The sequence below is a fragment of the Streptomyces sp. NPDC102437 genome (assembly GCF_044765565.1).
Classification (GTDB): Bacteria; Actinomycetota; Actinomycetes; order Streptomycetales; family Streptomycetaceae; genus Streptomyces.
The window spans coordinates 397037-454308 of sequence record NZ_JBIWKI010000001.1 but is presented as its reverse complement, the minus strand read 5'-3'; the positions used below and the strand labels follow the sequence as shown (position 1 = coordinate 454308).

50 protein-coding genes (2 of these 50 running past the window's edge) are annotated in these 57272 nt (G+C 71.3%); 26 read left to right on the top strand and 24 right to left on the bottom strand.

Annotation, left to right across the window (positions count from 1 at the left end; translation table 11 throughout):
• Positions 1–762: the 5' portion of an NAD(P)H-dependent flavin oxidoreductase gene (locus ACIRJP_RS02010; RefSeq protein WP_404167190.1), read on the bottom strand. The gene continues 348 nt to the left of window position 1, outside the view; only the first 762 of its 1110 coding nucleotides appear in the window; its start codon is at positions 760–762; its stop codon lies beyond the left edge, outside the window.
• Positions 763–944: 182 nt separating this feature from the next.
• On the opposite strand from ACIRJP_RS02010, the gene ACIRJP_RS02005 reads away from it, so the two are divergent.
• From ACIRJP_RS02005 to ACIRJP_RS01995, 3 genes are read left to right on the top strand one after another with little or no spacing between them, the layout of a single operon-like run.
• Positions 945–2795 (top strand): serine hydrolase, encoded by a 1851-nt coding sequence (locus ACIRJP_RS02005; RefSeq protein ID WP_404167188.1) that lies wholly within the window; start codon positions 945–947, stop codon positions 2793–2795.
• Between the two features lie 31 nt (positions 2796–2826).
• Positions 2827–3705, top strand: coding sequence for a phosphotransferase (locus ACIRJP_RS02000; protein WP_404167186.1), 879 nt, complete (start codon positions 2827–2829; stop codon positions 3703–3705).
• A 35-nt stretch (positions 3706–3740) separates the two neighbouring features.
• Complete coding sequence (locus tag ACIRJP_RS01995; RefSeq protein ID WP_404167184.1) at positions 3741–4223, top strand: diadenosine tetraphosphate hydrolase; 483 nt, start codon at positions 3741–3743, stop codon at positions 4221–4223.
• A 239-nt stretch (positions 4224–4462) separates the two neighbouring features.
• On the opposite strand, the gene ACIRJP_RS01990 is transcribed toward ACIRJP_RS01995, so the two are convergent.
• The gene (locus tag ACIRJP_RS01990) at positions 4463–5572 is read right to left on the bottom strand and encodes a LacI family DNA-binding transcriptional regulator (RefSeq protein WP_404167182.1); all 1110 of its coding nucleotides are present in this window, start codon (positions 5570–5572) and stop codon (positions 4463–4465) included.
• 224 nt (positions 5573–5796) lie between these two features.
• Here ACIRJP_RS01990 and ACIRJP_RS01985 point away from each other — a divergent pair, with 224 nt between their 5' ends.
• From ACIRJP_RS01985 to ACIRJP_RS01935, 11 genes are all read left to right on the top strand, one after another.
• Complete coding sequence (locus ACIRJP_RS01985) at positions 5797–7065, top strand: ABC transporter substrate-binding protein (protein WP_404167180.1); 1269 nt, start codon at positions 5797–5799, stop codon at positions 7063–7065.
• A 12-nt stretch (positions 7066–7077) separates the two neighbouring features.
• Complete coding sequence (locus ACIRJP_RS01980; RefSeq protein ID WP_404167178.1) at positions 7078–8046, top strand: carbohydrate ABC transporter permease; 969 nt, start codon at positions 7078–7080, stop codon at positions 8044–8046.
• Positions 8033–8956, top strand: coding sequence for a carbohydrate ABC transporter permease (locus tag ACIRJP_RS01975; RefSeq protein ID WP_404167176.1), 924 nt, complete (start codon positions 8033–8035; stop codon positions 8954–8956). The genes ACIRJP_RS01980 and ACIRJP_RS01975 overlap by 14 nt, the downstream gene beginning before the upstream one ends.
• A gap of 83 nt (positions 8957–9039) precedes the next feature.
• Positions 9040–9804, top strand: coding sequence for an SDR family NAD(P)-dependent oxidoreductase (locus ACIRJP_RS01970; RefSeq protein WP_351258679.1), 765 nt, complete (start codon positions 9040–9042; stop codon positions 9802–9804).
• Positions 9792–11582, top strand: coding sequence for a heparinase II/III family protein (locus tag ACIRJP_RS01965; protein WP_404167175.1), 1791 nt, complete (start codon positions 9792–9794; stop codon positions 11580–11582). Before ACIRJP_RS01970 ends, ACIRJP_RS01965 begins: the two co-directional genes overlap by 13 nt.
• A 3-nt stretch (positions 11583–11585) precedes the next feature.
• Positions 11586–13571 (top strand): hypothetical protein, encoded by a 1986-nt coding sequence (locus ACIRJP_RS01960; RefSeq protein WP_404167173.1) that lies wholly within the window; start codon positions 11586–11588, stop codon positions 13569–13571.
• A 5-nt stretch (positions 13572–13576) separates the two neighbouring features.
• Positions 13577–14179 (top strand): DUF624 domain-containing protein, encoded by a 603-nt coding sequence (locus ACIRJP_RS01955; RefSeq protein ID WP_404167171.1) that lies wholly within the window; start codon positions 13577–13579, stop codon positions 14177–14179.
• The gene (locus tag ACIRJP_RS01950) at positions 14176–15255 is read left to right on the top strand and encodes a DUF1565 domain-containing protein (protein WP_404167169.1); all 1080 of its coding nucleotides are present in this window, start codon (positions 14176–14178) and stop codon (positions 15253–15255) included. Before ACIRJP_RS01955 ends, ACIRJP_RS01950 begins: the two co-directional genes overlap by 4 nt.
• Complete coding sequence (locus tag ACIRJP_RS01945) at positions 15252–16403, top strand: SGNH/GDSL hydrolase family protein (protein WP_404167167.1); 1152 nt, start codon at positions 15252–15254, stop codon at positions 16401–16403. Before ACIRJP_RS01950 ends, ACIRJP_RS01945 begins: the two co-directional genes overlap by 4 nt.
• A gap of 7 nt (positions 16404–16410) precedes the next feature.
• A complete protein-coding gene (locus ACIRJP_RS01940) occupies positions 16411–18843 on the top strand; it encodes a polysaccharide lyase 8 family protein (RefSeq protein WP_404167165.1) in 2433 nt (810 codons plus the stop codon).
• 4 nt (positions 18844–18847) lie between these two features.
• The gene (locus tag ACIRJP_RS01935) at positions 18848–19822 is read left to right on the top strand and encodes an acetylxylan esterase (protein WP_404167163.1); all 975 of its coding nucleotides are present in this window, start codon (positions 18848–18850) and stop codon (positions 19820–19822) included.
• A 10-nt stretch (positions 19823–19832) separates the two neighbouring features.
• Here ACIRJP_RS01935 and ACIRJP_RS01930 read toward each other — a convergent pair whose 3' ends face one another.
• The 4 genes from ACIRJP_RS01930 to ACIRJP_RS01915 all read right to left on the bottom strand — a co-directional run bounded on the left by ACIRJP_RS01930 (position 19833) and on the right by ACIRJP_RS01915 (position 25688).
• Positions 19833–21377, bottom strand: a complete 1545-nt coding sequence (locus ACIRJP_RS01930) for a phytoene desaturase family protein (protein ID WP_404167161.1) — start codon at positions 21375–21377, stop codon at positions 19833–19835.
• Between the two features lie 121 nt (positions 21378–21498).
• Positions 21499–23742 (bottom strand): tetratricopeptide repeat protein, encoded by a 2244-nt coding sequence (locus ACIRJP_RS01925; protein ID WP_404167159.1) that lies wholly within the window; start codon positions 23740–23742, stop codon positions 21499–21501.
• 35 nt (positions 23743–23777) lie between these two features.
• Positions 23778–24665: an oxygenase MpaB family protein gene (locus tag ACIRJP_RS01920; protein WP_404167157.1), complete on the bottom strand. Its 888-nt coding sequence runs from the start codon at positions 24663–24665 to the stop codon at positions 23778–23780.
• Positions 24666–24812: 147 nt separating this feature from the next.
• The gene (locus ACIRJP_RS01915; protein WP_404167155.1) at positions 24813–25688 is read right to left on the bottom strand and encodes a universal stress protein; all 876 of its coding nucleotides are present in this window, start codon (positions 25686–25688) and stop codon (positions 24813–24815) included.
• A 256-nt stretch (positions 25689–25944) separates the two neighbouring features.
• Here ACIRJP_RS01915 and ACIRJP_RS01910 point away from each other — a divergent pair, with 256 nt between their 5' ends.
• Both ACIRJP_RS01910 and ACIRJP_RS01905 read left to right on the top strand, forming a co-directional pair.
• Positions 25945–26406 carry a Crp/Fnr family transcriptional regulator gene (locus tag ACIRJP_RS01910; RefSeq protein ID WP_404167153.1) on the top strand — a complete coding sequence of 154 codons (462 nt, stop codon included), beginning with the start codon at positions 25945–25947 and terminating at the stop codon, positions 26404–26406.
• 129 nt (positions 26407–26535) lie between these two features.
• Entirely contained in the window at positions 26536–27807 is a 1272-nt protein-coding gene (locus ACIRJP_RS01905) for a cation:proton antiporter (protein WP_404167151.1), read from the top strand.
• Positions 27808–27830: 23 nt separating this feature from the next.
• On the opposite strand, the gene ACIRJP_RS01900 is transcribed toward ACIRJP_RS01905, so the two are convergent.
• The 3 genes from ACIRJP_RS01900 to ACIRJP_RS01890 all read right to left on the bottom strand — a co-directional run bounded on the left by ACIRJP_RS01900 (position 27831) and on the right by ACIRJP_RS01890 (position 30552).
• On the bottom strand, positions 27831–29009 hold the full coding sequence (locus tag ACIRJP_RS01900; RefSeq protein ID WP_404167149.1) for an acyl-CoA dehydrogenase family protein: 1179 nt from the start codon (positions 29007–29009) through the stop codon (positions 27831–27833).
• A gap of 101 nt (positions 29010–29110) precedes the next feature.
• On the bottom strand, positions 29111–30268 hold the full coding sequence (locus ACIRJP_RS01895; RefSeq protein WP_404167147.1) for a methyltransferase: 1158 nt from the start codon (positions 30266–30268) through the stop codon (positions 29111–29113).
• 77 nt (positions 30269–30345) lie between these two features.
• Positions 30346–30552, bottom strand: a complete 207-nt coding sequence (locus ACIRJP_RS01890) for a hypothetical protein (protein ID WP_404167145.1) — start codon at positions 30550–30552, stop codon at positions 30346–30348.
• Between the two features lie 242 nt (positions 30553–30794).
• On the opposite strand from ACIRJP_RS01890, the gene ACIRJP_RS01885 reads away from it, so the two are divergent.
• Positions 30795–31619: an endonuclease I family protein gene (locus ACIRJP_RS01885; protein ID WP_404167143.1), complete on the top strand. Its 825-nt coding sequence runs from the start codon at positions 30795–30797 to the stop codon at positions 31617–31619.
• 50 nt (positions 31620–31669) lie between these two features.
• On the opposite strand, the gene glsA is transcribed toward ACIRJP_RS01885, so the two are convergent.
• Both glsA and ACIRJP_RS01875 read right to left on the bottom strand, forming a co-directional pair.
• Complete coding sequence (gene glsA, locus ACIRJP_RS01880) at positions 31670–33007, bottom strand: glutaminase A (protein ID WP_404167141.1); 1338 nt, start codon at positions 33005–33007, stop codon at positions 31670–31672.
• 12 nt (positions 33008–33019) lie between these two features.
• Positions 33020–33586: a hypothetical protein gene (locus tag ACIRJP_RS01875; protein WP_404167139.1), complete on the bottom strand. Its 567-nt coding sequence runs from the start codon at positions 33584–33586 to the stop codon at positions 33020–33022.
• Between the two features lie 177 nt (positions 33587–33763).
• On the opposite strand from ACIRJP_RS01875, the gene ACIRJP_RS01870 reads away from it, so the two are divergent.
• Together ACIRJP_RS01870 and ACIRJP_RS01865 are read left to right on the top strand one after the other, a co-directional pair.
• A complete protein-coding gene (locus tag ACIRJP_RS01870) occupies positions 33764–34879 on the top strand; it encodes a chemotaxis protein (RefSeq protein ID WP_404167137.1) in 1116 nt (371 codons plus the stop codon).
• Between the two features lie 136 nt (positions 34880–35015).
• The gene (locus ACIRJP_RS01865; RefSeq protein ID WP_404167135.1) at positions 35016–35339 is read left to right on the top strand and encodes a plasmid stabilization protein; all 324 of its coding nucleotides are present in this window, start codon (positions 35016–35018) and stop codon (positions 35337–35339) included.
• A gap of 21 nt (positions 35340–35360) precedes the next feature.
• Here the strand turns inward: ACIRJP_RS01865 and ACIRJP_RS01860 are convergent, their stop codons facing one another.
• The 7 genes from ACIRJP_RS01860 to ACIRJP_RS01830 form a co-directional block, all read right to left on the bottom strand.
• Positions 35361–37766 carry a phosphoketolase gene (locus tag ACIRJP_RS01860; protein ID WP_404167133.1) on the bottom strand — a complete coding sequence of 802 codons (2406 nt, stop codon included), beginning with the start codon at positions 37764–37766 and terminating at the stop codon, positions 35361–35363.
• An 18-nt stretch (positions 37767–37784) separates the two neighbouring features.
• Positions 37785–39203, bottom strand: coding sequence for an NADP-dependent succinic semialdehyde dehydrogenase (locus ACIRJP_RS01855; protein ID WP_404167131.1), 1419 nt, complete (start codon positions 39201–39203; stop codon positions 37785–37787).
• Between the two features lie 186 nt (positions 39204–39389).
• A complete protein-coding gene (locus ACIRJP_RS01850; RefSeq protein ID WP_404167129.1) occupies positions 39390–39893 on the bottom strand; it encodes an ATP-binding protein in 504 nt (167 codons plus the stop codon).
• 181 nt (positions 39894–40074) lie between these two features.
• On the bottom strand, positions 40075–42174 hold the full coding sequence (locus tag ACIRJP_RS01845; protein WP_404167127.1) for a xanthine dehydrogenase family protein molybdopterin-binding subunit: 2100 nt from the start codon (positions 42172–42174) through the stop codon (positions 40075–40077).
• 112 nt (positions 42175–42286) lie between these two features.
• A complete protein-coding gene (locus ACIRJP_RS01840) occupies positions 42287–43273 on the bottom strand; it encodes an FAD binding domain-containing protein (protein ID WP_404167125.1) in 987 nt (328 codons plus the stop codon).
• Positions 43270–43836 carry a 2Fe-2S iron-sulfur cluster-binding protein gene (locus ACIRJP_RS01835; RefSeq protein WP_351258598.1) on the bottom strand — a complete coding sequence of 189 codons (567 nt, stop codon included), beginning with the start codon at positions 43834–43836 and terminating at the stop codon, positions 43270–43272. Before ACIRJP_RS01835 ends, ACIRJP_RS01840 begins: the two co-directional genes overlap by 4 nt.
• 115 nt (positions 43837–43951) lie before the next feature.
• Complete coding sequence (locus ACIRJP_RS01830; protein WP_404167123.1) at positions 43952–44341, bottom strand: hypothetical protein; 390 nt, start codon at positions 44339–44341, stop codon at positions 43952–43954.
• Positions 44342–44559: 218 nt separating this feature from the next.
• On the opposite strand from ACIRJP_RS01830, the gene ACIRJP_RS01825 reads away from it, so the two are divergent.
• Together ACIRJP_RS01825 and ACIRJP_RS01820 are read left to right on the top strand one after the other, a co-directional pair.
• Entirely contained in the window at positions 44560–44907 is a 348-nt protein-coding gene (locus tag ACIRJP_RS01825; protein ID WP_404167121.1) for a DUF6479 family protein, read from the top strand.
• Between the two features lie 135 nt (positions 44908–45042).
• Positions 45043–45870 carry a VOC family protein gene (locus ACIRJP_RS01820; protein ID WP_404167119.1) on the top strand — a complete coding sequence of 276 codons (828 nt, stop codon included), beginning with the start codon at positions 45043–45045 and terminating at the stop codon, positions 45868–45870.
• Positions 45871–45897: 27 nt separating this feature from the next.
• On the opposite strand, the gene ACIRJP_RS01815 is transcribed toward ACIRJP_RS01820, so the two are convergent.
• Positions 45898–46410, bottom strand: a complete 513-nt coding sequence (locus ACIRJP_RS01815) for a DUF6328 family protein (protein WP_404167117.1) — start codon at positions 46408–46410, stop codon at positions 45898–45900.
• A 207-nt stretch (positions 46411–46617) separates the two neighbouring features.
• Between ACIRJP_RS01815 and ACIRJP_RS01810 the strand changes: the two genes are divergently transcribed.
• Complete coding sequence (locus ACIRJP_RS01810; RefSeq protein ID WP_404167115.1) at positions 46618–47007, top strand: VOC family protein; 390 nt, start codon at positions 46618–46620, stop codon at positions 47005–47007.
• Between the two features lie 71 nt (positions 47008–47078).
• On the opposite strand, the gene ACIRJP_RS01805 is transcribed toward ACIRJP_RS01810, so the two are convergent.
• From ACIRJP_RS01805 to ACIRJP_RS01790, 4 genes are all read right to left on the bottom strand, one after another.
• Positions 47079–47570 carry a GNAT family N-acetyltransferase gene (locus tag ACIRJP_RS01805; protein WP_404167113.1) on the bottom strand — a complete coding sequence of 164 codons (492 nt, stop codon included), beginning with the start codon at positions 47568–47570 and terminating at the stop codon, positions 47079–47081.
• A 66-nt stretch (positions 47571–47636) separates the two neighbouring features.
• Entirely contained in the window at positions 47637–48041 is a 405-nt protein-coding gene (locus ACIRJP_RS01800; protein WP_404167111.1) for a DUF1992 domain-containing protein, read from the bottom strand.
• 135 nt (positions 48042–48176) lie between these two features.
• Positions 48177–49121: a hypothetical protein gene (locus ACIRJP_RS01795; RefSeq protein ID WP_404167109.1), complete on the bottom strand. Its 945-nt coding sequence runs from the start codon at positions 49119–49121 to the stop codon at positions 48177–48179.
• A 106-nt stretch (positions 49122–49227) separates the two neighbouring features.
• The gene (locus ACIRJP_RS01790; RefSeq protein WP_404167107.1) at positions 49228–50025 is read right to left on the bottom strand and encodes a tyrosine-protein phosphatase; all 798 of its coding nucleotides are present in this window, start codon (positions 50023–50025) and stop codon (positions 49228–49230) included.
• Positions 50026–50576: 551 nt separating this feature from the next.
• Here ACIRJP_RS01790 and mutA point away from each other — a divergent pair.
• From mutA to meaB, 3 genes are read left to right on the top strand one after another with little or no spacing between them, the layout of a single operon-like run.
• Positions 50577–52436, top strand: a complete 1860-nt coding sequence (gene mutA / locus ACIRJP_RS01785) for a methylmalonyl-CoA mutase small subunit (protein ID WP_404167105.1) — start codon at positions 50577–50579, stop codon at positions 52434–52436.
• The gene (scpA, locus tag ACIRJP_RS01780; protein ID WP_383711701.1) at positions 52436–54637 is read left to right on the top strand and encodes a methylmalonyl-CoA mutase; all 2202 of its coding nucleotides are present in this window, start codon (positions 52436–52438) and stop codon (positions 54635–54637) included. The genes mutA and scpA overlap by 1 nt, the downstream gene beginning before the upstream one ends.
• 12 nt (positions 54638–54649) lie before the next feature.
• Positions 54650–55669: a methylmalonyl Co-A mutase-associated GTPase MeaB gene (gene meaB, locus ACIRJP_RS01775; protein ID WP_404167103.1), complete on the top strand. Its 1020-nt coding sequence runs from the start codon at positions 54650–54652 to the stop codon at positions 55667–55669.
• Between the two features lie 67 nt (positions 55670–55736).
• Here the strand turns inward: meaB and ACIRJP_RS01770 are convergent, their stop codons facing one another.
• Positions 55737–56618, bottom strand: a complete 882-nt coding sequence (locus ACIRJP_RS01770; protein WP_404167101.1) for a GNAT family N-acetyltransferase — start codon at positions 56616–56618, stop codon at positions 55737–55739.
• A gap of 393 nt (positions 56619–57011) precedes the next feature.
• Here ACIRJP_RS01770 and rho point away from each other — a divergent pair, with 393 nt between their 5' ends.
• Positions 57012–57272: the 5' portion of a transcription termination factor Rho gene (gene rho / locus ACIRJP_RS01765; RefSeq protein WP_404167099.1), read on the top strand. It continues 930 nt past the right edge of the window; only the first 261 of its 1191 coding nucleotides appear in the window; it begins with the start codon at positions 57012–57014; its stop codon lies beyond the right edge, outside the window.

Sequence of the window (57272 nt, the reverse complement as noted above, 5' to 3'; positions counted from 1 at the left end):
GGAGTGGAGGTCGGCCTCCTCGGTGGTCAGCCAGAGGGAGCCGAGCCAGACGCCCTGGGCGCCGAGGGCCAGCCCGGCGGCGATCTGCCCGCCGCTGCCGATGCCGCCGGCGGCGAGGACGGGCAGCGTTCCGACGGCGTCGACCACGTCCGGGACCAGGACCATGGAGGCGATCTCACCGGTGTGGCCGCCCGCCTCGTACCCCTGGGCGACGACGATGTCGATGCCCGCGTCGGCGTGGTGGCGGGCGTGCTTGGCGCTCCCGGCAAGGGCGGCGACGAGCACGCCCCGGTCGTGGGCTCTCTGGACGACGTCGGCGGGCGGCGACCCGAGGGCGTTGGCGAGGAGCCGGATGGGGTAGTCGAAGGCGACGTCGAGCTGGTTGCGTGCGACCTCCTCCATCCAGCCGGTGATGCGCCAGCCGGACGCCTCGCCCTCGGCGAGTTCGGGGACGCCGTGCTTGGCGAGGGTGTCCTGGACGAACTGGCGGTGGCCGGCCGGGATCATCGCCTCGACGTCGGCCTCGGTCACCCCCTCCACCTTTTTCGCAGGCATGACGACGTCGAGGCCGTACGGCTTGCCGTCGGTGTGCTCCTGCATCCAGTCGAGGTCGCGCGCGAGGTCGTCGGGGGCGGTGTAGCGGACCGCGCCGAGTACGCCGAATCCGCCGGCCCGGGTGATGGCCGCGGCCACCGCGGGGAACGGCGTGAAGCCGAAGATGGCGTGCTCGACTCCCAGTTTCTTGCTCAGCTCCGTCTCCATGGGCCGCAGGATGCCGCAGCCGGTCATCCGAGGGAAGAGATTTTCTGATGCAGTGTCAGATTCTTTGTGGCGCAGGGGGCCTCCGTGGCGGCGGGGGTGACAGTAATCTCTGCGGCGGCAGGAAGTTTCATTGCCGGACGAATTTTCGAAAGTTACTTTCGTTCAGTGAGAAGGGGTTCCGGATGACCGAGGACGCGGCGGACAGAGGGATCAGCCGACGGAGGCTGGGCAGTGGGATGCTGGCCCTGGGCGGGGCACTCGCCCTGGCGCCGATTCCGTTCGCGGAACGGGCGTCGGCCATGGAGTCGGGGGCGGGGTCGTCGGACATGCGCACAGGGATCACCGGGAGCGGCGCACCGGGGCACGGCAGGCCGACGCTGCGGCGCGGCCCGGCCGACCGTGCCGGGCTGCTCCAGGAGCCCCTGGACCAACTGGTCGCCGACGCGGAGAAGTTCCTCGGCGCCTCCCCGAAGCACCCCTGGTACGCGGGTGCGGTGCTGCTCGCCGGGCGGGGCGGCACGGTGGCCCTGCACCGGCCGGTCGGCAAGGCCGTGCGCTATGCGGCGTACGACGAGAAGTCCGACACCGGGGTGGAGTTCCCGCCGGACCAGCAGATCGCCATGGCCGACGACACCGTCTTCGACCTGGCATCGGTCTCGAAGCTGTTCACCTCGATCCTGGCCGTGCAGCAGATCGAGCGCGGGACGCTGGAGCTGGAGGCGAAGGTCGCCTCGTACCTCCCCGATTTCGCAGGTGGCGGCAAGCAGGACATCACGATCCGTCAGCTGCTCACGCACACCTCGGGCTTCCGCGCCTGGATCCCGCTGTACAAGGCGCCGACCCGGGAGGGAAAGCTCCAACTGCTGTGGAACGAGGTGCCGGCCAGCCCGCCCGGCACGGTGTACCTCTACTCCGACCTCAACCTGATCTCGCTCCAGCTGGTTCTGGAGAGGATCACCGGCCGCAAGCAGGACGTCCTGCTCCGTGAGCAGATCACCGCCCCGCTCGGCATGCACCGCACCCGGTACAACCCCCCGGCCTCCTGGAAACCGAAGATCGCCGCCACCGAGGACGCCCGGCTGCCCTGGTCCGGGCTGGACCGCGGGCTGGTCTGGGGCGAGGTGCACGACGAGAACGCGTACAGCCTGGACGGGGTCGCCGGCCATGCCGGGGTCTTCTCCTGCGCCTGGGACCTGGCGATTCTCGCCCGTACGCTGCTCAACGGCGGAGTCTACGGCCGCGCGCGGATCCTCTCCGCCGAATCGGTCGACCTGCTGTTCACCGACTTCAACACCGCGTTCCCCGGCGACGAGCACGGTCTCGGCTTCGAGCTCTACCAGCACTGGTACATGGGGGCGATGGCCACCCCGCGCACCGCGGGCCACACCGGTTTCACCGGCACCAGTCTCGTACTGGACCCGACGACCGACTCGTTCCTGATCGTCCTCGGCAACTCCGTCCACCCGGTGCGCAGTTGGCGCTCCGGAAGCGCGCCGCGCGTCGCCACGGCCAATCAGATGGCGCGCGCCGTCGCGGTGCGTCCCGCCCGTGGCCGTACGGCGTGGTTCTCCGGAATGGCGAGCGCCGCCTCGGCCACGCTCACCCTGCCACCGCTGCGGATCGCCTCCTCGCACGTCCGGCTGAGCTCGGCCCTTTGGTGGGACACCGAGCCCGGCTCCGACTTCCTCTTCCTGGAGGCGTCGGCGGATGCCGGGGCGACCTGGCAGCCGGTCCCCTTCACCACCGTCCCGACATCACAAAAGCCCCTCCCCGAGCCCGAACCGCACCCCACCGGCGCGGTCTCCGGCTGGTCCGGCCGGGTGTGGCACCGCCTGGACGCGGACCTCGCCGCCTGGCACGGCAAGGAGGTCCGGCTGAGGTGGCGGTACACGACGGACCAGCTGTACGTCGGGCGGGGGGCGTACGTGAACGCCGTCCGGGTCGAGGACGGCAACCGGACCCTCTTCGACGAGAGCCGGCCCGCCGACGCCGCGCGCATCGAGGCACTGGGCTGGACGGCGTCGGCGGGCTGAGCCGCGCCCGGCCGTATCGGACAATGTCCCGATGAGCACACCACCACCACGGAGCTGGGCGCGCACCGAACGCCTGGACGCCTCCCGGACGGCAGCAGCCGTGCACGCCCGGACCGGGGTGCGGCTGGTGGTCGAGGGGCCCTGTCCGGGCGGTGAGGTCGGTGCCGCGTACGTGCGGTGGCCCGACGGCCGCCGTTCGGTCCTCAAGTCGCGGCCGGGCGCCCGGATCGAGGAGCTGCGCGCGGGTCCACTGGCGGTGTGCGAGGTGCTGGGTGCCCGCGGATATCCGTGCCCCGCGACGGAGCTGGCGCTCCAGGTGGACGGTGCGGTGGTACTGGTCCAGGAACTCCTGCCGGGCACACCGGTGGAGTTCCTGGACCACCGCGGGCTCGACCGGGCTCTCGCCCTCAACGCATCGCAGGCGGGGCTGCTGGCCGAGCACCCGCAGGTCCCGTCGATGAACCTGTATCTGCTCGACGACGGCCCCGGCTACTGTCTCCACGAACCGCTGCGTCGGCACGGCCCGCGCGGCGCCGCCCTGGAGCGGCGGATCCGATCCGTGGGTGCTGGTTCTCCCGGCCGGCTCGCCGGACACGACGTCGTGCACATGGACTTCCACCACGGCAACCTGCTCGCCGTGGACGGCACCGTCACGGGGGTCATCGACTGGGACGGCGCCGGACGCGGAGACCGCCGGTTCGACCTGGTCACCCTGCGCTTCGGACTGCACGCGAAGGAGCAGCCGCCAGGCGTCGTCCGTCGCCTCGACCACATCCTGGACGCCCTGCCCGAAGACGTCCTGCGCCCCTGCTGGGCCCATATGAGTCTGCGCATGACCGACTGGTCGATCCGGCACTTCGCCCCGGGCGAGGTCGAGCACTGGCTGGATCTGGCCGAACAGCGCCTTTGACGGATCGGGTCGGGCAGGACGCGCTGTAGGTTCCGGTGGTGATCTCCAACTGGAAGAACGACCGCACAGGCAGTGCGCTGCGGGGCGGAAACCCGACCGTCATGCGCCGCCTGAGTGCGGGATTCGCCGCGATCGGAGACGTGCAGTTCCTGCCGGGGTACTCGGTGCTCCTGGTCGACGAACCAGGGGTGGAGCGCCTGTCCGAACTCCCGAGAACCAGGCGGCTGGCCTTCCTGTCCGACATGGACCGGCTCGGCGAAGCCGTCGAACGGGCCTGCCGCCGTGCGGACCCCGCATTGCGCCGGGTGAACCTGGAGATCCTCGGCAACACCGACGGCTTCCTGCACGCCCACGTGTGGCCCCGCTACGAGTGGGAGCCGGACGATCTGGTGCGCATGCCCGTCTGGCTGTATCCCCAGGACAGGTGGAGCGACGGACGCTTCGCGCTCGGCCCCCGGCACGAAGCGCTGCGGGCGGCGATCGGCGAGGAGCTGGACGGAGCCCCGACGGTGAGCTGACGGCCCGGCTCCGCGCCACAGGCAGAAGCCACCTCCGCGACACCCACAACAGGACCGGAGTCGTTCGGCTGGATGCCTGCCCGGCGGGACACGTCCTCGCCCGGTGACCAGGCGCTGATCGCCACACTGCTCTTCCGCGAACGGTTCGGGCGGCTGCGTCTCACCGCCGGCTCGGCCCGTCCACGCCGGCATCGCCGTACTCGAACTCGCCCGTCCCTGAACCGGCGGATACGCCGCTGCTACGCCGTCCGGCCCGCGACCGGCTGCTCCGCGCCGGCCGGTGCCGGAATCGCGGCGGTCGTACCGGTCGGTGCCGGGGCCGTGGACTCCCGTACAACCAGCCTCGGCCGGATGAGCAGTGACCGGCCGGCCGCCGGGGCCGAGTCGATCCGGGCCCGCAGCTGCTGGAAGGTCTCCGCGGCCATCTCCGGCAGCGGCTGGCGGACCGTGGTGAGCGGCGGTTCGAAGAGGTCGGCGAGGAGAATGTCGTCGAAGCCGACCACGGAGACGTCCTGTCCGGCACTGCGCCCGGCGTCCTTGGCACCCCGGCAGATCCCGATCGCGCACATGTCGTTGATCGCGACGAACGCGGTGGGCGGGCGCGGGCCGCCGAGGAGTTCCCTGGCGGCATTGCGTCCGAGTTCGGCCGCGTCCTTGTCACCGAACTCGGTGGCGTCCGCGCCGGGCCAGACGATCGCGTCGGCCGGGTCGAGACCAGCCGCTTCCAGGGCGGCCCGGAAGCCGCGCAACCGTTCGCGGCGGTTGACGCTGTTGACCGAGCCGGAGACGAACGCCAGCCGGCGATGACCGAGTTCGATCAGATGACGGGTGGCGATCTCGGCACCCATCGCGTTGTCGACGCTGATGGAGGCCATCGACGGCGGATCGCCTGCCTGCGCGGTGCGGTCGAAGGCGACCATCTTCAGCCCTCGGTTCAGCAGCGGCGTCATGTGGTCGAGCGAGGGCAGCGAGGAGCAGAGCACCACTCCGCTCACCCCGTCCGCGAGCAGTTCCTCGCCGTACTTGAGCTCGCGGGCCGCGTCGCGCTCGCTGTTGCAGAGCAGTACGTGGTACCCCTCGGCGAGCGCGATGGCCTCCAGCTCCCGGGCGAGCGCCCCCCAGAAGGGGTTGGCCACCGACGGCACGATGAGACCGATGACCTTGATGCGGCCGGTGCGCAGCATCCGGGCGGCTCGATTGGGCCGGTAGCTGAGCTGCTCGATCACCTGCTCCACGCGGGCCAGCGTGGCCGCCTGCATACGGTCCGTCCGTCCGTTCAGGACGTTGGAGACCGTGCTCGCGGAGACCCCCGCAGCCTCCGCGACCTGATGGATCGTTACCCCGCTCATGCCACCTCCGGTTCGGAACTCGCTAGACCATACCAGTGTATCGATTTACTGAACTTCGTTTACCGGTACACCGTTAACATCCCTGAAAATTCATGTGCATCAGCTGTTGACGTCGCTCTCACGACGTTCCTAGCATCAGTGCATCGATTTACCAGCACTTCCCAGCCATGGCCGGGACTCATCGCTGGATCGGTCCACAGTCTCCACCTCAAAAGGGGTGTCCCATGCAACTCAACCGACGGTCGCTGCTTGCCGCCATCGGCGCCGGATCCGCTGTCGCCGCGCTCGGCGCGTGCGGTACCGGTACTTCGACGGCCGGCTCCGCCGAAGGCCCCGCCGAGGGTGAGATCACTCTGCTCACCCCGATCTACGAAGGTGCCGACGGCAAGACGCTGTTGGAGAAGGAGATACTCGGCGGCTTCCGGAAGAAGTACCCGGACGTCAAGGTGAACGTGGACTACACCACGTACGACCAGCTCAACGAGAAGATCACCACGGGGCTCGCGGGCGGTCTGCTGCCCGACGTGCTGATGATGGGCGTGGGCTGGATCCCGCCGTTCGCCGCGAAGAAGGCGATCGCGGAGCTGCCCGAGAAGTTCGCCACCGCGCACGACTACGAGAAGCGGGTGCTGGAGCCGTCCCGGTACGACGGCAAGCTGTACGCGCTGCCGGTCGTCCTCGACACCCGCATCGTCGTCTACCGCAAGGACCACTTCGCCGAGGCCGGCATCAAGAAGACCCCGGCGAACTGGGCCGAACTGCGCGCCGTGGCCAAGCAGCTGACCAAGAACGGCCGGATCGGGTTCGACCCGTTCTCCATCCATCTGCGCCAGTGCTGGGAGACCTTCCTCTTCGCCAACGGGGGCCAGCTGTTCAGCGAGGACGGCAAGAAGGTGCTGTTCACCGACGCCCGCGGGGTCGAGTCGCTGCAGTTCTTCAAGGACCTGATCAAGGACGGCTCCGCCGACTACGCCAAGAAGACGGAGCTCGGCGCCCCGACCAACGTGCAGACCGGCAAGGCGTCGATGATGATGACGTCCAGTGCCCTGTGGACCCAGGTCGGGGAACAGACGCCGGACCTGATCAAGGACGACAAGCTCGGAGCGTTCGTCCTCGCCAACCGCAAGCCCGCGATGCTCCAGGGCGGCACCCTCGTCACCCAGTCCGCCACTTCCAAGCACCCCGCGGCGGCCCGCGCGCTCGTCGAGTACCTCGCCTCGCCCGAGTCGATCCTCGGTGCGGCCAAGCAGCGTGGTTCGGTGCCCGGTCTGAAGGACCTCAACAACTCCTCGTACGTGAAGGAGAACAAGTTCGTCGATCTCTCCCTGCAGAGCATGGGCGACGCGTGCTCCGAGGGCGGCACCACCGCCTGGATGGAGATCCGCGAGAAGATCAAGCCCACGCTGGAGCCCGCGATCGTGGGCAACCAGTCGGCGAAGGACGCCATCGCTGAACTCGGCCGGCTCGCCGAGGCCGCGATCGGCCGGATGTAAGGACCCGTCACTGTGGGAGCTACATCCGTATTGAAGGCGCGCCCCGCGCCGCCCTCCGCCCCGGCCGGGCGCACGGTCCCCAAGAAGCGCTCCGGCCGGGCCCCGACGGGGCCGGGGCGCCGCAGGCAACGCGCCGGCATGCTGATGGTGGCGCCCGCGCTGCTGCATGCCTCGCTCTGGATCGGCCTGCCGGTCCTCGCATCGGTGGTCCTTGCCTTCACGAAGTACGACGTGCTGACGGCGCCGCAGTTCGTGGGCCTGGACAACTTCAGCGAGATGATGGGCGACGCGGTCTTCCGCAAGTCCGTCGTCAACACAATCATCTACACCTTCTTCACCGTGCCGTTCGGCATGGCGCTGGGGCTGCTCATCGCCCTGGCACTGCACACCGGCCTGAAGGCCAGGGGCATCTTCCGTACCGCGGTCTTCATTCCCCAGGTGACGGCGACCGTCGCGATCGCGCTGGTCTGGCTGTGGATCTACAACCCTGGCAACGGGCTGCTGAACACACTCCTGTCCTTCCTCGGGATCGAAGGCCCGGCCTGGCTCTCGTCGACCACGTGGGCGATGCCCTCGGTGATCCTGGTCGGCATCTGGCAGGGCATCGGCATGAAGATGCTCATCTACTTGGCCGCGCTGCAGTCCCTGCCGAAGGAGCTGTACGAGGCGGCTTCGGTGGACGGCGCGTCCAAGGTGCGCCAATTCTTCTCGATCACTCTGCCGCTGCTGAAACCCGCGACGTTCTTCGTCCTCATCACGTCGATGATCAGCGCGTTCCAGTCCTTCGACCAGATCTACATCCTGACCGACGGCGGACCGGGCAACAGCACCACGATGATGACGTTCGAGATCTACAAGTCCGCCTTCCGGGAGTTCCGCATCGGGTACGCCTCCGCGCAGTCACTGGTGCTGTTCGTGCTGCTGATGGGCTTCACCCTGGTCAACCGGCGGATCATGGGAGGCACCCGTGGCCACAACTGAGCTGCACGCGCCGGGGGCCACGCGCAAGTCCCGACCGGTGAAGAACGGCAAGCCGCTCACCGCCGGCCGGATCGCGCTCTACGTGACCCTCACCGTCGTCTCGCTGCTGATGGTGGTGCCGTTCGTCTGGATGGTGCTCACCTCGCTCAAGACCCCGGTGGAGATCGCCTCCCAGGACGCCGGACTGCTGCCGGAACACTGGGATTTCGGGAACTACATCGACGCACTGAAGGCGGCGCCGTTCGCGACGTACGCGCGCAACAGCTTCATCATCGCCTTCAGCCACACCCTCATCAACGTGGTCGTGGCGTCGATGGCCGGGTACTCGCTGGCCCGGATCAAGTTCCGGGGCAGCGAGGTCATCTTCTACCTCTTCATCGCCGCGCTGATGATCCCCACGTACACCAAGGTGCTGCCGGAGTTCCTGATCGTCCGCTTCATGCCGCTGGCCGGAGGGAACGACATCTTCGGCCAGGGCGGCAGCGGCTGGCTGGACTCCTGGTGGGCGCTGATCGTTCCTGGCGCCGTCACCCCGTTCGCGGTCTTCCTCTTCCGCCAGTTCTATCTGGACCTTCCGGTGGAGTTGGAGGAGGCGGCCAGGCTCGACGGTCTGGGCGAGTTCCGGATCTACGCCCGGATCATGACGCCGCAGGTCAAGCCCGCGCTCACCACGGTGGCGCTGCTGACCTTCGAGTCGTCGTGGAACAACTTCCTCTGGCCGCTGCTGGTGACCCGCACGGACAGCCTGCGGGTGATCCAGGTGGGACTCTCCGTCTTCAAGACGGAGAACGGCCCCCAGTGGCACTTCCTGATGGCCGGCACCACGCTGGCCACCCTGCCCATGGTCATTCTCTTCCTCATCGGCCAGCGCTACTTCGTGCAGGGCTTCGCGACCGCCGGTCTCAAGTGACCGGCGCCGGTCCCCGTGACCGGATCAGGCCCCACGTCACCGACTGTCGCCCGAACGACCGTTCTTCGAAAGGTACTTACTCCATGTCTGCTGATCTCAACGGCTCCCGCGCACTGGTGACAGGAGCGGGCCACGGCATCGGCCGCGCCATCGCCGTCGCGCTCGCCGAGGCCGGCGCGGACGTCGCCGTCCACTACCACTCCTCCGCCGACGAGGCCACGAAAACGGTCGCCGCGATCGAGGCGCTGGGCCGCCGGGCGAAGGCGTTCAAGGCCGATGTCACGGTGACCGGCGATGTGGACCGGCTCGTCGAAGAGGCGACCGGCTTCCTCGGCGGGCTGGACGTGCTGGTCTGCAACGCGGGTCATCTGATCGGCCGGGCCACCATCGCCGAGATGACCGACGACCACTTCGACCAGGTCCTCTCCACCAATCTGACGTCCACGTTCCGCACCGTGCGCGCCGCGATCCCCCACCTGAAGCAGTCGTCGGCCGGCCGCATCATCACGATGGCCTCGCTGGCCGCGCACAACGGCGGCGGCCCCGGCTCGGTGGCCTACGCGGCGGCCAAGGCCGGTGTGCGCGGCTTCACCAAGGGCCTGGCCAAGGAGCTCGGTTCCACCGGCATCACTGTCAACGCCGTCGCGCCCGGCTTCATCAAGGGCACCGCCTTCCACGACACGTTCACCGCGCCCGAGGCGCAGCAGGCGATGGAGGCCGGCATCCCGGTCGGCCGGGCCGGCACCCCCGAGGACGTCGGCGCCGCGGTCGTCCACCTGGCGTCGCCGTCGTCCGGCTTCCTCACCGCCACCACGGTGGACATCGACGGTGGCGTGTGGCCGCGTTGAGGCGGATCGCCCGGGAGCGGGGCGGCTGGTGGCACGCGTACGTCTGCCCGGCGCACGGCGTGGAGCTCGACCACGGTGACCTGCTCTGCGGGGTGTTCCCCGAGGGCGGTGCGCGCTGCGCGTACGGCTGCCGGGTGGACGACGAGGCGGTGCGCGGCGCCTGGCTGGTGCTCTCGCACCAGGCGTGGGCGCGGCACCTGCGGGTGCTCGCCCACCGCAAGGAGCGCGCCGAGTCCGTGTCGCGGCTGGTGGAGTACGCGGGACTGTACGCCTCGCTGGCCACCGAGCGACACGGCGAGGCCCAGTCCTGGATGCTGCGCGGCCGGCTCTTCCACCAGGCGCTGACCGACGCCATCTGGGCGGTGAACGTCGGGCACGCCGTGATCACGCTCGCCGAGCAGTCGACCGAGGACCTGGCGCCGGTGCTGCCGCTGCTGGACGCGCTGGAGCGGGCCGCTCTCGACGCCCGGGACGTGCTCACCGGTCAGGGCCACCTCGCCTCCAACTACACCGCGTGGCTCAACGCGGCCGGTGTGGCGGCGAGCCGGGGCGCTGCGGCGGCCCGTGGCCAGGAGTGGGACGGTGCCGGGCAGTGGCTGGAGGGCGAGCACGGGCTGTACGCGCATCTGCGGGTCGCGGTCGCCGATGACGGCTGGGAGTGGGAGGGCAGCACGTACTACCACGGGTTCGTGCTGCGGGCGGCGCTGCTGGCGCTGCGGGGCACCGACCCCGCGGCCGTGCCGTCGGACGTGGTGGACGTGCTGGCCGGGATGACGGATGTGCTGGCGGCGATCGCCACGCCGGGCGGCATCCTGCCGGCGCTGCACGACGGCCCGTATCTGCGTGGTCCGCTCGCTCTGGAGTGGCTCGAACTCGTGGCGCTGGCCCAGCAGTTGGTGCCTTCACCGGCTCTTGAGGCGGTGGCCGGCCGGGCCCGTGCCGAGCTCGGCGCGCAGGACGACGGGCTGGACCGGGAGCTGGACGGCTGGTTCGCCGGCCCGCCGCTGCCGCAGCGCCCCGCCCCCGGTCCGGTGACGGTGTTTCCGGCCGCCGGATACGCGGTGCTGCACCACGCGGGCGTCCACGCGCTGCTGGACTTCGGTCCGCACGGCGGTTCGCACGGCCATCGCGACAAGCTGTCGCTGTATCTGTACGGCGACACCACCCCATGGCAGCCGGATCCCGGCCAAGTGCCCTACGCGCACGCCGAGTTCCGTGATCTGTACGCATCTGCCGAGGCCCATCCGGCGTTCCGGGTGGACGGCTGCGAACAGGCCGAGTGCACCGGGCGGCTGCTCGGCTCGGACGGTTCGTCCGTGACCGCCGAGGTGACGACCGCGTACGAGGGTGTGCGCGCGGTGCGCCGGGTGGTGCTCGGTGACGGCTATCTGGTCGATCTGCTGACGGTGCGGGCCGAGGACGAGCGGCGCCTCACCGCGCAGCTGCGCCCGGGTGTCGCGCTGGACGTCCAGCTCCAGGCCTCGGGCGAGGTCCGCACCACCTGGTACGGCGACGAGACCCTGCACGGCTGGCACACCCACACCCCCGGTGCGACCGTGCGTCCGGTCTCCCGGCCGGGCCCGGGTCCGGCCGACGACCCGCAGCGGGTGCGCACCCGGGTCGACTTCACCGCGCGGTCGCAGGAGGTCACCTTCGCATCGGTGTACCAGGCGGCGGCGGCCGGGCCCGCCGTGGCCGATGTGCAGCTGGACGGTGACGGGGTGCTGACGGTCTCGCTGACCGACGGCGGCAGCGCACGGTTCCGGACGGAGGACTGACCCTTGTTGCTCTCGGCGACCCCGCCGCCCGGCCCGCGCCCCGCACAGCAGGCGCGGCTGTACGAGGAGGCCGCCCGCCACCGCGGGCTGACCCCGCCGCGTACGCATCCCCTGGCCAGCATCACCTGGCTCGGCCCCGCCGCCTCCAACCCGGCGCTGGCCTACCGGGTGGGCGGCGATCCGGTCCATCTGGCGGAAAGCCGGCGCTGGATCGAGGCCGCGGTCAGGCTGCCGCACTGGGGCAAGGCCCATATGCCGGACCATGACCTGGACGCCGGCTGGCTGCTGCACCATCTCTCGCTCGCCTACCGGTGGATCGGAGACGATCTGCCGGACGGGGTGCGGGCGCTGCTGCGGTACAAGCTGCTGCTCCAGGGGCGGCGGATGTACGAGTTCGCAGTGGCGAGCGAGGGCCGGTGGTGGTCGTCGTCGTACTGGCAGAACCACAACTGGATCTGTTACGCCGGTCTGGCGACGGCCGGTTACGTGCTGGGCAAGGAGGAGTGGACCGAGCGCGCCAAGGACAACCTCGGTACGGTCCTCGATCTGATGCCGGACGACGGTTCGCACGCGGAAGGGGTCGTCTACTGGCGCTACGGAGTACCCTTCCTCGCCATCCACCTGGACCTCCTCCAGGAGGCGGAGGGCATCGACTGGTGGGGTCGGGGCGGCTTCCTCACGAACACCTTCCGCTACCGGCTGCACCAGCTGGCTCCCGGCTTCGCGTTCAACGTCGACCACGGCGACTGCCACGACCGGCGCAGCGGACACAGCGCCGGCCTGTACTACCGGCTCGCGGCGCAGTACGGGATTCCCCAGGCGCAGTGGCTGGGCGATCTCGCCTCGGGTGAACTGCTGTGGCAGGAGGCGGCGGAGAGTGGGGTGCGGCCGGGGATCCTGCCGGAGGCGTATCTCGAATACCTCTGGTACGACCCGTCCGTGGCCGGTGCCCGTCCCACCGAGACCCGGGCGTTCTTCCCGGATCTCGGGCTGCTCGCGGCCCGCACCGGATGGGACGACGACGCCACGCTCGTCTCGTTCAAGGCGAGCCCCGGCGGTGGCCACAAGGCGTGGGAGACCTCCGCGAAGCACCGGGCGGAACTGGGCTGGGAGACCCTCAACCAGGGCCACCACCACCCCGATTCGGGCTCGTTCGTGCTGGTGTCGCAGGGTGCGTTCCTCGCGGTCGACGAGGGTTACAGCAACCGCAAGCGGGCCGCACATCACAATCTGCTGCTGGTGGACGGCCAGGGGTACGCGGACGAGGACCGCTACCACGTCTACAAGGACATCCCGTACGAGCGGCAGGCCCGGCAGCGCGATGTGCTCGCCGGTCCCGACTTCGGGTGGGCGCATGCCACGGCGGAGATCGCCGCGATGTACGACCCCGCGCTCGGCGTGCGGCGGCTGGACCGGACGCTGGTGTTCACCCCGGCGGGGCGGCTCGTGCTGCTGGACCTCGCCGAGGCGGACACGGAGCGGGAGTGGTCGTTCCTGCTCCAGACCGACCGGCCCACCGGACTCGGGCCGGACGGTGGCCGGCTGATCCGGTCCGGGGCGGCCTGTGCCCTGGTGCGGCGGTTCGCGCCGCAGGACGCCTCGGTCGTCTCCGAGGCCACCGAGGTCGAGGCGAACCCGACGTCGAGCACGCCGGAGCTGCGCCTCACCCGCACGCTGCACACGCTGCGTGCGACGACCGCGCCCTCGGCACAGGCGCTCTTCCTCACCGCGATCGTCCCGGGCCCGGCACCGGCTTTGGCCGAGCGGGTGGAGTGCGCGCACGGCCAGGGCGTCGCGCTCGGCGCGGAGACCGTGCTCCTCTCCCCCGTCGCGCGCCGGATCCGTACCGCCTCGGTGTCGGCCGACGCGGCGGCGGTGCTGCTCGGGGCCGAGGGCTCAGCCCCGTACGTGGTGGCGGCCACCCGGCTGGAGCTGGGCGGCCGCGTGCTGCTCGATGTCCCGGAGCCGTACACCGGAAAGGTCGGCTGATCACGATGCAGGCAACCCTCTCGTCCGGCTGGCCGACGCTGCTGCGGCGGCTGGAGTTCGTGGCCTACCCGGCGGCCGCCGGGGCCGCCTTCACCCTGCTTTCGCTCGGTGTCGTGACCTGGCTCCCCGCGCTCGCCGCGATGGGGCACGCCCTCCAGCGGTGGCGGGCGGAGGGCGACAGCCGCTGCTTCACCAACACCTTCGCCGCCTTCCCGCAGTACTGGCGGTCCCTGTGGCGCCACAGCCTGGCGTCCACCGCGGCGGGCATCGTCCTGGCCGCCAACATCGTCCATCTGCTGGGCCGGCCGCAGCCGTGGACGTTCGTGCTGCTCGCCGCGCAGGTGGGCATCGCGGCCGCGCTCACGATCCACCATGTGGCGCTCGCGGCCGAGGCGGGCCGCTCGCCGCGCGGCACGGTCCGCACCTGGTCGCGCGGTGCGCTGGCCCTCGGCTTCGGCTCGGCGGCCCGTGGCACCGCACTGCTCGGCTCGGTGGTCTCCGCCGCGCTGATCTCCCTCGTCGTACCGCTGGGACCCCTGCTCCTCGGCCCCAGCATCCCCGTACTGCTCGCTCTGTCCTTCGCAGACCCCAGGAGGCACACCCCATGAGCCGTGTACTGCGCACCACCCTCGTCGCCGCGCTCGCCGCCGGCGCACCGCTCGCCTTCCCCCCGCCGTCGGTGGCCGCCGAGGCCGCCACCGCGTACTACGTGTCGCCGTCCGGCAGCGACTCCAACGCCGGTACGTCGGCGGGCGCCCCGCTCGCCACGATCCAGAAGGCGGTCGACCTGGCGCCGACGGGCGCGGTGGTCAACCTCGCCGCCGGTACGTACAAGCAGGACGTCGTGACCAAGCGTTCCGGCGTCACCATCACCGGTCCGGCGAACGCCGTGGTGAAGGGGGCCGGCGACGCCCGGATCATCCAGGTGCAGCACGACTCGACGACGCTCAGCGGCTTCACCGTGGACGGGCTGCACGGGTCGTCCGGCGACGTGTCGGGGTACCGCCTGAAACTCATCTATGTCATGAGCACGACTCCCGGCAACGGGGTGGGCGCGCTGCGGATCACCGGGATGACGCTGAAGAACGCCGCCGACGAGTGTCTTCGGGTGCGCTACCTGGTGACCGGGGCGGACATCTCCGACAACACGATCACCAACTGCGGGGTCGCCGACTTCAAGTTCGGCGGCGGCGGCAAGAACGGCGAGGGCATCTACCTCGGCACGGCCCCGGAGCAGCAGGGGGCGAACGGCGCCCCGGACGCGGCCCCCGACATCAGCAAGAACAACCGCATCCATCACAACACCATCGCCACCCAGGGCAACGAGTGTGTCGACGTGAAGGAGAACTCGACCAACAACTACGTCGAGTACAACGACTGCAGCGGTCAGAAGGACTCCAGCTCCGGCGGCCTGGACGCGCGCGGCAGCGGCAACATCTTCCGCTACAACACCATTCACGACAACGTCGGCGCGGGCATCCGGCTCGGTGGTGACACAGCGACGGACGGCATCGACACCAGTGTTTACGGCAACTCCATCACCGGTAACGCGGGCGGCGGCATCAAGTTCATGCGCACCCCGCAAGGTCCGGTGTGCACCAACACCATGAGCGGCAACACCGGTGGCGACGCGGTCGGCACCTACGGCAGCGAGTACGCCCCGACGGGTGCGTGCCCCCAGTGACCGGGCGGGGACCCGCGAGACGCGGGGTACTGACGGCTGCGGCCTCTCTGGCGGCGGTCGCGGCCACGGCGCCGGGGGCGCAGGCGGCCGAGCGATCGGGCGGCGGCGCGAGCCGATCGCGGTGGACGACGTCCTGGTCGACCGCGCAGACCGCGCCCACCGCCACGGACACGGTGGCGAGCGCCGGCCTGACCGACGGCACCTGCGTCACCAACGTACGGCTCTCCGCGGGCGGAACCGTCCGGTTGCGCTACGGGCACGCCTTCGCCACGGCCCCGGTCCTCGTCGGCCCGGTGACAGCGGGCGGCCTGCCGGTGACCTTCGGCGGGCGGCAGCAGGCGTGGCTCGCCGCGGGATCCACGCTGACCAGCGACGCGGTCGCCGGACTGCGGGTCGCCGAGGGGGCGCGGCTGACGGTGGAGACCAGGCTCCCCGGCCCCACCGGTCCGCTCTCCTTCCACCGCAACACCCATGCCTCGCACTCCGTGGACGGCGAGCGCACCACCTCGGTGTTCCTGCTGACCGGCGTCGAGGTGACGGGCGCCCACGGGCCCGTGGTCGCGGTGCTCGGCGACTCCATCACGGAGGGCGTCGGCACCCCCGACGACGCCGATCTGCGCTGGCCCGACCAGCTGGCCAGGCGGCTCCCCGGTTCCGCCGTCGCCAATCTCGGCATCAGCGGCAACCGGCTGCTGCTGGACGACGCCCGGTTCGGGCCGGGCGGCCAGGCGCGCTTCGACCGCGATGTGCTGTCGCTGCCCGGACTGCGCACCGTACTCGTCCATCTCGGCGTCAACGACCTCCAGCAGCCGCCGAGCCAGACCGATCCGGCGCGTGTGCTGGCCGGTTACCGGCAGCTGGTGCTGCGCGCCCGCAACGCCGGGCTGCGGACGGTCGGCGCGACCATCGCCCCGTTCGGCGGCTGGACCCGCTGGACGCCGGAGCTCGAAGCGGTGCGGCAGCGGATCAACGCGGCGGTGCGCACCGGCCGGGTCTTCGACGCCGTCGTCGACTTCGACGCGGCACTGCGCGATGCGGCAGACCCGGCACGGCTGCTGCCCGCGTACGACAGCGGGGACGGACTCCACCCCAATCCTTCCGGTCATGCGGCGCTGGCAGCGGCCGTAGACCGCCGAAATCTCCTGTGAGGGCCGCATGACGAACCCGGGTACCACTCCAGGCACCACCCGCCGCACCGTTCTCGCCGGTGCAGCGGCTATCGGCGCGGCCGCCGCGCTGCCGCTGACGCTCACCGCCGCCGCGTCCACCGCGCACGCGGCGGACGGGCCCTCCGTCATCGACGACGCCACCGCCCTGCGCACCCGCTGGCACACCCTGCTCACCGGTGGCCCCGGCCTCGACCTGACGGACCCGCAGATCGCTGCGGCCGTGGCCAGGATCGGCAAGGCCGCGACCACCTCGGCCAAGGGCCTCGACCCGGCCCGGACCGACGGGCTGTTCCCCGATCTGACCAGCACCACGCTCTCCAACCACGTGACGACGTCGTTCAAACGGCTCGCCACGGTCGCGACCGCGTGGGCCGTCCCCGGCACCCCGCAGTACGGCGACACCGCGCTGCGCGATCTGCTGCTGGCCGGCATCGACTGGATGCTGACCAACCGCTACGGCGCCGGACACACCCGGTTCGACAACGACTGGGACTGGGAGATCGGCTCCGCGCTCGCCCTCAACGACGCGACCGTGCTGCTGTACGACGCGCTCGGCACGGAGCGGCTGGGCCGGATCACCGCGGCCGTACGGCACTACACACCCGACCCGAACCTCTGGCGGGCCGACCGGCAGATCGCCACCGGCGCCAACCGGGTGTGGATCTCCACCGTGGTCGCCGTCAACGCGGTGCTCAGCGGCACGGGCGACGATCTCGCCCGGGTCCGTGACGCTCTTTCGGACGTCGAGGGTTCGGGTGCCAACAGCGTCCTCGCCTTCAACGACGCGAGCGCCGCGGCGGCGGGCACCGGCGAGGGCTTCTACTCCGACGGTTCGTTCCTCCAGCACTACAAGCACCCGTACAACGGCGGGTACGGCAAGGAGCTGCTGAACAACCTGTCCCGGCTGCTGAACCTCCTCGCCGGGACCACGTGGGCGGTCACCGACCCCGACCTCGACAACATCCGCGGCTGGGTGTACGACGGTTTCGACCCGCTGCTGGTGCGCGGCGACGTGATGGCCTCGGTGTGCGGGCGGGAGATCGCCCGCCCCAGCAAGCAGGGCCATGTGTCGGCGCAGACCGTCATCGAGGCGGTGGTGCGGCTCATCCCGAGCTTCCCCGGCGAGACGGCCGACCGGTTCACCGCCCTGGTCAAGCAGTGGATCGCGGAGGACACCTACCGGGACTTCCTGGCCGTCACCGACCTGGCCTCGCTGGTCGCCGCCCGGCAGGTCATCGCCTCCCCGGTGCCGGCCCGGGGGCCGCTGGTCGCGCACAAGCAGCACCCGCGGATGGACAAGGCGGCCCACCGCCGGCCGTCCTTCTCGCTCGGCATCTCCGCATACTCGTCCCGGATCTACAACTACGAGTCGATCCAGAACGAGAACCTGCATGCCTGGCACCTCTCCGACGGCATGGTCCTGCTCTACACCGACGACCTCGGGCACTACAGCGAGGACTACTGGCCGACCGTCGACCCGGCCCGGCTGCCCGGCACCACGGTCATCGCCGGGCGCCCCGCGGACGCGGCGGGGCAGCGCACCACCAGCACGGCCGACTGGGCGGGCGGCACCGCGCTGCCGGGCACGACGCTCGGCGCGTACGGCATGGAGCTGCGCGCGTACGGCAGTTCGCTGCACGGGCTGAAGAGCTGGTTCTGCCTGGACGACGTGATCGCCTGCGTCGGCTCGGGCATCGACGCCGACGCGGGCACGGCCGAGACGGTCGTGGAGAACCGGAAGCTGCGCGACCCGAAGGCCGCCCTGCTGGTCAACGGCACGGCGGCGCCCACGGACGCCGGCTGGTCGGCCCGTCTCGACAAGGTGCGGTGGCTGCATGTGGCCGGAACCGGCGGCTATGTCTTCCCCGAGCCCGTCACGCTGAACGGTCTGCGCGAGGACCGCACCGCGACCTGGCGCGAGATCAACCTCAAGTACGGCACGGACACCTCGGTCACCCGCCCGTACCTGACGCTCTGGCAGGACCACGGCGCCGCCCCGAGCGGGGCCGGCTACTTCTGGCTCCAGGCCCCGGCGGCCTCGGCCGAGCGGACGAAGCAGTGGTCCGCCGCGCCGCCGGTGAAGCTGATCGCCCGCTCCACCGCCGTGCACGCGGTGCGCCGCTGCGCGGACGGGCTGGTCGCCGCGAACTTCTGGACGGCCGGCACCGTGCAGGAGCTGTCCTCGGACGGCCCCGCCTCGGTGCTGGTGCGCCCGGACGGGAAGACGGTGAAGGTGTCGCTGTCCGACCCGACACAGCTGCGGTCCTCGGTCGTGCTGGACCTGGCGCAGCGCGGCCTGAGCGTCGTCTCCGCCGATCCGGGCGTGAGCGCCCGCTCCACCGGCAGCGGCATCCGGATCACCGCCGACACCACCGGACGCCACGGTGCAACCCTCAACCTCACCCTGAAGAGGAGCTAGACCCTTGCTGTTCGACATGCCTCTGGACCGGCTGCGCGACTACCGGCCAGAACCGGAGGAGCCGGCCGACTTCGACGCCTTCTGGGAGAAGACGCTCACCGAGACGGCCCGCCACGACCTGGACGCCGAGTTCGTCCCGTACGACGCCGGGCTCGCGACCGTCGACGTGTTCGACGTGACGTTCCGGGGGTGGGGCGGCCAGCCGGTGAAGGCCTGGCTGATGCTGCCGAAGACGCGTTCCGGCCCGCTGCCCGCCGTGGTGCAGTACATCGGCTACAACGGCGGCCGGGGCATCCCGTACTCCTGGCTGACCTGGAGCGCGCTCGGCTACGCCCATCTGGTGATGGACAACCGGGGCCAGGGCGGCGGCGGCAAGAACACCGCGGACACCCCGGACATCGGCCCGGACGGGCACGGCTCCTCCTCACCCGGCTTCCTGACCCGGGGCATCGAGGACCCGTACCGTCACTACTACCGGCGGCTGATCACGGACGCGGTGCGGGCGGTGGACGCGGCGAAGGCCCACGAGGCGGTGGACGCCTCGCGGGTGGCGGTGCTCGGCGGCAGCCAGGGCGGCGGGCTCGCGCTGGCCGTCGCCGGGCTGCGGGACGACATCGTCGCCGCCGTCGCCGATGTGCCGTTCCTGTGCCACTACCGGCGTGCCTCGCAGATCACGGACGCCGGGCCTTACGCGGAGATCGCCCGCTGGCTGTCCGGGCACCGCTTCCGGATCGACGAGGCGATGGAGACGCTGTCCTACTTCGACGGGGTCAACTTCGCGGCACGGGCGAGTGCCCCGGCGTGGTTCTCGGTCGGTCTGATGGACAAGATCTGCCCATCGTCCACGGTGTTCGCCGCCTACCACCGCTACGCGGGTCCGGCCGAGATCGAGGTGTTCACGTACAACGGGCACGAAGGCGGTGCCGAGTACGACCTGCCGCGCAAGCTCGGCGCGCTGCGGGGCGTGTTCGGCCGGTAGCGGACCCCGGTCACCGGCCCAGCGCCGCCATCGCGGCGTTGTGGCCGGGCACCCCGCTGACCCCGCCGCCGCGCACCGCACCGGCCCCGCAGAGCAGCACATTGGCGTGTGCCGTCTCCACCCCCCACCGGCCGGTGGACCCGGTGGCGTAGGGGAAGGCGAGGTCCCGGTGGAAGATGTGACCGCCGGGCAGCCGCAGATCCCGCTCCAGGTCGAGCGGGGTCTTCGCCTCGATGCACGGCTCACCGTTCCCGTCGCGGGCCAGGCAGTCGGTGACCGGCTCGTCCAGGTGCGCGTCGAGCTGGGCGAGCGTCGCCGCGAGCAGTTCGGCGCGGGTCGCCGCGTTGTCGGTGGCGAAGAGCCGGACGGGGGTGTGCAGACCGAAAAGGGTGAGGGTCTGATAGCCGCGGGCGGCGAGGTCCGGACCGAGGATCGACGGGTCGGTCAGCGAGTGGCAGTAGATCTCCGACGGCGGGGCGGCGGGCAGCCGGCCCGCCGCGGCGTCGCGGTAGGCGTCGGCGAGCTGCCCGTACCCCTCGGCGATGTGGAACGTCCCGGCGAAGGCCGCGCGCGGGTCGACGGAGCGGTCGCGCAGCCGGGGCAGCCGGGTGAGCAGCATGTTCACCTTCAGCTGGGCGCCCTCGGCCGGGGCGGGCGGTTCGTCCCCGAGGAGGGCGGCGAGCGCCTGCGGGGAGGCGTTGACCAGGACCCTGCGGGCCGGGACGACCTGCTCGCCCTCGGGCGAGCGGACGGTGACCTCGGCCCGTGCTCCGTCGGTGTCGATCCGGGTCGCCTCGTGCCTGACCCGGATCTGTGCCCCGGCCTCGCGGGCGGCGCGGGCCAGGGCGTCGGTGAGCGCGCCCATGCCGCCGACGGGGACGTCCCAGTCGCCGGTGGAGCCGCCGATGACGTGGTAGAGGAAGCAGCGGTTCTGGAGCAGCGACGGATCGTGCGCGTCGGCGAAGGTGCCGATCAGTGCGTCTGTGAGGACGACTCCGCGTACCAGGTCGTCGGTGAAGTTCTTCTCGACGGCGACGCCGATGGGCTCCTCGAAGAGCGTCCGCCAGGCCTGCGGGTCGTCGATCCGCTCGCGCAGGGCATCGCGGCCGGGCAGCGGTTCGGTGAGGGTCGGGAAGACCCGTTCGGCGACGTGCCGGGTCATCCCGTAGAACCGCTGCCACGCCTCGTACTCCCGGTCGGAGCCGGTGAGCGCGGCGAAGGACTCCCGGGTGCCCTCCCCGCCGACGAGCAGCCCGGTGGCGCGGCCGCCGCGCACGGTCGGGGTGTACGAGGAGACGGTCCGCTTCCGTACCGCGAAGTCCAGTCCGAGATCGTCGACGATCTTCCTCGGGAGCAGGGACACCAGGTACGAGTAGCGCGACAGGCGGGCGTCGACCCCGTCGAAGGGGCGGGTCGAGACGGCCGCTCCCCCGGTGGTGGCCAGCCGCTCCAGGACCAGGACGGACTGTCCGGCGCGGGCGAGGTAGGCGGCGGCGACCAGACCGTTGTGGCCGCCGCCCACGATCACTGCGTCATAGCTGTCGGGTGCGGGCATGACCCTTCGTAGCACGGCGCGATCGCCCGTGACCAGAGGACGTGGGGCCCGGTCGGTGCGGCGGGCCGCTGCCCGCTGCGCAACGCCGACCTGCCACGTGACCGGAGGCCGTGCTACCCCTTCAGTACGGCGGCTGCTGCCCGCTGCGCAAGGCCGCGACCTGCCGGTAGAGCTCGACGGCCTCCGTTCCCCGGCCGAGCTGCTCCAGGCAGTGCGCCTCGTCGTTGCGGGCGGCGAGCGCGTCGGGGTGGCCGGCGCCCAGGAGCCGGTCGCGGGCCGCGGCGACGGTGCGGTAGACGGTGAGGGCGTCGGCCCAGCGGCCGAGCCAGCCGAGGCCGACGGCGACCTCGCGGCGGCTGACCAGGGTGTCCGCGTGATCCGGTCCCAGCACACGTTCGCGGATCGCGCACACGTCGCGCGCCTCGGCGAGCGCCTCCTCCCAGCGGGCGAGGCGCCCCAGGTTGACGCCGAGGCCGTGGCGCGCGCGGAGCGTCTCGGGATCGGTGGCGCCGCCCACCCTGGTCCGGTCCGCCACGAGGGCGCGGTACAGCTCCAGGGCCTCCGCGCTGCGGCCCAGGCGGCCGAGGCTGATGCCGACCTCGTAGCGGGCGGAGAGCGTGTCGGGGTGGTCGGGGCCGAGCGATCTCGACCGGGCCCTGGCGACTTCCCGGTACGCCTGCAGGGCCTCCGTCCAGCGCCCCAGCCGGCCCAGGGTGTAGGCCACCTCGTAGAGCGTGACCAGGGTGTCTGGGTGGTCGGCGCCGAGCAGCCGGCTGCGGGCCGACGCCACGTCCCTGGCCATCCGGCAGGAGTCCTCCAGGCGGCCGAGCCTGCCGAGGTTGAAGGCGAGGTTGTGGCGGCAGCGCAGGGTGTCGGGGTGGTCGGGGCCCATCGACCGTTCCCGGGAGGCGAGCACTTCCGCGTACACCTGATGGGCCTCGAAGTGCCGGCCCAGCCGGCCCAGCACGTACGCCGACTCCTGGCGGGCCGCCAGGGTCTCCGGGTGGTCGGGGCCCAGGACGCGCTCGCGGCCCCGGGCCACCCGCTCGAACTCCGGCAGGGCGTCCGAGGCGCGTCCGGTGCGGCTGAGGGTGAAGCCGATCTCGTACCGGCTGGCGAGCGTGTCGGGGTGGTCGGGGCCCAGCGCGTGCTCCCGCTCGGCGGCGACCGCGCGATGCACCTCGCCGGCCTCCTCCCAGTGGCCGAGGCGGCCCAGGTTGAGGCCCGCGCTGTGCCGGCTGGCGAGGACCGACAGCAGTTCCGGCGACGGGGTCGGGCGCTCGGCCCTGGCCGGCGGCAGTTCGCCGGTCAGGCTGCGCAGGTCTGTGCCGGTGGTCCACTCGCCGGTGAGCCCTGCCCAGTGGTCGGGCGGGGCGAGCACGGCGTGAGTGCCGGTCGCCTTGTGGCCGGTGGTCATGGAGTGGGCCCAGGCGGGCAGTTGCTGCCCCGGGAGCACGACGGGGACGGGCGGTGCGAGCGGTACCCGCCCGGTGGGCGGCAGGTGCGGCTGCTCGCCGGTGCGGCCGACGGCGATCCGCTGCCGGAGGTCGCCCGCGTCGACGGGCCGCTCCTCGGGGGTCTTGGCCAGCAGTTCCAGCACGACACGGTCGAAGAAGCCCGGGAGTTCGGCCCGGTGGGTGCGCAGCGGGCGGGGCTGGGTGTCGCGGTGTCCGACGAGGACGGCCCAGGCGTCGTCGAGATCGAACGGCGGCGCCCCGGTGGCGATCTCGTAGAGCACGCAGCCCAGTGAGTAGAGGTCGCTGCGGTGGTCGATCTGGCCGCCGCTGATCTGCTCGGGCGACATGTAGTGCGGGGTGCCCATGGCGATGCCGGTGCCGGTGAGACGGGAGGTGAAGCCGACGTCGTGGCCGAGCCGGGCGATGCCGAAGTCGCAGATCTTCACCGTGCCGTCGGCCAGCCGCATGATGTTGGCGGGCTTGAGGTCGCGGTGCACAACGCCCTGCTGGTGGGTGTAGCCGAGGGCGTCGGCAACCTGTTCGGCGATGTCGACGACATCCGGCACCGGCAGCGGGTGCTGCTTGTTGTCCTCCAGGAGCTGGCTGAGGTTGCGCCCGTCGAGGAGCTCCATGACCAGATAGAGGACGCCCTCGTGCTCGCCGAAGTCGTGGACGACGGTGACGCCGCGGTGCTGTAGCGCGGCGGCGACCCGGGCCTCGCGACGGAACCGTTCCCGCAGGACGCGGGTGAAGGACTGGTCGTGCTGGGGCCCCATCGGCTTGAGGCATTTGACGGCGACGTGGCGGCCGAGCGACTCGTCGCGGGCGCGCCACACCTCCCCCATGCCCCCGCGCCCGATCAGATCGAGCAGTCGGTACCGGCTCTGGATCAGCCTGGTGTCCGCCATCGCCTGCTGTCGCCCCCGTCTGCTCCGCCTGCTGTCTACTGCTGCGCCCTCCCCGGCCCGTCCAGTATGGCGGCCCGGCTGCGCAGTTTGTACGGGGTGGGGCGGCTGCCGGGACCGAGCCGGGCCATCGCGTTCAGAATGTGACCGGGCGGGAGCCGCCAGCGGAGCCGGGCGGGGATGCGGCGCAGCAGGGATCCGGCGGTGCGCAGGCGCCGGTCGACGGTGTGCACCGGTGCGGCGGGTCTGCCGTAGAGCTCATGGGCGTACGGGGGCAGTGACTGGTAGGCGAGTGCCGCGACGCGCCGCCACAGCAGCGCCCGCACCGGTACGAGCAGCGGGTGGACGGGGGGCCGTCGCAGGAAGTCGTCGACGTCCAGCGCCTCCGCGGACGCGGCGAGCCGGGGACGTACGCGCTCGAAGTAGGCGGCGAGCTGTGCGGTGTCGGCCGGGACGTCCACGGGGTCGAGGCCGACGAGGCGGGCGCTGTGGCGGTGTTCGTCGACGTAGCGGTCGGCCTGGGCGGCGGTGAGCGGGAAGCCGGACCGGCGTTCGACCTGGAGGTAGGAGTCCACCTCCGCGCAGTGCACCCACAGCAGCAGTTCGGGCTCGTCGACGCCGTAGCTCTCCCCGGTCTGCGGGTCGGTGGCCTTGATGAGCCGGTGGATCCTGCGGACCCGGGCTCCGGCCTGCTCGGCGGCCTCGGTGGTGCCGTAGGTGATCGTGCCGACGAAGCCAGCCGTGCGCATCAGCCTTCCCCAGGCGTCCTTGCGGAAGTCGGAGTTCTGCACGACGCCGCGTACGGCGCGCGGGTGCAGCGCCTGGAGGTAGAGCGCCCGGACTCCGGCGATCCACATCATCGGGTCGCCGTGCATCTGCCAGGTGACGGATTCGGGCCCGAAGAGCCCCGGATCGGCGTCCACCATGTCGCTCGTACCTCCCGCTCGGCGGCGTACGTACGTATGCCGTACGCCCCCACAGGATGCGCGCGACCGGGCGGAAGCTCCAGCCCCCGTCCCTCCCGGTCACGCCCCGGCGATCGCCGCCGCGCCGGCCCGGCAGGGTTCCTCGCGTCATTCGTGGGGGACGACCGCGACGGGGCAGCGTGCGTGGTGGATGGCGCCCTGGGCCACGGGGCCCAGGGACGGTGCCGGGCCGCGATGCCGCCGGCCCCGGCCGACGACCAGCAGGTCGGCACCCTCGGCGGCCTGCACGACGGCCTTGGCGGGGCTCACCAGTGCCGTGCCATCGGTGACCTCCACCTGCGGGAACCTCTCACGCCAGGGAAGGAGGGTCCGGCCGAGGAGCTTCTGCGTGTCCTGGACTACTTCCTCGGCCATGTCATGGTCCACGCCCCAGGGCACGTACGCGTCCACCGGCAGGCTCCGGCCGTGGACGGCCCGAAGGGGCATGCCGCGCGCGGCAGCGGCCTCGAAGGCGAATCGGAGCAGGTCGTCGCAGGGGCCGTGCAATTTGAGCGCCACCACCACGCCGTGCGTTCCGCTCGGGGCGGGCTGTCGGCCGTCGTCCCCCGCACCGGCCCGTACCAGGACCACCGGCCGCTCGGCACGGGCCACGACGGGCAGGCTGATGTCACCGAGGAAATAGCTCTCCAAGGGCACCAGCCCCCGCGAGCCGAGCACGGTCATCTCGGACTCCGATGCCGCTTGCAGGAGGGCGTGCTCGGCGTCGTCGGCGACCAGGCTGCCGACGACGGTGAGGCCCGGGTGGTGCGCCTGGATTTCCACCCGCGTGTTGTCCACGATCCGTCTCGCCCAGTAGTTCTGATCCTTCTCGGCGGGAACGCCGGCCGGTTCCTCCACCAGCAGCGGCCATGCGTGCAGCAGGCGCAGCGTGAGCTTGCGCCGCTCGGCTTCGTCGGCGGCCCAGTGGGCGGCTGCCAGGCTCTCGGGCGACCCGTCGAGGCCGACGGTGACGACTGGCTCCATGACGAATGCCTCCGTCTCTCAGGGAACCGGAACGGCGGCAGAGGATCGACGGGGTCGAGAAGCTGCGCAGACGCGCCGGGCCCGGGTCCTCTTCATCCGACTACTACCCCAGATCCTCCGGCCGCGCATTTGGAGGGCGCCATCCGGCTGGCCCGGGGTGCGCGGGAGGCTGATAGTGGAGAGGCGGCGCATCGGGCGGACCCCGCCGGGAGGTGCTCACGGAAGCTCTCGGAAGCCGCAGAGGAGGCCACCCGCCATGAGCGCTTCTCCCACCCGTATCACCTCGGCCCTGCCCGCCTCGTACCGTGCCCGCCTGATGCAGATGGGGCAGGAGGTCAATTTCCAGGAGGGTGCGCGCCTCTTCAACGAAGGGGACCACGCGGACCGCTTCTGGATCCTGCGTTCGGGCACCGTCACGCTGGACTTCCGCGTCCCCAAAAGCTCCCCGGCCTCGATCGAGAACCTCGGGCCCGGCGAACTCGTGGGCTGGTCCTGGCTGTTCGAGCCGTACATCTGGCACCTCGGGGCCGAGGCGATGACGCCCGTCCGTACCCATGAGTTCGATGCGGCGACGGTACGGATGACGATGGACGCCGACCCCGCCTTCGGCTCGGCCATCGGCCACTGGGTCGGTCAGGTCCTCGCCCACCGGTTGCAGGCAGCCCGGGTCCGTCTCCTAGATCTCTACGCCCCGCACGGCGGTGGCGGCCTCATGTGAGCCGTACCGCCGCCCTGGCCCCACTCGGGTGAAAGCTGCGGTCACACCCTCCGGCTGGACCCTCGTACCACCGCGACCACCGAGAATCGGCCCTCCGCCGGCCTTGCGGCCACGATCACGGAGTGCACGGTGGACGGAACCCTCTCGCTGATTCTCCTTCTTCTCTTCCTCTGGGGTCTCTGCTCGCAGCGACTGGCACGCGTCGAACTCACCGCCCCCGTGGCATTCGTGGCTCTGGGCCTGCTGCTGACCGAAGGGCTCGGCGTACTGGACCTGGCCCCCTCGCCCGGCACGGTGCGGGCGGTCGCCGAGACCACCCTGACCTGGGTGCTCTTCACCGACGCCGCACGGCTGTCCTTCCGGGCACTCCGTCCCGACCTCGGTCTGTACGTCCGGCTCCTGCTGCTCGCCCTGCCGATGTGCATCGGCCTCGGCGCGCTCATGGCCATGGCCCTGCTCCCCGGTGTGTCGGGCTGGGCCGCGCTGTACGTCGCGGCCGCGCTCGCCCCGACGGACGCCGCGCTCGGCGCCGCGATGATGGTCGATCCGGTGGTGCCCGAGAGGATCCGCCGGCTCATCAATGTCGAGAGCGGTCTGAACGACGGCATCGCCACCCCGTTCGTCGTCATCGCCCTCGCCGCGGTCGCCGCGGCCGGAAGCTCGTCGAGCGCCCATGCCTCCGAGGCCGCCCTGGTGGAACTCGCCATCGGCCTGGCCTACGGCGCGGTGCTGGGGCTGACGGCCGGGTGCCTGCTGCGTTCCGCCTTGCGCAGAGGCTGGACCACCGAAGCCGTCGCCGCGCCGGGCGTCCTGGCACTGGCCCTGCTGAGCTACACCTCGGCCGTCGCGATCGGCGGCAACGGTTTTGTCGCCGCCTTCATCGCAGGTCTGGCATTCGGCTCGGCACACGCCGCCTCACAGCAAGTGCTGCTGTTCGTCGAGCAGTCCGCCTCGCTGCTCGCCGTGCTGGTCTGGCTGCTCTTCGGCGCCGTGCTGGTGCCGGCCGCCGTCACTCACCTCACCTGGCAGGCACTGCTCTACGCGGTGCTGAGCCTGACGGTGCTGCGCATGGTGCCGGTGGCTCTGTCCCTGACCGGAAGCGGTCTGGACCGAAGAACCGTCCTGTTCGTGGGCTGGTTCGGTCCGCGCGGACTGGCATCCGTCATCTTCGCTCTGCTGGCGGTCGAGGACCTGGCCCCGTCCGCCGCACGGACGATCGTCCCGGTGGTCGCCTGCACCGTGCTGCTCAGCGTCCTCGCTCACGGCATCACGTCCACTCCCCTCGCCAGGCGCTACGGCAGAGCCGCACAGGCCACCGGCGCATCCGCCACAGGACCGGCCGTGAACGCTCTGCCCGTCCGGGGCATGACGGCGGGCACCGACCCAGGTCACACACCATGAGTCACCGTCCGGCACACGGTGACTCACCGCCGTACGCGCGGCATCCCCAGGCCGATCCACGAGATGATCTCCCGCTGGATCTCGTTGTTGCCGCCGCCGAAGGTGAAGATGACGGCGGAGCGGTATCCGCGTTCGAGTTCGCCGTGCAGCACGGCACCCGCCGAGCCTTCCTTGAGCGGTCCCGCCGAGCCGACGATCTCCATCAGCCAGGCGTAGGCGTCGCGGCGCGCCTCGGAGCCGTAGACCTTGACGGCGGAGGCGTCCTGCGGAGTGAGGGTGGCGTTCTGCACGGCGGAGACCATCTGCCAGTTGAGGAGTTTCATGGCGTCGAGCCTGGTGTGGGTGCGGGCCAGCAGGGCGCGGACCCAGCCGAGGTCGATCACGCGGCGGCCGTCGGTGAGCCGGGTGCCCGCGGCCCAGCGCTGGACGTTGTGGAGGGCGCGAATGGCCATGGTGCCGTGGGCGGCGAGGGTGACGCGTTCGTGGTTGAGCTGGTTGGTGATGAGCCGCCAGCCCTGGTTCTCCTCGCCGACGCGGCGGGAGACCGGGACGCGGATGTTCTCGTAGTAGCTGGCGGTGGTGTCGTGCGAGGCAAGGGTGTTGATCAGGGTGCAGGAGTAGCCGGGGTCCGTGGTCGGGACGAGCAGCATGGTGATGCCCTTGTGCGGTGCCGCGTCCGGGTCGGTGCGGACTGCGAGCCAGACCCAGTCCGCCGTGTCGCCGTTGGTCGTCCAGATCTTCTGCCCGTTGACGACATACTCGTCGCCCTCACGCACGGCCCTGGTCTTGAGGGCGGCGAGGTCGGTGCCCGCGTCGGGCTCGCTGTAGCCGATCGCGAAGTCGATCTCGCCGGAAAGGATCTTCGGCAGGAAGTACGCCTTCTGCTCGTCGGTGCCGTACCGCATGATCGTCGGGCCGACGGTGTTGAGGGCCATCAGCGGCAGCGGTACGCCCGCCTGCGCGGCCTCGTCGAAGAAGATGAACTGTTCCATCGGGGACAGTCCGCGTCCGCCGTACTCCACCGGCCAGCCGACGCCGAGCCAGCCGTCGGTGCCGAGGCGGCGGATCGTCTCCCGGTAGAAGGCCTTCTGGGCCGCGGGGGCGGCGTAGCGCGTGTACGCGTCGTCGGGGACCAGTGCGGCGAAGTAGGTGCGCAGCTCGGCGCGCAACTGCTGCTGTTCAGGCGTGTATTCGAGGTGCACGGCCCCTCCGGGAGTCTCGCGGTCGCGTCGTCCTTGTGCGGCGGCGCACACAGTAGAACGTGTTGCAAGAATCCGGAAGGGCCGGGACGGCTCCGGCCGGGTCAGCGCTTGACGGCTCGCAGGACGACGAACTTCGGGTCGCCCGCGACGGTGACGCAGTTGCCGAAGATGCGGCGGAGCCGGGAGTGGTAGCCGAGGTGCCGGTTGCCGACGACCCACAGTTCGCCGCCCGGCCGCAGTGCGTCGCGCGCCCCGAGGAACATGGTGCGGGCCGTCGCGTCGGTGGTGGCCTGGTGGGAGTGGAACGGCGGGTTGTTGAGCACCAGGTCCACGCTGGCGGGCCGCAGTTCCGTCGGCCCGTCGCCGACGACGAACTCGGCCTTGGCGTCCGGTCCGGTGTTGGCTCGGAACGATTCCTCGGCGGAGGCGACCGCCTGGTACGACTCGTCGATGAAGGTGACCGTCGCCTCGGGGTTGGCGAGCGCCGCGGACAGCCCCACGACGCCGTTCCCGCAGCCGAGGTCGACGACCCGGTCGGGGCCGCTGCGCGCGGGGAGGTGGCCGAGGAAGAACCGGGTGCCGATGTCGAGGCGCTCGGCGCAGAAGATCCCGGCATGGTTGGTGACGGTCCGGCCGGAGACCGGTCCGACCCCCTGGGGCAGCTCGTACCGGTACGGCCAGGGGCTGGGTGTGCGGGCCGTTCCCGGGGCCGGGGTGGAGAAGATCAGCCGGGCCTTCTTGACCGCGAGGGACGTACGGGTGGGGCCGATGATCCGCTCGAAGAGCTTGAGGGTGGAGGTGTGGATCTCCTTGACCATCCCGGTGCCGATGACGACCGTGGCGGGGTGGACGGCCGGCGCGAGCCGGTGCAGCTGGTCCTCCAGGAGTGCGAGGCTCTTCGGGACACGTACCAGCAGGACATCGATGCGGTCCGGCGGAGTGTCCCTGGCCGACAGCAGACGCACCGCGTCCGTATCCACGCCATTGCGGTCCAGGTTCGCCAGGGTCGCGCGCTGCGCCAGGTAGGAGTCGGTGATCTGTACGGGCCGGTGCGCGGCCAGTACGGTGCTCAGCGCGCCCCAGCGGTCGCCCACCACGACCACGGCGCCCGACAGATCGACCGGGTCCGTGCCGTCGGCCCCTTCCAGCCGCCGCAGCAGGTACTCGTCGGCAGCGTCCCACGCTCGGAACGGGTCGCGCGGGTCCTCGGGGTAGCGGGCGAGGTCGAACCCGGCCCCTGACGTCGTCAAACGGTTCATTGTCCACCCAGGCTAGCCGAGCCGCGGGGAGCGCCCGCACACTCCCCGCGCACCGGCCGCCGCGCCGCCGCGTGCCGCTACGGCAGCGCCTTGTCGATCGCCGACCGGCCCTCCCGGGCCAGCCTGCGCTCCGCCCACTGGAGATTCTTCGGGGTCAGGTCCCGCCCGGACGCGAGCACCAGGTCCTCCGGCGACGGATTATCGCTGGCGCCGGTGTGCAAGAGGCTGTCGGGAGTCACTCCCCGGGTCACGGATACGGATACGGATTCGGGCTCGTCGCTCATGCCGCCTCCTCGTCCTTTCGGTCATTTTCGCCCCGCGCCCGGCCCGCCGCATCCGAGGCCTCCCGAACCTCTCCCGGGGGCACGATCACGCCATCACTTGACCTGCACATGATAGGTACACGCTGTTCACACCATGGTCACGGTGCGTGTGGAAGGCTCCCGCGTACCACACGACCGCCGCGGCGCCGTCCCCACCTTTTGACGGTGTCGGGGCGCACGCATTTTCGGAGAGGACACCCCACATGTCCCGTCGTCACCTTCGTTACCGGCGCCCGCTGCTGGCGACCCTTGCCGCCTTCGCGGTGCTCGGCGGTACCGCCGCCGCCGCACCGGCCGCCGTACCCGGGGCCGCGCCCACCACCGCGACACCGCTCCGGGTACTCGACGACACCTACTACCAGGACGCGCTCGGCAAGACCGGCACCCAGCTCAAGAGCGCTCTGCACGGGATCGTCAAGAACCAGACCAAGATCTCCTACAGCCAGGTCTGGGAAGCCCTCAAGGACACCGACCAGGATCCCTCCAACAGTTCGAACGTGATCCTCCTCTACACCGGGCGTTCCCAGTCCAAGAACTCCAACGGCGGCTCGGTCGGGGACTGGAACCGCGAGCACGTCTGGGCCAAGTCTCACGGCGACTTCGGCACCGCCACCGGCCCCGGCACCGACATCCACCACCTGCGCCCGGAGGACGTCACCGTCAACTCGATCCGCGGCAACAAGGACTTCGACAACGGCGGCAGCGCGGTCAGCGGCGCACCGGGCAACTACACCGACAGCGACTCCTTCGAGCCGCGCGACGCGGTCAAGGGCGACGTCGCCCGCATGATCCTCTACATGGCGGTGCGCTACGAGGGCGACGACTCCTTCGCCGACCTGGAGCCCAACGAGAAGGTGTCCAACGGTTCCGCACCGAACATCGGCCGGCTGTCGGTACTGAAGGCGTGGAGCCAGGAGGACCCGCCGGACAGCTTCGAGAAGCGGCGCAACGACGTCATATTCGACAAGTACCAGCACAACCGGAACCCGTTCATCGATCACCCCGAGTGGGTCGAATCCATCTGGTAGGCCCGAACGATCCGGAGGTCCGGCGGGCATCCGCCGGACCTCCGGGGTGCTCAGCCGGCGGTGCACCAGGCCACGGCCTGTTCGCGGGTGGCGAAGCACTTGAGGGCCATCGGCGCGTCCCGCTGTCCGGTGCCGGGCGGGGCGAGCTGCCCGGCCGGGTCGGCGACAGCGGTGCGCGTGCCGTCCGTCGCGATCCGGCCGAGCCCGCCGCGCAGCATCGCGCGGGCCACCCGCTCCACACCGGTGACCTGCAGCAGGTCCAGCACGACCGGTCCCCTCCCCCGGGGGCGCGACTCGTCCAGCGCGTACAGCACCCGCTCGGCCGCGGTGAAGTCGATGGCGCCCTGGGCAGCCACGACCGCGACCCGTTCGCGCGGGGCGCTGTCCCGAGGGGCGGCCCCGGCGGCGGGCAGATCGCCCGCGGTGGTGACGAGGGTGACGGTGGAGGCGGCCAGTGCCGGATTGTGCATCAGGTGCAGGCCGAGCCGCTCCGACAGGGCACCGAGCGCGGCGCGCCCGCGTACCGAGGTGCCGCCCGGGTCCAGCCGGGGGCTGTACGTCGCCAGCCCGAACCGTGCGGGGCCCGCGGCGATCAGCCCGCCGGACACACCGCTCTTCGCCGGCAGCCCCACGCGCAGCAGCCAGTCACCGGAGGCGTCGTACATGCCGCAGGTCGCCATCACCGCCAACACCTGCGCGGCGACCGGCTCAGGGACCACCGCCTCGCCGGTGAGCGGGTTCACGCCGCCGTGCGCGAGGGTGGCGGCCATCGCGGCCAGGTCCAGCGCGGTGACCCGTACCGCACACTGTCTGAAGTACGTCTCGACCGCCGCGACCGGGTCGACGGGCAGCGGGCCGGCGCTCCGGATCAGATAGGCCAGGGCGCGGTTGCGGTCGCCGGTGGCGGCCTCCGAGGCGTACACCTGCTCGTCCACGTCCAGCCGCCGGCCGGCGAACCGGCTCAGGCAGTCGAGGATGCGGTCGAACCTCGGGGCGTCGGGGGTGTCCGGGATCAGCGCGGTGGTGATGATGGCGCCCGCATTGACCATGGCGTTGTCGGGCCGCCCGGTCCCCGGTTCCAGGCTGATGGCGTTGTACGCCTCCCCGCTGGGCTCGGCGTTGACCCAGCGGCATACCTCGTCGAGCCCGAGGACGGACAGCGCGAGCGCGTAGACGAACGGTTTCGACACGGACTGCATGGTGAACGGGGCGTCGGCGTCGCCCGCGCTGTAGCGGTGACCGTCCATGCTGATCAGCGCCAGCCCGAACGCGTCCGGGTCGGTCCGCGCCAACTGCGGGATGTAGTCGGCCGGTCGGCCGTCCCGCAGTCCGGTGAACCGCGTGTGCAGTTCACTCAGGGCTTCGGTGACGGCGTCGGCGGCGCTCACCCGGCCCGGCCGTCAGCCGCGCTCGGCCTGGGCGATCCGGGGGAACGTCTTGACACCGGCCGCCTTCCGGCTGTTGGCGTTCTGGGTGACGGTCCGTCCGGGCGGAGTGTCCGGGAAGCCGAGCACCACGGAGTCGAGCGCCTTCCCCGATGCATCGACGAATTCCACCTTGACGGCGTAGAAGGCGGCCTTGTCCGTGCGATTGGTGACGCGGACTACGGCGCTGCGGAACTGCTCGGTCTTGGCGAGGGGCAGCCCGGTCACCGACACGTCCTCGACCGCGTTGCCCCGGCCCTGCACACCTTCGAGCAGCTTCGCCGCCTGCTGCCGGTTCCGCTCGGCGGCGGCGGAGACGGAGGCCGCGAACTCCTGCTGGGTACGCCCGGAGGGACTCGCGGACCGGGTCAGGGCCGGTTCGGGCGAGACCGTTCGGGTACTCCTGGCCGTGCCTGTCGAGTTGGTGTCGGAGCCGCCGCAGGCGGCGGTACCGGTGATGATCGCCGCGGCCAGTACGGCCGGGGCCAGATTGCGCGCTGCGCGGCCGCCAAGGGCCTTTCGCGAAGGACTGATCGGGTTCACGGAAGCTCCGTCTGCCCGGAAGGGCGTAAGTGGAAGTCGGGGGAACCGCTGTTCGGCACCGCCTGGGAAGACAATGAAGAACTCGCCCATATTAGGAACAAAAGATATGAATTGACTCGTCGAATACACCCGCTTCACTCGGGAGCGGACTACCGGCCGAAACCCTGGGAGAGAACGATGGATACGGACGCCCTGACCGCCGGCCTGCTGCGGGAACTGCGAACGGTCAAGCCCTATCCGGCCCTGTCCCTGACCATGCCGACGCACCGCCGCGCTCCGGACAACGCCCAGGACGCGGTGCGGCTGCGCAATCTGGTGGCCGAGGCCGCCGATCGGCTGGAGGCGGACCCCTCGGTCACCCGCGAGGTGCGGACCGCGATCAAGGAGGAGCTCGACCGGGCGGTCACCGAGGTGGACCCCCGCCGGGCCCTGGACGCCCTGGTCCTCCTCGTCACCCCCGACGAGCACCGGATCTGGCAGCTGCCGCGCACCGCGCCCGAACGGGTGGTACTCAGCGACACCTATCTGACCCGCAACCTGGTCGCCGCGAAGGCGCAGTCCCAGCCGTTCTGGGTGCTCACCGTGTCGGCCGACCGGGCCGTCCTGTGGAGCGGCACGGCGGACGCCGTGCGGGAGGAGCGGACCGGCGGGTTCCCGCTCACGGCTCCGCAGGAGCCGCCCGATCCGCAGCGCGAGGAGCGGGTCGGCGACACCCCGAGCACCTTCAGCGACGAGGAGACGCGCAACTTCCTGCGCACGGTCGACGAGCAGCTGCGCACGGTGCTCGCCGAGGAGCCGCGCCCGCTCTATCTCATGGGTCTCGCCCCCGCGCTCGCCCTGCTGGACGAGGTCGGGGAGAGCACCAAGTCGGCCGTCGGCCGGGTCACCAAGGGTGCGCCTGCCGGCATGTCGGCGGGCGAACTGTTCAAGGAACTGCGGCCGGCGCTCGACGAGCGGCAGCAGCGGTTCGCGGCGGAGATCGACGGCAGACTGGACGAGGCCCGCGGCCGTCGTGCCTTCGCCGGGGGGCTCGACGAGGTGTGGGCCGCCGTTCGGGAGGGCCGTGCCGGGCTCGTCGCGGTGGAGGAGCACTTCCAGCAGACGGTACGGGTGACGGACGAGCACCTGGAGCCGGTGAGCGGCAAAGCCGTGGATCTCGCGGACGTCGCGGTCCGCGAGGACATCGTGGACGAGCTCGTCGAGGCGGCCCTGGACAGCGGTGCCGACGTGGTCTTCCTCCCGGACGGCTCGCTCGCGGAGCACGGGCGGATCGCGGCGGCCCTGCGCTACTGAGCGTACCGGCGCGATGCCGTCCCTCCCCTTCCCCGGGCCCGCATGCCTCAGGCGTGCGGGCCCGGGGGCGCACTGGGAGACTGAGGAGGGGCCGCCTGGCCCCGGGGCAGGTCCCGGAGAAAGGGGTGACCGCACCATGCCACGCGGATCCAACGCCAAGCGGGAACGGCAGTACGAGCACATCAAGGAGAGCGCGCAGGAGCGCGGGGTCAGCGAGGAACGGGCCGAGGAGATCGCGGCCCGTACGGTCAACAAGGCACGCGCCCGCGCCGGTGAGTCCAGGACGGCGAGCCGTACCTCCATCGAGGACATCTCGTCCTCTCGGCGCGGCGGTCTGCGCTCCCACAGCGGAGCGGAAGGGCCCACCCGCGACCAGCTCTACGAAGAGGCGAAGAAGAAGAACATCCACGGGCGGTCGAGCATGACGAAGGCCGAGTTGGCACGGGCCGTCGGCCGCTGAGCCGTGGGAACCGGGGCGGTGTCAGCCGCTCCAGGTCCAGTCGGCGACCTCCGGCAGGTCCGTGCCGTGTTCACGGATCCAGGCGTGGTGGCGGGTGCGGACATCCGCCATCGCCTGGCGCACCGCCACGGCGCGGACGCCGAGGCCGGGCACCCGGTCGATGACGTCCATGACCAGCCGGTAGCGGTCCAGGTCGTTGCGGACCACCATGTCGAAGGGCGTCGTGGTGGTGCCCTCCTCCTTGTAACCCCGCACATGCAGCTGCGCGTGGCCCCCGCGCCGGTAGGCGAGCCGGTGGATCAGCCACGGGTAGCCGTGGTAGGCGAAGATCACGGGGGTGTCCCTGGTGAACACCGCGTCGTACTCGGGGTCCGGCATCCCGTGCGGGTGTGCCTCGCGGGGCAGCAGCCGCGTCATGTCGACCACGTTGACCACCCGTACCGCCAATCCTGGCAGTTGCCTGCGCAGTAGGTCGGCGGCGGCCAGGGTCTCCAGCGTGGGTACGTCACCGGCGCAGGCGAGCACCACGTCGGGGGCGCGGCTGCCGTCCTCCGTGCCCGCCCATTCCCAGACCCCGGCGCCGCGGGCACAGTGCGCGCGGGCCTGGTCGAGGGTGAGCCAGTCGAAGGAGGGCTGCTTTCCGGCCACGATCACATTGACGTAGTCGCGGCTGCGCAGCGCGTGGTCGGCGACCGAGAGCAGGGTGTTGGCGTCCGGCGGCAGATAGACCCGTACGACCTCGGGGCTCTTGTTGAGGATGTGGTCGACGAAGCCCGGGTCCTGGTGGGAGAAACCGTTGTGGTCCTGGCGCCAGACGTGCGAGGTGAGCAGGTAGTTGAGCGAGGCGATGGGGCGGCGCCAGGCGAGCCGGCGGGAGGTTCTGAGCCATTTGATGTGCTGGTTGACCATCGAGTCGACGATGTGGGCGAACGCCTCGTAGCAGGAGAAGAGGCCGTGCCGGCCGGTGAGGAGGTAGCCCTCCAGCCAGCCCTGGCACAGGTGCTCGGAGAGCACCTCCATGACGCGTCCGTCGCGGGCGAGGTGCTCGTCGGTCGGCAGTATCCGTTCCTGCCAGGCCTTGGTGGTGGCGCCGTAGAGGGCCTCAAGCCGGTTCGAGGCGGTTTCGTCGGGACCCATGACGCGGAAGTCTCGGCGCTCGGCGGTGGCGGCCATGACGGCCTCCAGCAGACCGCCGAGCACCCGGGTCGGCTCGTGCAGCACGGTGCCGGGCTTGTCGACCTCGACGGCGTGGTCGTCCAGCGGCGGGATCGGCAGGTCGCGCAGGAGCAGACCGCCGTTGGCGTACGGGGTCGAGCCGAGCCTGGCGTCGCCCTCGGGCACACAGGCGAGCACCTGGGGGCCGGGCCGTCCCGACGCGTCGAAGAGTTCCTCGGGCCGGTAGGAGCGCATCCACTCCTCCAGCTGCCGCAGGTGCTCCTCGTTGTCCCGGACGCCGGGCAGCGGGACCTGATGGGTGCGCCAGGTGCCTTCGACGGGCACCCCGTCGACCGCCACCGGCCCGGTCCAGCCCTTGGGGGTGCGCAGCACGATCATCGGCCAGTGCGGGCGTCCGGTGTCGCCGCCGGTGCGGGCGGCGGCCTGGAGTTCCCGGACCCGGTCGACGGCCCGGTCCATCGCGGCGCCCATCGCCCGGTGCACGCCGACCGGGTCGTCGCCGCCGACGTACAGAGGGTCGTGCCCGTAGCCGCGCAGCAGGGCGTCGAGCTCCGTCTCGGGGAGGCGGGCGAGCACGGTGGGGTTGGCGATCTTGTACCCGTTGAGGTGGAGGACCGGGAGGACGGCGCCGTCGTGCACCGGGTCGAGGAACTTGTTGGAGTGCCAGGACGCGGCGAGCGGTCCGGTCTCGGCCTCGCCGTCGCCGATGACGCAGGTGACGAGCAGGCCTGGGTGGTCCAGGGCGGCCCCGTAGGCGTGGGTGAGGGCGTAGCCGAGTTCGCCGCCCTCGTGGATGGAACCGGGTGTCTGCGGTGCCACATGGCTGGGCACCCCGCCGGGGAAGGAGAACTGCTTGAACAGCTTCCCCATGCCTTCGGCGTCCCGGGTGACGTCGGGGTAGGTCTCCGTGTAGCTGCCCTCCAGCCAGGAGTTGGCGAGGACGGCGGGCCCGCCGTGGCCGGGGCCCCAGACGCAGAGGCCCTGGATCCCGCGGGACTTGATGACACGGTTGAGATGGGTGTGGACCAGGTTCAGTCCGGGTGAGGTGCCCCAGTGGCCGAGCAGCCGCGGCTTGATGTCGTCCCGGGCGAGCGGCCGGGTCAGGAGCGGGTTGTCCATCAGGTAGATCTGGCCGACGGTGAGGTAGTTGGCGGCCCGCCAGTGGGCGTCGAGTGCCGCGACCTCCTCGTCGGAAGGGCCGGTCGGACCGCTCTGGCCGGACGTGGCCGCCGGGCCGGGGGCGTTGCTCATGGTGTCTCCAACCAGGCCCTACGGGCCGACGGGCTCGGGGCCGTACCAGACCGTGGTCGCGTTGCAGAACGCGCGGATGCCCTGCCCGGCGAGCTCACGTCCGTAGCCGGAGCGCTTCACACCGCCGAAGGGCAGTGCGGGATGGGACGCCGTCATGCCGTTGAAGAAGACACCGCCGGCCTCCAGGTCACGTACACAGCGGCGCGCCTCGTCCGCGTCGCGGGTCCAGACGTTGGAGCTGAGGCCGAAGGGGCTGTCGTTGGCGATCGCCACGGCCTCGTCCAGCTCGTCGACGCGGTAGAGGGAGGCGACGGGGCCGAAGGTCTCCTCGCGGTGGATGCGCATGGCGGGGGTGATCCCGGCGAGGACCGTGGGGGCGTAGAACCAGCCCCGCTCCAGTTCCGGGGCCAGGCCCTCGGGCCTGGCGCCCCCGCACAGCGCTCGCGCGCCCTGCCGTACGGCGTCCTCCACCAGCTCCTCCAGGTCGGTGCGGCCCTGTTGGCTGGCGAGCGGTCCGACGTCGGTGGATTCCTGCAGCGGGTCGCCGACCGTCAGGTTGCTCATGCCCACGGTGAACCGTTCGGCGAACTCCTCGTACACCTCGGTGTGCACGATGAACCTTTTGGCGGCGATGCAGGACTGCCCGTTGTTCTGCGCCCGTGCGGTCACGGCGGTACGGGCGGCCCTGGCCACGTCGGCGGACGGCATGACGAGATACGGGTCGCTGCCGCCGAGCTCCAGGACGGTGTGCTTCACCTCGTCGCCGGCGATCGACGCGACCGAGCGGCCTGCCGGTTCGCTGCCGGTGAGGGTTGCGGCGACGACCCGGCGGTCACGCAGGATCGCCTCGACCGCCCCCGATCCCACCAGCAGGCTCTGGAAGCAGCCCGCCGGGAATCCGGCCCGGCGGAACAGGCCCTCCAGATACATCGCCGTCTGCGGGACGTTCGAGGCGTGCTTGAGCAGGCCGACGTTGCCCGCCATGAGGGCCGGGGCGGCGAATCGTACGACCTGCCAGAGCGGGAAGTTCCACGGCATCACGGCGAGCACGGGACCAAGTGGCCGGTAGTGGACGTAGGCCCGGGAGGCACCGGAGTCCCGCACATCGTCCGGGGACGGGTGCTGGTCCGCGAGGAGTTCCTCGGCGTGGGCCGCGTACCAGCGCATCGCCTTGGCACATTTGGCGGCCTCGGCGCGGGCGGCCACGACGGGTTTGCCCATTTCGATGGTCATGGTGCGCGCGATGTCCCGCTGGTCCTCGTCGAGCAGGACGGCGGCCTGGTTCAGCAGGCGGGCCCGTTCGGCGAACCCGGTGGTCCGGTACTGCCGGTACGCGGTGGCGGCGGCGTCGAGCCGCTGCTCGATGCCCGCCTCGTCGAGCGCGTCGAATGTTCTGAGGGTCTCGCCGTTCGCGGGATTGACCGTCGCGATGGGCATGGCCGTGTCCTCCTTGCCTCGTTCCTTCGACCGTGCCGTGCCGTATGCCGCGCCGCAACGCGGGCCCCGCCGGGCGGACACCCCGGCCGGCGCGGGCCGTGCGTGCGGTGTGCACGCCGTCCGCGCCGGGAGGGGGAAACGTCCAGCGGTTATGGATGACGGCGGTGCCGGTCCCGGTGTCCCGGCTCAGACGAGAGCTGGGCCGGATGCCGTCGCGGGCTCGATGACGGGGGCGGCGGCCGCTGCGGGCGGGCGCCGGAACTCACGCACCCCCGGCAGCGGCGGGAACCGCACCAGGTCGACGCTGTACGGCTCCTTGGCGTACCGGGTGAACCAGACGACCTTGCCCTCGGCCGTGCGGCAGGTGCCCCAGCTGTCGCTCAGGGCCATGACCCGGCTCAGGCCACCACCGCCGTTGCTGAGCAGTCGCGGCATCTCGGAGCCGTTGTCGGCGACGGAGACCGTGAGATGCCGCCCGGACCAGCGGAGTTCGACGACGCAGTTGTTGTCGTCACCGACATGCCGGTGGACATTGGTCAGCAGTTCCTCCACACCCCGGCATACCGGCCGGATGTGGAGTTCGAGACTCCAGTGGCGGAGGTGCGCCGCGATTATTCGTCGCAGCTGGCACACACGCTCTGCCGAAACCTGGAATTCGACCAGATAGTGCCGGTCGAGTGGAACGGTCATCGTCGAGGCTCCTCACATCGAGGCCCACTGGCTTCGCCCCGTTGAACCAACAACCCCCGAACACGAAGAGTGAGCAGATGCCACTTTTGGGTCACTCCACAGGGTGACCCGCCGGCACCGCTCGTGCAACACGTGGGGTCTTTCACCGAGAGGCCCCGGGGTGCGTCCGTCCGGGTCATGGTCACAGGAGGTAGGGCAGCAGTGTGTCCGGGGTGAGCGGGAGACTGCGCAGCCTGATGCCGGTGGCGTGCCGGACGGCGTTGCCGACGGCCGCCGCGGCGCCGACGATGCCGATCTCGCCGATCCCCTTGCTGCCCATCGGGTTGAGATGCGGGTCCTCCTCGTCGATCCAGTGCGCCTCGATCTCCGGCACGTCGGCGCAGGCCGGTACGTGGTACGAGGCAAGATCGCTCTCGGTGTAGTCGCCGAAGACGGGGTCCATGGTGGAGGCCTCGGTCAGCGCCATGCCGACCCCCATGATCATCCCGCCGATGAACTGGGAGCGCGCGGTACGGGAGTTGAGGATGCGTCCGGCGGCGAACACGCCGAGCATCCGGCGCAGCCGCACCTCTCCCGTCCGCGCGTGCACGGCGACTTCGGCGAAGTGGGCGCCGAACGCGTGGCGTGCGTACGGAGATTGCGTGGCGGTCTCCTGCTCGGTGTCGGCGGTGACGGTGAGCCCGTCGGCGGGGACCGGCCCGGTGCACTCGCGCAGCCGGCGCAGCAGCAGGGTGGCCGCTTTGTGCACGGACCAGCCCCAGGAGGCGGTGCCGGTGGATCCGCCAGCCAGTGGGGCGTCGGGCAGTTCGCTGCTGCCGATGTCGACCCGGACGTTCTCCACGGGGGTGGCCAGGACGTGGGCGGCGATCTGCGCGAGTACGGTGCGGGCGCCGGTGCCGATGTCCGTGGCGTTGATCCGGATGAGGTACGAGCCGTCGGCGGCCGCGTGCGCCGAGGCGCTGGAGGCGGAGATGTACACGGGGTAGGTGGCGGCGGCGACGCCCGTACCGAGCAGCAGGGGCCCCTCCTCGCGGATCGCGGGGCGCGGATCGCGGTCGTACCAGCCGAAGCGCGCGGCGCCCTTCTCCAGGCAGGCTGCCAGGCCTCGGCTGCTGAACGCGCGTCCGGAGTCCGGTTCGTTCGCCGGGTCGTTGCGGATGCGCAGTTCGACGGGGTCCATACCGAGCGCCGAGGCGAGTTCGTCCATGGCGGATTCGAGGGCGTACATGCCCGGCGCCTCGCCCGGTGCGCGCATCCATGAGGGGCTCGGCACGTCCAGGGCGACGACCCGGTGGGAGGTGCGGCTGGTGGCGGAGCCGTACATGATCCGGCTCGGCACGGCTGCCTGCTCCACGAACTCCTTGATGGTGGAGGTGTGGGTGATGCACTCGTGGTCGACCGCGGTGAGGGTGCCGTCGAGTTCGGCGCCGAGCCTGATGTGCTGGATGGTGGGGGCGCGATGGCCGACCACGGCGGCCATCTGGCGGCGGGGCAGCGCGATCTTGACGGGGCGGCCGGTGTGGCACGCGGCCATGGCTGCCAGGACGCTCTGCGGGCGCGGTGTGCCCTTGGATCCGAAGCCGCCGCCGACGTGCTCGGAGACGGCGGTGATCTGCTGCGGCCTCAGCCCGAAGGCGGTGGCGAGGCTGTCGCGGACCGTGGTGGAGCCCTGGCTGGAGTCGTGGACGGTCAGGTGTCCGTCGTCGTCCCACTGCGCGGTCGTGGCGTGCGGTTCCATGGGGTGGTTGTGCAGGGCGCCGATGGTGTAGGTGGCGTCGACCTGTACGGGTGCCGCGTCGAAGGCCCGGCCGGTGTCGCCGCGCTCCCGGACGGCGGGGTAGTCACCGTTGACGATCTCGGGGGTGTACAGGCCGGGGTGCTCGTCGGTCAGCAGGACATCGTGCCCGTCGGTCTCGTACGTGATCCGCAGCGCCTCGGCCCCGGCGCGGGCGCCCTCCGGGGTATCGGCCACCACTAGGGCGACGGGCCAGCCCCGGTGCGGGACCCGGTCGTTCTGGAGGACGGCGAGGACCGGGTCGTCGGGCTCCTTCAGCCGGGGCGCGTCGTGGTGGGTGAGAACGGCGTGCACACCCGGCAGGGCCAGCGCCTCGTCCGCGTGGATCGCGTCGACGCGGCCGCGGGCGATCGTGGCGGGGACGGGCCACCCGTACAGACACCCCTGCGGGGTGTGCTCGGCGGCGTAGCGGGCTGTGCCCGTGACCTTGGCCCGGCCCTCACGGCGGACGACGGGGGTGCCCAGTGATGACGGGGCCTGGCTCATGACGGGGTCCTCACGGCGGGGGGCGGCGTTGGGTGCGGTTGCTCAGCTGCCGGCGTTGGGCAGCAGAGAGGCGGTTGTCCGGCTGCCGGTGGGCGGTGCCGGGGCGGGTCGCTCAGGTCTCGGCGGCGAGTTCGGCGAGTGCGTCGACGGCCAGGTTGCGGGCGAGGCCCACCTTGAACGCGTTCTCGCGCAGCGGCCGGGCGGCGGCGAGTTCGGCGTCGACCGCACGCTCGAACGTCTCGTCGGTGGCCGGTGCTCCCCGCAGCAGGTTCTCGGCGGCGTGTGCGCGCCAGGGCCGGTGGGCGAGCCCGCCGAAGGCCAGCGCGGCATGCTCGATCCGGCCGCCGCGGACGCTCAGTACGGCGGCGACGGACGCGAGGGCGAAGGCGAAGGAGGCGCGGTCGCGGGCCTTGCGGTAGAGGGAGGCGGCGCCTTCCGGGCGCGGTGGCAGGACCAGCTCGGTGATGAGTTCGCCCGGCCGGATCTCGGTGTCCTGTTCGGGCGTGTCGCCCGGCAGGCGGTGAAATCCGGTGGCGGGCAGGGTCCGTCCGCCGTCCGGTCCGTACAGCTGGACGCCGGCGTCGAGGGCGGACAGCGCCACGGCCATGTCGGACGGGTGGGTGGCGACGCAGTGCGCGGAGTGGCCGAGTACGGCGAGGTCGCGCTGGGCGCTGTCGCGGGCGGGGCAGCCGGTGCCGGGCTCCCGTTTGTTGCACGGCTTGGACGTGTCCTGGAAGTACGGGCAGCGGGTGCGCTGGAGCAGGTTGCCGCCGGTCGTGGCGGTGTTGCGGAGCTGCCCGGAGGCGCCGGACAGCAGCGCCTGGGACAGGGCGGGGTAGCGGGTGCGTACTGCGGGATGGGCGGCCAGGTCGCTGTTGCGCACGGTCGCGCCGATCCGCAGGCCGCCGTCCTCGGTGTCGGCCACGTGGGCCAGCGGCAGCCGGCTGATGTCGATGATCCGGTCCGGGGCCTCGACGCCGAGCTTCATCAGGTCGATGAGGTTGGTGCCACCGCCGAGGAACACTGCGCCGGGGTGGGCGGCGCGCTCACGGACCGCTTCCTCGGCGGACCGGGCGCGGAGATAGGCGAAGGGTTTCACAGCGCCACGTCCTCGATCGCCTCGACAATGCGGGGGTAGGCGCCGCAGCGGCACAGGTTGCCGCTCATCCGCTCGCGGATCTCGTCGGCGTCGAGCGGCGCCGGGGCCGATACCGGTGCCCTGCGGGCGGTGGCGTGGGACGGGAAGCCGTCGGCAGCCTCGCCGAGCATGCCGACCGCCGAGCAGATCTGGCCGGGGGTGCAGTAGCCGCACTGCAGGGCGTCGCGGTCCAGGAAGGCTTCCTGGAGGGGGTGGAGCCGGTCGCCGTCGGCGAGGCCCTCGACTGTGGTGACGGTGGCGCCGTCGTGGGCGACGGCGAGCAGCAGGCAGCTGTTGGCCCGCCGGCCGTCCACGATGACGGTGCACGCCCCGCACTGTCCGTGGTCGCAGCCCTTCTTCGCGCCGGTGAGGCCGAGGTGCTCGCGCAGGGCGTCCAGGACGGTGGTGCGGTGATCGAGCGTGAGCGTCCGCTCGGTTCCGTTGATCTGCAGTGTCAGGGTGGAACGGTGGCCGGTTGCTCCCGGCTGCTGCGCACCGTCGTCCCGCCCGCGAGAGGGGTCCACGCACTCGCACCTTTCAGGGGTGGCCTTTTGACCGTTTTCTACCAGACGTGCGAGGGCTTCCCGCTTCATTGCTCCGCCACCGGGCCGTGACCCGCCGGCCGGTCGTCCCATCGGTCTACCGGCTCGACAGACGCAGCCGCACCTCTTCCTCCTGGTCGCCGGAGACGGTCCCGACGACGGTCACGTCGAAGGCGTGCGCCAGGCTCTGCCTCAGCCGCTCCACCGCCCAGTAGCCGCCCTGAACGTCGACGCTCACGGGCGCGCCGAGCGCGACCGGGCCGGAGACCACCCGGGCCTCCGTGACGTCGACGGTCACCACCCATACGGTGGGGCGCTTGCCCGCGAGGTCCTGCGGTACGTCGACCGAGGCCCGGTCGGTGGTGAACGCGGCCCGCAGTACATCGAAGACCATCCGCGCGTCGGCCTTCTCGCATCCGCTGATGACTACTGACACCTCCTCGGTGTAGCCGCTGTCCTCCGTCTGCTTCTCCTTGATGGTGTTCACCGCGGTTCCTTCCGCTCCTTGCCCCTGGGGCGATTCGGGGATGTCTCCAGGCTCACCCCGCGGCAGGGCGACGGCGACACGAGGCCACCGGAATTCGAACGGATCGCGCCCCTCCGGAACGAAACCCGGGGCGAAACACTTTTCAGGTCATATCCACTTAAAACATGAATTCATGTGAACTATTGAGTGAGGGCTCCACCTCGGGGTATCCGGCAAGCATGGACGTTTCGAACGCAGACCTGAGTTCGCTGGCCGTCACCTTCGCCGACGGGCGGGGCGCCACCGGGTCGGTGATGGGCATTGTCGGAGTGGTTCTGGTGGCCGTACTGATCGGCGCCTTCTGGCTCGGACAGCGGCGCCGCGACCAGGAACTGCCACCGCCCCGCCCCGACGAGCAGCCACCGCGGCCGGACCACCGCAGCCACATCGAGGAACGCGATGTGCACGGCGACGACCACTTCCCGCCGGACCGCCGGGGCCTTTCGCCGTACGAACTCGGTGACCACGGGAACGAGCCCATCCCGCGCGAGATCGACGAGCGGCAGACCGACGAGCGGCGCGACTGACCTCGCGGACCTCCCGGCACCGGTCCGCGGTGGGAGCGTCGCGTGTTGCGCGGGCGACTGCCTGCGGTGAGGCTGGTGGGGGCCCGCCGGCCACGGGCGTACCCAGACCTCGGAACCGATGAAGGCAGTAGGACCATGACCGGAAGCCACCCGGGGAAGGCGTCGACACCGGCGCCGCTGACCGGATCCGCAGCGCCCTGCTGGGTCAACCTCATGACCCGTGATCTCGGAGCGGCGCAGGAGTTCTACGGCACGGTGCTGGGCTGGACCTTCCGTCCGGGCAAGCTGGGGCAGGAGTTCTCGGTCGCGCGCCGGGGCGACGTACCGGTCGCCGGCATCGGCGCGGTGGCGACCGCCTACCGGGTGGCCGTGGCCTGGACGCCCTACTTCTCCGTCCCCGACGCCGACGCGGCGGCCTCGCGCATCCGTGAGCGCAGCGGCACCGTAGCCGTGGGACCGATGGCTCTCGGCAAGGGGCGCGGGGCGATCGCGGCGGACCGGGACGGTGCGGTGTTCGGGATCTGGGAGCGGACCGAGCCCGCGACCTCGCCGCCCGCGCCGGACGGCCATTCGCATGCCTGGCTCCGCCTGCACACCAGGAACGCCTTCGACGCCGCGATCTTCTACGGGCAGGTGCTCGACTGGGCGAGCGGGCGCCCGGGAGGCTGCGAGGTGTCGTACGAGGGGGACGAGGTCATCGTCGAGTGCGACGGGCGCCGGCTGTTCCGGATCAACTCCGGCGCGGTTGAGGCGGCGCCCGATCCCCTGATCCGCCCGCACTGGCAGGTGCACTTCCCGGTCACCGATGTGGTGGCCACGGTAGCGACGGCGCGGGAGCACGGCGGCAGCCTGGTCGAGCAGCGGGCGCTGGCACAGGGCACGGAGGCGACCCTGCTGGACCCGGAGGGCGGCCTGTTCACGGTCACGGACGTCCCCGGGCTCGCGGCGGACGGTCCCGGCTGACCCGGTCGGCCTCTCGTCGGCTGCCGGTCATTTCCCGCGCACGGACGAGGAGCGGGTCAGCGCCCAGGCCGGGAAGAGCAACCAGCAGATCAGGAACCACAGCGCCATGGCGCCGACCAGCCACAGCGCGACGGAGTTGTGCAGGGCCACCCGCAGGACGAGCAGCAGGGTGGAGCACATGGTGCAGAACAGCAGGACGAGCCCGAGCACGGTCATCCGTGACGCCCAGATGACCGTCTGCGGTTTGAGCCGCCGCCCGGTGAGCAGCCGGTGGTACGAAACGGGCCCGATCAGCGCGGCGGCGGTGGCCGATCCCAGCATCAGGGTGACCACGTAGATGGTGCGGTCGGTGTCCGAGAGCTCGCCGAAGCGGGGCTGGAAGACGACGGCGATCAGGAAGCCGAACAGGATCTGGACGCCGGTCTGGGCCACGCGCAGTTCCTGGAGCAGATCGGTCCACCGCCGGTCCGCCCGTTCCTCGGGCGTCTCGTCGCGGCCGCCGCGGCCCTGCCTGTCGGGAATACGTCCTGTCGAGGTCACCGGGAGCCTCCGTCCGAATACCCGGAGTACTTCGTCTTCTCCCCTCCCCCACGGTAACCGGTCATCGTGGCGGTGGCCGGATCCGTTTGCCCGGCCCTCGACGATCAGTTCGACCTCGCCTAGGATTTTGGTACGGCATCGCGCGTCGGTCACCGGCCGGGTGAGGCGTGGAGGTGCCCGTGAGATGCCCGTTGGAGGCATTCCACAGTGTCAGTCGAGTTGAATCACACCATCATCCAATCCCGGGACAACCGGAAGTCCGCCGAGTTCCTGGCGGACATACTGGGGCTCGAAATCGGCGAGGAATGGGGCCCGTTCATCCCGGTCACCACCGCGAACGGCGTCACGCTGGACTTCGCGACCATTCCCGAAGCCTCGATCACCGGGCAGCACTACGCCTTCCTCATCTCGGAGGCGGAGTTCGACACCGCGTACGCCCGCATCAAGGAGCTCGGGGTCGCGTACTTCGCGGATCCGCACAAGAAGCAGCCGGGCGAGATCAACCACAACGACGGCGGCCGAGGCGTGTACTTCCTCGATCCCGCCGGTCACGCCATGGAGATCATCACGCGCCCGTACGGCGGCTTCCCCTCGTAACACGGCGTCCTGACACGGGAGTTCGGCCGGGGCTCGTGCACACGTCCCGGCCGGGCCCCTGTCGCCCCGGATCAGGTGACCGGCAGCAGCAGCTCGGGCCGGTCCCACATCACCGCGGGCGGGGTGGCCGCCAGGGTGCCGGTCGGCAGGGCGCCCACACTCCGGTAGAAGCCTTCGGCGGGCGGGTGCGAGACGACGCGGACCGCGGTGAGGCCGGCGCGTCCCGCCTCTGCGCGCAGATGCCCGATGAGGAGGCGTCCGACGCCTCGTCCCTGCGCGTCGTCGGCGACGAACATGAGGTCGAGCTCCGGCGGCTCGAGAACGAGCGCGTAGAAACCCAGCACCCGCTGGGAGCCGGCCTCCACCGCCACGAAGACCCGATGTGTCTCGATGTAGTCGGGACCCACCCGGTATCCGGCGACCATGGCGGCGTAGTGGCCCTCGTAGGCGCCGGAGTTCCTGACCAGCCGGGTGAGCCGCTTCGCGTCCCGGGCGGTGGCACGCCTGATACCCACGGTCTCCCGCAGCGCCTCGCCACCCCGGCGCGTAATGCTCGATTTCATGGATGGAGTATTACGCATCCGGCTGCTGGACACCCACCCGCGAGCCCGCCACCGGCCCGCCGGGCGCTACGGCCGATCGCGCGCCGTGCGCCATTCGTCGACCGCGGCGTCGATGTCGAACGGCTTGAGGTTCAGCGGCGGGCCCGGCGGCGGCCGCCTGACGGCCGCCGCGATCTTCTCGTTGACCTCGGACAGCATGCGCCGCACCTCGGCCTCCGTCCGCGCCTTGGACACGGATTCGGCCACGTCCTCCGCCTGCTTGCGCAGGGCCAGGGCCGGCGGGAGCACCGAGACCCCTTCGCGCTGAAGTTTCTGCTTGATCCACCAGTTCTCGTCGTAGGGAGCCCCGATGGCGTCGAGCGGCTTGCCGAACCCCGGCAACTGCGAGATGTCGCCGCGCTGCTCGGACTCCCGGATCTGCTTGTCGACCCATGATTCGAAGCTGACGCCCGCAGGCTTGCGCTCGGTCAACGTACGCCCCTCTCGGAGGATTCGTAATCCGGTCCCTCCACGATACCCAGGGGCCGTGGGAGGCTCGCCGCCCGCACGGACCCGCATCTCAACCCCCCTTCGGCGCAGCGCCGTTCCGGGCACCGGACACCCGCCTCAGTGTGCGTGTCCGGCGGACTCCCCGGTCCCGCTCCCCCGGTGTCCGTCGCGGTTCTTGCCCGGCTCCGCCACCCGGACGGTGAAGGCCGCGGTGCGCACCTTGCCCCCGTGCTTGAAGTCGAGGAAGAGCCGGTACGCCCCGGCACTGGGAGCCGTCGCGGTGAAGGACACCACCGGGCCGGGGCCGCCCTCGTTCGGGTGGACGTGCAGATAGGCCAGGTCGCCCGAGCGCAGGGCCACGAGGTGCCCGTACGCACCGAGGTAGGGCTGGAGATCGGTGACGGGACGGCCGCTCCTGCTGACGGTCAGCTTCAGTTCGCCGCTCCGGCCGGCCCTGAGGTCGCCGCCGAGCTCGACGCGGTAGCCGTCCACCTCGGTGGTGGCGCCGTGGCCCGGGAGAGCGGCGGGGCGGTAGGCCCCGGAGACGGCCAGATCCGCGCCCAGCGTGAGGTTCTCGGCGCCCGCGGCCGCCGGGGTGAAGTCGGCGAACACCCGGTAGCCGCCCGCTTCGGGTAGGTCGACGGGGGTCGACCAGGTGCCGTCGGCCGCCCGGACGGGGTGCAGGTGCCGGTACTGGGTGAGGTCGGTGGACGCGAGGATGAAATGCAACTCCTTGCCGTGCTCACGCTGGTAGGCGGTGACCTTGCGCCCGCTGTCGTCCTTCACGGCGAACCGGATCTCGCTCCGGTCGCCGGCCCGGACCACCGGCGTTTCCAGGTCCAGCGTGTAGCCGCCCTCGGAGATCTGCAGCCCGCCGGGCGCGTGGTCCGCCCCTGCGGCCTTTCCCGCGCCCTCCTCTCCCCCGGCGTGGCCGCCGTGCTGCTGTGCGGGGCGGTCCTCCGCGGCCACCAGCGGGTCGACACCCCTGCCCACTCCGTACGCAGTTCCGAAGGTCGCGGCGAGCGCGGTGGCGAAGGCGGTGATCTTCAATGCGTTGTTCATGACAGGCTCCTCCATCGGGTCGACCGGGAGGCAGCGCTTCCCGACGCCTCACAACATACCCCCTGGGGGTATCAAGTCAACCCCGGAACGCACCGAACCCTCCGACTCAGGCAGGCACCACCAGCCCGGCACGCAGCCGCTCCAGCGCCGCTTCGGGAATGCGCAGGCCGTCACGCACGTACCCGTCGAGTCCACCCCATCGCTCATCCATCGCGTCCAGCGCCGTCTCGAGGTAGCGGGGGCGGACCTCGGTGATCGCGGACGCGATCCCCGGATCGCCGCCCGCGTCCAGGAAGTCCTGCACGTACGGCGCGAAGGCGACCCGTACCACCGGATTCACCGCGAGGAACTCGGCGCGCACGACCTCGCGGGGCGCCCCGAGCATCGTCAGGAGCAGTGCGGCGGCCCAGCCGGTACGGTCCTTGCCCGCCGTGCAGTGGAACAGCACCGGGCGGGCCCGGTCGTCGGCGACCGTCTCGACGAAGGCCCGGTAGGCGGCGGACGCACCCGGCGAAAGCACCATCTGCCGGTAGGTGTCCGCGAAGAGCCCCTCCGCCTTTCCGCGACCCAGCAGCCGCTCGGCCTCGACGGGGTCGGCGAGCAGTGCGCGCAGCCGGGCGGGCGCCATACCCGGGTTGCCCCCGAACACATCGGCGACGAACAGCCGGGCGCCCGGCGGCAGCCGGTCGGGGGCCGCGGCACGCTCGTCGGCGGTCCGCAGATCGACGACGGTACGGATGCCGAGCGCGGCCACCTGCGAGTCCTGCGCCGCGTCGAGCCCACTGAGCTGACCGGACCGCAGCACGACGCCGGCCCGGACCCGGTGGTCCGGGCCCAGGGCGATGCCACCCAGGTCGCGCAGATTGAGGACGGTGGATGCCGGGACGGCCCTGGCGGTCTGCACGATGAACTTCCCCTTTTTCCCGACGTGTATCCGAATTCATTCGGTTTTTCCGGATCAAACGTCGCACGCAGCCGGGAAATCGACAAAGTAAAACGCCGGAGGACAATCGATCGGTGGCACTTGCAGAGATAAAGGAAATGTGAAATTGCCAGCGCCCTCACCCAGGTCAGGGGGCACATCACACCAATAGCGGTGTGTTCTGTGAACCCCGGCTCGAAGGGCAGCACCTGTAGGCGTACGGACCGCCACGACGCTCCTTTTATTCCCACCGGGGAACGCAACGGAACGGTCCACGCCGCGCCGGTAAATCCTCGCGCTCGGAGCACGACGGCAGTGGCTTCGGTCGCCTTGGCGAGCCCTCGACGAGCCCCAGCTCGGCCGCCGCTTCGGGGGGCGAGCGCCCTGGCCAGGGACACGCGCTGGACCTGGCCGCCGGAGAGCTGGGGGGCCGGCTACGCGACGGTGGGTGAAGGATCAAGTGCGCTCCGGAGAGGGCAAGGTCACAAGCGGAACCCATGCTGCCCTCAAGCCCCCTGACCTAGCATCTGGGCATGACGGTCCTGCCTGCCGACGGGTTTTCGTTGGCCGCCGAATTCCCCGCCCCCGCCCATGAGCACTGGCAACACCTCGTCGAAGGTGTGCTGCGCAAGTCGGGCAAGGAGGCCGCGGGTTCGGCCGCCGAGGAAGCACTGTCCACCACGGTGGAGGACGGGCTCATCACCCGTCCCCTCTACACCTCGCGCGACAGCGCGCCCGATGCCGGATATCCGGGCTTCGCCCCCTTCACCCGCGGCAGCAAGGCCGAGGGCAGCGCGGCAAGCGGCTGGGACGTGCGGCAGCGGCATACCCTGCCGGATCCCGCGCGTCTCAACGAGGCGGTGCTCGCCGATCTGGAGAACGGCGTCACCTCGTTGTGGCTGACCGTGGGCGGTGCCGCGGGTGTGCCGGTATCCGCGCTGGCGGGGGCCCTGGACGGGGTCTACCTCGATCTGGCTCCCGTCGTGCTCGACGCCGGCGACGAGACCGACGCCGCGGCGAGAGAGCTGCTGCGGATCTGCGCGGAGCGGGGCATCGACCTGGGGAGCCTGCGCGGCAACCTCGGCGCGGACCCGTTCGGGCAGGCCGCCCGCAGCGGCGCCGAGCCAGATCTGCCGGAGGCGGTGCACTGGGCGCAGCGGTGCGCACGGGAGTTTCCCGGGCTTCGGGCGCTGACCGTCGACGCGCTGCCGTACCACGAGGCCGGCGGTTCGGCGGCCGAGGAGCTGGGCGCTTCGCTGGCGACCGGTGTCGCCATGCTGCGAGCACTGACCGACGCCGGACTGTCGGTCGAGGACGCCTGCGGGCAGCTGGAGTTCCGGTACGCGGCGACCGCCGACCAGTTCCTGACCATCGCCAAGCTGCGGGCCGCGCGCCGGCTGTGGGCCCGGGTGGCCGAGGTGTGCGGGGCCGCTGGTGCCGGTGCGCAGCGTCAGCACGCGGTGACGTCGTCGGTGATGATGACGCGGCGCGATCCGTGGGTGAACATGCTGCGCACGACGCTGGCGTGCCTGGGGGCGGGGGTCGGCGGCGCCGACTCCGTCACCGTACTGCCGTTCGATCACGCGCTGGGCCTGCCGGACGCGTTCGCCCGGCGCATCGCCCGTAACACCTCGACGATCCTGCTGGAGGAGTCGCACCTGGCCCGGGTGATCGACCCGGCGGGCGGTTCCTGGTACGTGGAGCGGCTCACCGCGGAACTCGCCGATGCCGCCTGGTCGTTCTTCCAGGAGATCGAACGCTCCGGCGGTCAGGCCGCCGCGGTCCGATCGGGGATGATCGGCGAGCGTCTGGCGGCCACCTGGGCGGCGCGCAGCAAGGACCTGGCGCGTCGCAAGGAGCCGATCACCGGGGTCAGCGAGTTCCCGCAGCTCGCGGAGCGGCCGGTGGAGCGTGAGCCGTCCCCCGCCGCACCGGCCGCGCCGGGCGGTCTGCCCAGGGTCCGCCGGGACGAGGCGTTCGAGGCGCTGCGCGCCCGGTCGGACGCGCATCTCGCGGCGACCGGGCAGCGGCCGAAGGTCTTCCTCGCCGCACTCGGCCCCGCCGCGGCGCACACCGCGCGGGCGTCGTTCGCCGCCAATCTGTTCCAGGCGGGCGGCATCGAACCGGTCCACGACCCGGTCTCGGTCGATGCGACCACGGCCGCCGACGCCTTCAGGGCCGGCGGTGCCACCGTGGCGTGCCTCTGCTCCAGCGACGCGCTCTACGCCGAGCAGGCCGAGGCGGTCGCCGGGGCACTGCGGTCGGCGGGCGCCGAGCGGGTGTTCCTGGCCGGGCGGCCCGGCGAGTACGCCGGCGTCGACGAGTACGTCTTCGCGGGCTCCGATGTGGTGGCCGTGCTCTCCTCCCTTCTCGACCGTATGGATGTGGCGTAATGCGTATCCCTGACTTCTCCGGCATCGAGCTCGGTCCGGGCGGCGCCGCCGAGGTGTCCGAGGACCAGTGGCGTGCCTCGGTGAAGGAGTCCTCCGGCAGTTCCGACGGCGATCTGCTGTGGGAGACCCCGGAAGGCATCGCGGTAAAGCCGCTGTACACCGGGCACGACCTCGAAGGGCTCGACTTCCTGGGTACGTACCCGGGCATCGCCCCGTATCTGCGGGGCCCGTACCCGACGATGTACGTCAATCAGCCCTGGACGATCCGGCAGTACGCCGGGTTCTCCACGGCCGAGGAGTCCAACGCCTTCTACCGGCGCAACCTCGCGGCCGGGCAGAAGGGTCTCTCCGTCGCCTTCGACCTGCCGACCCACCGCGGCTACGACAGCGACCACCCGCGGGTGACCGGCGACGTCGGCATGGCCGGCGTGGCGATCGACTCGATCTATGACATGCGGCAGCTCTTCGACGGCATCCCGCTGGACAAGATGACCGTGTCGATGACGATGAACGGCGCGGTGCTCCCCGTCCTCGCCCTGTACATCGTGGCCGCGGAGGAACAGGGCGTACCGCCCGAGAAGCTGGCCGGGACCATTCAGAACGACATTCTGAAGGAGTTCATGGTCCGCAACACCTACATCTATCCGCCGAAGCCCTCGATGCGGATCATCTCCGACATCTTCGCGTACACCTCGCAGAAGATGCCGCGCTACAACTCGATCTCCATCTCCGGCTATCACATCCAGGAGGCGGGTGCGACGGCCGATCTGGAGCTGGCGTACACCCTCGCGGACGGGGTGGAGTATCTGCGGGCCGGCCGGGACGCCGGTCTCGACGTGGACGCGTTCGCGCCGCGGCTGTCGTTCTTCTGGGCGATCGGCATGAACTTCTTCATGGAGATCGCGAAGCTGCGGGCGGCCCGGCTGCTCTGGGCCAAGCTGGTCAAGGAGTTCGAGCCGAAGAACGCCAAGTCGCTTTCGCTGCGCACCCATTCGCAGACCTCGGGGTGGTCGCTGACCGCACAGGACGTGTTCAACAACGTCACCCGGACCTGTGTGGAGGCGATGGCCGCCACCCAGGGGCACACCCAGTCACTGCACACCAACGCGCTCGACGAGGCGCTCGCCCTGCCGACCGACTTCTCCGCCCGGATCGCCCGGAACACCCAGCTGCTGCTCCAGCAGGAGTCGGGCACCGGCCGGGTGATCGACCCGTGGGGCGGCAGCGCGTATGTGGAGAAGCTTACGTACGACCTGGCGCGCCGGGCCTGGCAGCACATCGAGGAGGTCGAGGCCGCGGGCGGCATGGCGCAGGCCATCGACGCGGGCATCCCCAAGCTCCGGGTGGAGGAGGCCGCGGCCCGCACCCAGGCGCGGATCGACTCCGGACGCCAGCCGGTGATCGGGGTCAACAAGTACCGGGTGGAGAGCGACGAGCAGATCGATGTGCTGAAGGTCGACAACTCCTCGGTGCGCGCCCAGCAGATCGAGAAGCTGCGCCGGCTGCGCGAGGAGCGCGACGAGGCCGCCTGCCAGGCGGCGCTGCGGGCACTGACGGCCGCTGCCGAACGTGATCCCGGACCCGGCCTCGAAGGCAATCTGCTGGCACTGGCCGTCGACGCGGCACGCGCGATGGCGACCGTGGGCGAGATCTCGGACGCCTTGGAGAAGGTGTACGGGAGGCACGCGGGCCAGATCCGTACGATCTCCGGTGTGTACCGCAACGAGGCAGGTGAATCCCCTTCCGTGGACCGTACCCGGGCGCTGGTGGACAGGTTCGAGGAGGCCGAGGGGCGCCGTCCGCGCATCCTGGTCGCCAAGATGGGGCAGGACGGCCACGACCGTGGCCAGAAGGTGATCTCGACCGCCTTCGCCGACCTGGGCTTCGACGTGGACGTCGGCCCGCTGTTCCAGACGCCGGCCGAGGTGGCGCGGCAGGCGGTGGAGGCGGACGTGCACATCGTGGGCGTCTCCTCGCTGGCCGCGGGGCACCTCACGCTGGTGCCGGCGCTCCGCGAGGAGCTGGCGGCCGAGGGGCGGGAGGACATCATGATCGTGGTGGGCGGGGTGATTCCGCCGCAGGACGTCGAGGCGCTGCACGAGGCGGGCGCGACAGCCGTGTTCCCGCCCGGCACGGTGATCCCGGATGCCGCGTACGACCTGGTGACGCGGCTCGGCGCCGCGCTCGGCCACGAGCTGTGAGCCGCTGAACCGATGGCTCCCAGGATCGACATCAACAGCTATGTGAAGGGGGTGCTCGACGGGAAGAGGGCGCACATCGCGCGCGCCATCACTCTCGTCGAGTCCACCCGCCCCGATCACCGGGCGCTTGCCCAGCAGTTGCTGCGCGAGCTGCTGCCGCACTCCGGCGCCGCGCGGCGCATCGGCATCAGCGGCGTGCCCGGGGTCGGGAAGTCCACCTTCATCGACGCGCTCGGCACGATGCTCACCGGGCTCGGGCACCGGGTCGCGGTACTGGCCGTCGACCCCTCCTCCAGCCGTACGGGCGGCTCCATCCTGGGCGACAAGACCAGGATGGAGCGGCTCGCGGTGGACCCGGCGGCGTTCGTGCGCCCGTCCCCCACCGCCGGGACGCTCGGCGGGGTGGCCAAGGCGACCCGGGAGTCCATCGTGGTGATGGAGGCCGCGGGGTACGACGTGGTGCTGGTGGAGACGGTCGGAGTCGGGCAGTCGGAGACGGCGGTGGCCAATATGGTCGACACGTTTCTGCTGCTGACGCTGGCCCGGACCGGCGATCAGCTCCAGGGCATCAAGAAGGGTGTGCTGGAGCTGGCGGACGCGATCGCCGTCAACAAGGCGGACGGCCCGCACGAGCGCGACGCCCGCGCGGCCGCGCGTGAACTGGCGGGCGCGCTGCGGCTGATGCACCCGGTGGACGCGGCGTGGACACCGCCGGTGCTCACCTGCAGCGCCCGTGAGTCGGCCGGTCTCGACACCCTGTGGGAGCGTCTTGAGCAGCACCGGGCGCTGCTGGAGTCGACCGGGCGGCTCGCCGCGAAGCGGCGTGACCAGCAGGTCGACTGGACGTGGACGATGGTGCGGGACGAGCTGCTGGAAAGTCTGCGCGGCCATCCCGAGGTGCGCGCCCTCACGCCGGGGCTGGAACAGCGGGTACGGGACGGGGAGTTGACGGCCACGCTGGCGGCCGAGCAGATCCTTTCCGCGTTCCGGGGCCCGGCGGCGGTCGCGGAGGCCGGTAACCCGGGGGCCTGACAGTCCGGGTACGCGATGTCTGCGTCCGGCGGTCCGGAACTCCCGGGCCGCCGGACGTTCATGGCACCTACAGATCGAGCTGGTACTCGACCGAGCTGTGTGTCGGCTCGTAGCCGAGTGCGTCATTGATGCGCCGCATGTGCGTATTGCTGTCGGCGGTGTCCGTCAGCAGCCCCTCCAGGCCGGGGCGGGTCTCGCGGGCGTGGAGGACGGAGCCTGCCTTCATCCACGCTCCGAGGCCGTGTCCCCGGTGCTCGGGAAGGACTCCGGTGCCGTAGTGCTGGGCGTCGCCCCTTCCGTCGCCCGGGACGACGAGTTCCGTGAAGCCCACGATCGTGGTGGTGGACTCCTCGACCGCCGCGACGGTGTGGAGCAGGTCGCCGCGGGCCGCGACGGCCGCCGCCGCGGAGCGGACCCGGTCCACGTCCCAGACGACCGTGCCGAAGTCGGTGTCGTCCATGGGCATGTCGTCCATGGCCCGGCGGGAGGCGGCGAACGTCACCGCGAGTTCGTCCGGGACGGTGCCGTCCCAGGAGATCAGCCGGTAGCCCGGGTGCGGCCGCCCGACGGCCCGGTGCAGGGCCTCGGTGTCGGCCTTCGCCAGCGGGAGCCGTACGTACGTCAGGGTCAGGACCTTGCGCAGTCCCCTGGCCCGCAGGAAGTGGTCTCCCGCCGATCCGGTCTCGGCCTGCGCGATGACGCTGCGCCGGTCCTCCTCGCGGGCGGCGGCGACCGCGGCGTCGAACAACAGTGAGCCGACGCCGTTGCGGCGCTCCGCTGGGTGGACGGTGAGTTCCAGTTCGGCAAGGTGGTCCTGGCCCTCGCGGGTGAAGACGCGCAGGAACGCCGAGCCGAGGGGACGGCCGTCGGGGCCGGAGACGAGCCAGGCCAGACGGTGGCTCCCGGCGGGCCGGTCGGGGTCGGCCAGCGCGGTGATGCGTATCGACAAAGTGACTCCTGTGCGCCCGGGGCGCCGGTCGGAACGGGTGAGCGGGCGGGCGGCCCGGAGAACCACATCACTCCGCGAGAGCCTCGGCAACCGGATTTCGGAGCCCTGGCAGTCCTGCCCGTCCCCGGCACGGTCCCGCTCCCGCCAGGCCGTGCTACCGTGTTTGTGGTACCAGTGTCCGCCTCGCTCAAAGGCGCCGGTGCCGATTCACCTCTCCGAAGCTGCTGCGCCCGTCCTTCTTCGACCGGCGATCCAGCTCTTGGCGTCACCTCATCCAGTCCGGGCCGGGCTCTGCCCGTTCGGACTTTCCCGCCCGTCGTCGGGGGTGCGTTCTCTGCCGCCCCGTGCCGTCCGGCCCCTCATTCGCCATGTCCGCGAAAGGACCCGTCCGACATGACCATCTCTCTCGAACGCCCGCTTCGACAAAGGCAGTTGAGCGCCGATGCCACGAACGCCACCGAGGCCACCGGCGTACTCGACCTCACACACCAGGGGAACGGCGTACTGCGCGTACGGGACGGCCTCCCCACCCCCGGCGACGTGGTGGTCCCGGCCGCCCTGATCCGCCGCCAGGGCCTGCGCCGGGGCGACGCCGTGACCGGGCTCTGCGACCGGCCCCGCACCCTGTCAGCCGTGGAGCTGGTCAACGGCCGT

Bases quoted from the DNA above. Each gene is read 5' to 3' on its own strand.
- ACIRJP_RS02005 (WP_404167188.1), top strand. From the start codon at position 945: ATGACCGAGGACGCGGCGGACAGAGGGATCAGCCGACGGAGGCTGGGC.
- ACIRJP_RS02000 (WP_404167186.1), top strand. From the start codon at position 2,827: ATGAGCACACCACCACCACGGAGCTGGGCGCGCACCGAACGCCTGGAC.
- ACIRJP_RS01990 (WP_404167182.1), bottom strand. From the start codon at position 5,572: ATGAGCGGGGTAACGATCCATCAGGTCGCGGAGGCTGCGGGGGTCTCC.
- ACIRJP_RS01985 (WP_404167180.1), top strand. From the start codon at position 5,797: ATGCAACTCAACCGACGGTCGCTGCTTGCCGCCATCGGCGCCGGATCC.
- ACIRJP_RS01970 (WP_351258679.1), top strand. From the start codon at position 9,040: ATGTCTGCTGATCTCAACGGCTCCCGCGCACTGGTGACAGGAGCGGGC.
- ACIRJP_RS01955 (WP_404167171.1), top strand. From the start codon at position 13,577: ATGCAGGCAACCCTCTCGTCCGGCTGGCCGACGCTGCTGCGGCGGCTG.
- ACIRJP_RS01950 (WP_404167169.1), top strand. From the start codon at position 14,176: ATGAGCCGTGTACTGCGCACCACCCTCGTCGCCGCGCTCGCCGCCGGC.
- ACIRJP_RS01940 (WP_404167165.1), top strand. From the start codon at position 16,411: ATGACGAACCCGGGTACCACTCCAGGCACCACCCGCCGCACCGTTCTC.
- ACIRJP_RS01930 (WP_404167161.1), bottom strand. From the start codon at position 21,377: ATGCCCGCACCCGACAGCTATGACGCAGTGATCGTGGGCGGCGGCCAC.
- ACIRJP_RS01925 (WP_404167159.1), bottom strand. From the start codon at position 23,742: ATGGCGGACACCAGGCTGATCCAGAGCCGGTACCGACTGCTCGATCTG.
- ACIRJP_RS01920 (WP_404167157.1), bottom strand. From the start codon at position 24,665: ATGGTGGACGCCGATCCGGGGCTCTTCGGGCCCGAATCCGTCACCTGG.
- ACIRJP_RS01915 (WP_404167155.1), bottom strand. From the start codon at position 25,688: ATGGAGCCAGTCGTCACCGTCGGCCTCGACGGGTCGCCCGAGAGCCTG.
- ACIRJP_RS01910 (WP_404167153.1), top strand. From the start codon at position 25,945: ATGAGCGCTTCTCCCACCCGTATCACCTCGGCCCTGCCCGCCTCGTAC.
- ACIRJP_RS01895 (WP_404167147.1), bottom strand. From the start codon at position 30,268: ATGAACCGTTTGACGACGTCAGGGGCCGGGTTCGACCTCGCCCGCTAC.
- ACIRJP_RS01890 (WP_404167145.1), bottom strand. From the start codon at position 30,552: ATGAGCGACGAGCCCGAATCCGTATCCGTATCCGTGACCCGGGGAGTG.
- ACIRJP_RS01885 (WP_404167143.1), top strand. From the start codon at position 30,795: ATGTCCCGTCGTCACCTTCGTTACCGGCGCCCGCTGCTGGCGACCCTT.
- ACIRJP_RS01870 (WP_404167137.1), top strand. From the start codon at position 33,764: ATGGATACGGACGCCCTGACCGCCGGCCTGCTGCGGGAACTGCGAACG.
- ACIRJP_RS01865 (WP_404167135.1), top strand. From the start codon at position 35,016: ATGCCACGCGGATCCAACGCCAAGCGGGAACGGCAGTACGAGCACATC.
- ACIRJP_RS01860 (WP_404167133.1), bottom strand. From the start codon at position 37,766: ATGAGCAACGCCCCCGGCCCGGCGGCCACGTCCGGCCAGAGCGGTCCG.
- ACIRJP_RS01855 (WP_404167131.1), bottom strand. From the start codon at position 39,203: ATGCCCATCGCGACGGTCAATCCCGCGAACGGCGAGACCCTCAGAACA.
- ACIRJP_RS01850 (WP_404167129.1), bottom strand. From the start codon at position 39,893: ATGACCGTTCCACTCGACCGGCACTATCTGGTCGAATTCCAGGTTTCG.
- ACIRJP_RS01845 (WP_404167127.1), bottom strand. From the start codon at position 42,174: ATGAGCCAGGCCCCGTCATCACTGGGCACCCCCGTCGTCCGCCGTGAG.
- ACIRJP_RS01825 (WP_404167121.1), top strand. From the start codon at position 44,560: ATGGACGTTTCGAACGCAGACCTGAGTTCGCTGGCCGTCACCTTCGCC.
- ACIRJP_RS01820 (WP_404167119.1), top strand. From the start codon at position 45,043: ATGACCGGAAGCCACCCGGGGAAGGCGTCGACACCGGCGCCGCTGACC.
- ACIRJP_RS01805 (WP_404167113.1), bottom strand. From the start codon at position 47,570: ATGAAATCGAGCATTACGCGCCGGGGTGGCGAGGCGCTGCGGGAGACC.
- ACIRJP_RS01795 (WP_404167109.1), bottom strand. From the start codon at position 49,121: ATGAACAACGCATTGAAGATCACCGCCTTCGCCACCGCGCTCGCCGCG.
- mutA (WP_404167105.1), top strand. From the start codon at position 50,577: ATGACGGTCCTGCCTGCCGACGGGTTTTCGTTGGCCGCCGAATTCCCC.
- scpA (WP_383711701.1), top strand. From the start codon at position 52,436: ATGCGTATCCCTGACTTCTCCGGCATCGAGCTCGGTCCGGGCGGCGCC.
- meaB (WP_404167103.1), top strand. From the start codon at position 54,650: ATGGCTCCCAGGATCGACATCAACAGCTATGTGAAGGGGGTGCTCGAC.